Origin of the sequence: Mesorhizobium sp. M0772 (assembly GCF_040320135.1) — a bacterium.
Lineage (GTDB): Bacteria > Pseudomonadota > Alphaproteobacteria > Rhizobiales > Rhizobiaceae > Mesorhizobium.
This window is the reverse complement of record NZ_JAMYPB010000001.1, coordinates 1-57,442: the sequence shown is the minus strand read 5'-3', so window position 1 is coordinate 57,442 and position 57,442 is coordinate 1. Positions and strand designations below refer to the sequence as shown.

Here is a 57,442-nt window from a genome sequence, read left to right as displayed (position 1 = left end):
GATGCCGTGCGCCATGGCCATCCGATCGCCTTGGCTGGAGAGGATGTAGCCGGGCAGGAGGAAGCGGGTTTCGAGATATTGCGCCTGATGCAGCGGATGCCATAGGGAAAACGCCTCGGGTAGGCGGCTGGTCAGCTCTTCAGCTGCGTCATAACCCTTCAACGTCGCGCGCAGGTCGCCGGAAAAGAAGATTTTCGCCGCCGCCGTGGTCTTGAAGCGTGGCCGATGCGAGAACAGCGGATCGTCGAGGGCAGCGTTGCTGGTGCCGAAGAAGGCAGCCAGATACTCCACCGATTGCTGTTGCAGGCCCGGCAGATACGGGTAAAGCCGGCGGAACAGCTGCGGCCTCATGCGCGATGTGGGCTGCCGCCCGCAGAACCGGCGGACACGCGCCTCCTTGAAGACGTCGTAACCGGCGAAGACCTCGTCGGCGCCTTCACCCGTCAGCACCACCTTCAGGCCGGCCTGGCGAACCAGGGCGGACAATTTGTAGAGTGGCGCTGGCGCCGTGCGGATAATCGGCCGCTCGGCAAAGCGGATGACCTCAGGAAAGACGCTGGCGATATCGCGGGCGCCGCATTCTATGGCGTGGTGGCGCGTGCCGAGCGCCGAGGCCATTTCGGTCTGAAAGGCGCTTTCGTCATGCTCGGCGCTGTCGAAGGTTACGGAAAATGTCTCCAGTCTCCGAGGAGTCATGCCGGCGGCAAGCGCCGAAACGAGCGACGAATCGAGCCCTCCGGAAAGATAGGAACCGACCGGCACGTCGGCCCGCATGCGAAGCCTCACCGCATCGGTCAGAAGGGCTTGCAACTCCTCTGCCGCGTGGTCCTCGTTCGTGATCTTCGACGGCTCATCACGATGCGGATAGTCCAGGTGCCAGTATCGTCTGACCGTGACCTGCCCCTGCGTCGCGATCATCACACTTGCCGGTTCCAACTCGTGGATATTGCGGAACGCCGTGCGCGGAGCGATCGGCGCCCACAGCGTAAAGATCTGATCCAGCGCAATCGGATCAATTTCAGCGGAGACGCCCGGGACCTTCAACAGGGCTTTGATCTCCGAGGCAAAGTAAAGCACCCCGTCATTACTTGTGTAGAAGAGCGGCCGGACACCCATCCGGTCTCGTGCAAGCACCATTCGTCGCTGCCGATTGTCCCATATCGCCAAGGCGAAATCACCGTTCAGGAGAGACAAGCAGTCTTCGCCCATCTCCTCATAGAGCTGAAGGATGACCTCTGTGTCGCTCGACGTCCGAAAGTGTCGGCCCTTGGCGATCAGCCCTTCGCGCAGTTCTATGTAGTTGAAAATCTCACCGTTGAACGCAATCGTCAAATTGCCGGCCTCGTCGGACATCGGTTGCTGGCCATCGCCGATGCCGATCACCGACAGCCGCGCATGCCCGAGCCCGGCATCGGGTGCTACGAATTTCCCTTGCTCATCCGGCCCACGATGGGCAATTGCGGCTACCATGTGCGTGAGCAAAGCTTCCGCATCCCGGATTGACCCGAAATAACCCCCGAATCCACACATCCCTTGAACTCATATTGAACGCTAAGGAACGGAACATAACCTCGATAGTGGCATCTGAGGTTAATCCGATATTTTCACCGAGCATGTGGTTAACAAGAAGTTTGCCACGATGTGGTCTTCGTGGCTAGGACGCGATGGCTCTCCTTCACCTCGCGGTTGCGGCCGTAATAGCCGGAACGATAGCCCAGGCTCGCTCTAGGCCTTTTTTCCGGGTTGGCATGGCTGGACACGGGCAGCTAAGGCTGGAAATGTGATTGCACGTCTTCGCTGCCGGGGGGCTGGCCGGAGGACGAGGAGGATGGCGCTGAATTTCGAATATATTGCCGGCCATCCGGCGCTGCACCGTCATGTCGAGGCGCAGTCGAAGGCGCTGCTGCATATCTATGAAACGAGCCCACGCCTGGCCGCCGTGTTCGCCACGCAACAGCGCTGGTTGCTGGCTCACACCGGCCTAGCCCTGCATTTCGCCCGCGACCCGCGCGATCCCCGCACGGAACTGACACTGGCCCGCTTCATCGATGCCGTGCTTCACTATTCCGTCGCTAGCCGCAACACGGCCGAAGCCTTCATCAAGGAGATGCTGCACTATCACATCATCGAATACCTGCCGCACACCGGTGACGGACGAGCCCATCCCTTTCAGGTGACGGCAGCGACGCTGAAGGAATTCGACGGCTGGGTGGTTGCGCATCTGCGCACGCTCGACGGTCTCGACGGCGGCGACCGCCTCGCCGCGTTTCTCAAGCAGCACGGCATGATTGCCAGGCTGCAGCCGCTGGTGGCGGAAGGCCTGCTCTCCTCCAACCCTGTGCGTGAGCCCAAGCAGACGTTTTCGCTGTTCATCTGGCTCAACAATGGCGGCATCGTCATGGATTGGCTGATGTCTGGCATCGATCCCGACAATGCCGGCCTCGACCGGATCCCGACCAGCGTGGTTTCGATCGGCGAATTCGCCAGTTGGCTAAAACTCTCGCGCACCCATCTTGCGCGCAAATTGCGCGACGCCGAAAAGCTCGGCAGCGTCGGCTGGCTGGGCCGGCGCGGGCATTCGGTGATGTGGGTGTCGAACAGCTTCTACCAGGAATACATGACCGTCCAGGCCGCCAAGCTTGCCGTTATCGATGCCGCGTTCGAAGCCTGCCGACCGGCGTCGCCGCACGCTGGCTGAACGTTCGGCGCAGACGCTGTTGCGCAGCCGATCGTGCCGACCGCGAGGACCCGTCCGGGCGCATGGCCGAGGTGGCCTTTCCGCCGTCGGGATACGGACATCTGGACAGCGGGGGCGAAGCCTGAAAGCGGAACGATCCGCGCGAGCGGCAGCGATCCGCCCGACGGGTTCGGGTGGATCAACTGGTCAAAAGCCGGGCGCAGCATCTCAATCGATGTCGAATGACACGCCCTGCGCCAGCGGCAGCGCCTTGGAATAGTTCACCGTGTTGGTGGCGCGGCGCATATAGGCCTTCCAGGCATCGGAGCCGCTCTCGCGGCCGCCGCCGGTTTCCTTCTCGCCGCCGAACGCGCCGCCGATCTCGGCGCCCGACGTGCCGATGTTGACGTTGGCGATGCCGCAATCCGAACCATCGACGCCGAGGAAGCGCTCGGATTCCTGCAGGTCGCGGGTGAAGATCGACGACGACAGTCCGGCGACGACCGCATTGTGCTCGTCGAGCACGGCATCGAAATCGGAGTACTTCATTACATAGAGGATCGGCGCGAAGGTTTCTTCGGTGACGGGAGCCACCTGCTTCGGCATTTCGACTAGCGCCGGATGCACGTAATAGGCATCGGGATGGCCATTCTCGACCCGCGAACCGCCGGTCAGCTTGCCGCCGTGAGCGGTGGCTTCCTTGAGCGCCTTTTGCATGGCGTCGAACGCCGCCTTGTCGATCAGCGGCCCGACGAGCGAAGACGTCTTCAGCGGGTTGCCGACCGAGACGCTCTCATAGGCCTTCTTCAGCCGCGGCAGCAGCGTGTCATAGACGCTGTCATGCACGAACAGGCGCCGCAGCGTCGTGCAGCGCTGGCCCGCGGTGCCCATGGCGCCAAAGGCGATGGCGCGCAGCGCCATGTCGAGATCGGCGGTCGGGCAGACGATGCCGGCATTGTTGCCGCCGAGCTCGAGCACGGCGCGGGCAAAGCGCTTGGCCAGCCGCGGGCCGACATCCCGGCCCATGCGGGTCGAGCCGGTGGCCGAAACCAGCGCCACCTTCGGGTGGTCGACCAGGATCTCGCCGACGGAGCGGTCGCCAATCAGCACCGGTGCCAGGCCATGCGGCGCATCTGCGCCGAAGCGCTTGACCGCGCCGGCAAAAATCGCCTCGCAGGCGAGCGCCGTCAGCGGCGTCTTTTCCGAGGGCTTCCACACCACGGCGTCGCCGCAGACCAGCGCGAGCGCCGCGTTCCACGACCACACCGCGACCGGGAAGTTGAAGGCCGAAATGACGCCGACGACGCCGAGCGGATGCCAGGTCTCCATCATGCGATGTCCCGGACGCTCGGTGGCGATGGTTAGACCGTAGAGCTGGCGGGAAAGGCCGACGGCGAAATCGCAGATGTCGATCATTTCCTGAACTTCGCCGAGGCCTTCCGACGGGATCTTGCCGACCTCGATCGACACCAGCCGGCCAAGCTCGGTTTTGTGCGCGCGCAACTCCTCGCCGAGCAGCCGCACCAGTTCGCCGCGTCGGGGACCCGGCACCATCCGCCAGGCCTGGAACGCCGTGTGCGCGGCATCGATGGTCTTGGCCGCATCGGCCGGCGAAATCGTCTTCAGCGCCGCGATCTGTTCACCCGTCACCGGGCTGCGCACGACGAGGTCGCCGCCGGTCAGCGCGTCCTTGGCCACACCCAGTTTCGCCAGAAGTTCGGCCGTTTCCTTCGCTATCGTCATTTTTATCCCTTTCAGATCCGCTCGCCATCATAGGGCGGCGGTCGAGCCTTGGCGCCATTATCGCCCGCATGCCGCAGGCGCTGTCATGGCGTGCCATTACTCGTTTCAGGGGAAAATCGCCACCCCGGCATGGTCCAAGCCGGGATTGCACGATTGAGCCAGAGGAGGAACAGGCTTAGTGCGCTGTCTTCGCCGGCGCCTTCACGGCTCCGTCCCGCATCAGCCGGTCGATATGCATGCGGATATGGGCGGCTTCCGCTGCCGTGTTGGCCAACGCAATGGCGCGATCGAAGGCGACACGCGCCTCTTCGCCACGGCCGAGCTGCATCAACAGACCGCCCTTGAGGCCGAAGAAGTGGAAATAGCCGGACAGCCTCTCGCCTAGCGGCTCGATCATGGCAAGGGCAGCTTCCGGCCCGCGCACCTTGGCGACCGCAACGGCACGGTTCAGCGTCACCACCGGCGAAGGTTGCATCGCCTCCAGCAGGCTGTAGAGCAGGTCGATCTCTGTCCAGTCGGTCTCCTCGGGGGTTGCCGCCCGCGCATGAAGGGCGGCGATCGCCGCCTGCACCTGGTAGGGTCCGGGCTTCTGGTGGCGCAGGGCCTTGTCGACCAGCGCCAGGCCTTCGTCGATCATCTTGCGGCTCCACAGCGAGCGGTCCTGGTCGTCGAGCAGCACGATCTCGCCATTCTCGTCGAAGCGGGCCGGCGCGCGCGCATGCTGCAGCAAAAGCAATGCCGTCAGGCCCATGATCTCCGGTTCGGTCTGGAACAGCCGCAGCAACAGGCGCGCCAGCCGGATCGCCTCCTCGCAAAGCGGCGCACGCGCCGGCGCCTCGCCGCTGTTGGTGGAATAACCTTCGTTGAAGATCAGATAGACCATGGCGGCAACGGCGGCGAGCCGCTCCGAGCGCTCGACCGCGCCGGGCGTCTCGAATGGCACGCCGGCATCGGCAATGCGCGCCTTGGCGCGCGTGATACGCTGTTCCATGGCGCTTTCGCCGACCAGGAACGCACGCGCGATCTGCTTGACGGTGAGACCGGAGACGATGCGCAGCGCCACCGCGATCTGCTGCGTAGGCGGCAGATCCGGATGGCAGCAGATGAACAAGAGCCGCAATATGTCATCGCGGTAGTGCGCGCCGTCCAGCCGTTCGGCGATATCGCTCTCGGCATCTTCCAGGTCCGAGATCTGGTCCTCTTCCGGCATCGGCGCCTGCTTGGCGCGCTTGCGCACCGCGTCGATGCCGGTGTTGCGGCCGACAAAGATCAGCCAGGCCGCAGGATCGCGCGGCGGCCCGTTCTGCGGCCAGTTCTTGAGTGCCCTCAGGCACGCGTCCTGGAAAGCTTCCTCCGCCGTATCGAGATTGCGGAAATAGCGCAGCAGCGCACCCATAGCCTGCGGGCGGGCAGCGCTGATCGCCGAGCTTATCCAGGCGAGGTCTGTCATGTGGCTACTCTGGTTGGGTTGAAGACGGAAACCGGTCGGATCTCATAGGATCCGCCGCTGGGATTGACCTCGGAAAGCTCGCGCGCGAAGTCGACGGCCTCGTCGAGATCGGCGCATTCCAGCGTGTAGAAGCCGAGGAACTGTTCCTTGGTCTCGGCAAACGGGCCGTCGATGACGACCGATTCGCCCTTGACCTTGCGCAGCGTCGTCGCGGCGGTGGTGGGCAAAAGCCGCGCCACCGGCCCAAGCCGGCCGGCTTGAGCGTATTTTTCCTGCACATGCATGAGCTTTGCCATGACCTCGTCATCCTGTGCCTTGCTCCAGGAGGAGACGACATCTTCGGAGGCATAGCAGAGGATAGCGTAGAGCATGGGACGTCCTTTTCTGTCTCAAAGGACGAAACAGTAGGGCCTATGCCGACATGGCGTCGACAAAAAAGTTACGCCATTTTTGTCAGCCTTCGCTTGCCTTCAACCATCTCAGCACAAGAGCCTCTTCATCATCGAGACCGTCTATCGATCGCTTGCGCTTGTTGGCCTCGGTCATTTCGCTAAGCAGCCGCCCTTCCACCCAGGCTTCGAAAACCTGTGGATGGATGTAGCATTTGCGGCAGACGGCGCGTGTGTTGCCGAGCCGCTCGGCCACCTTGTCGATGACGGCGTTCATTACACGCTTGGTCTGCGCCTGGCTTTCGGGAAGCTCCGTCCGCGCAAACAGCGACGCGGCATGGATGGTGCCGCCCCAGGTGCGGAAATGCTTGGAGCTGAAATTGGCGCCGATCGCGTCGCGGATATAGCGGTTGACATCGTCGGAGCGCACTCCATGCCTCTCGCCATCCTCGTCGAGATATTGGAACAGTTGCTGCCCCGGAATATCCTGCGCGCCGCGCACGACCCGGGCGATGCGGCGGTCGACCAGCTTCAATTTCCATTCCTTGCCGGACTTGCCCTTGAAGGCAAAGCGCAGGCTCGATCCCTTGATGTCGACGTGGCGGTCGCGTAGCGTCGTCAGCCCAAAGCTCTTGTTGTCGCGGGCATAGGCGGCATTGCCGACCCGGATCATCGTGTTGTCGAGCAGCCAGACAATTGCCGCCACGACGCGCTCGGCCGGCAGGCCACGGCGGCGCAGATCGGCATCGATCCGGCGGCGCAGCTCCGGCAGGCTTTCGGCAAAGGCGACAAGGCTGGAGTATTTGGCGCCGTCGCGCTCGGCGGCCCACAGCGGATGGTATCGGTACTGTTTGCGCCCGCGCTGGTCGCGGCCGGTCGCCTGGATGTGGCCGGCGGGATCGGGCGAGATCCACACATCCGTCCATGCCGGCGGAATGGCCAGCGCCTTGATGCGGGCAATGGCTGCCGCGCCGACGGCCTGTCCTTTCGCGCCCTTGTAGGAAAAGCCTTCGCCCGCCTTCAGGCGCCGGATCCCCGGCTCGCTGTCGCTGATATAGGTGAGCGAGGCCTGTTCGGCAGCGGTCTGCGCGCCGTTCTTCGGCGCTCCATCGTCCCCCCGTCCGGCAGCCGACCGGCCGGATGGCGTCCCAGATTTGTCAAGCATGCCCGCTCCACGAAATTTTTCTCGTAGATAAGCGCCAAGCCGACTGCTGGTTCCACCCCGTTGCTATGGAATGTGGTCGGGTCCACCAATGGTGGCACCAGCCGGCACAGCCATCCAGAGGCCGCCATCGTCGACGTGAGGCGGATGGTAGTCGCGCCCGGGCGGAATCTGTTCGAACACGGCCCCTGCCTCATCGGCAAGGTAGTCATAGCCCACATCCTGCAGGAGCCCCTTTGGATCAAGGTGGTGGTAGAGATTGCGGCGGGCGATCCGCCGCTTCGGCTCCATCATCTTTAAATGATAGAGGTTGAGCCCGCTGTTGCGGGCCTTGAAACCAAGATCGGGAGGATACCAGAGCCCGTGCAGGTCCTCTGGTCGGTACTTCGCCGGATCGTAGGCTCTGAACAGACGATACTGGAACTTTTCGGCCCACAGCCCGTCGACCCGGTACTCGGTCGGCGAATACAATTCGCGGAGCCGGAACCCCCAGGCCATGCGCCTGTAATCCCCCGTCAGCTGTCCGATCCGCTCCGCGGTACCGCGTTCCAGCCGCTCATCGGGATCAATAGCCAGGATCCAGTCGGCGGCAGCTTCATGCGCTGCGTCGAGTAAGATCCGCCGCCGCTGCGGCTCGCTGCTGAACACGCCGGTCGCCCCGCGATCGTCATAGGCAATCCAGCCGTCAACGGCCGGATCGATATTGGTGATCAGATCGGCAACCAGATGCGCGTCATAACGATAGCTGAAAACTGCGACCGTTCTCTGGCGCGTCCAGAACAGTCGGCTCCGTCGCCAGCGTCGAGGCTTGATTTGGCTCGTTATCATTTTCTTGTTGCCGCTTTCACGCGATTTCGCACGCCAATATAGACACCCACGGATTTGACCAGCAGGGCAAGCCAGACAATTGGCATCGACATCATCGCGAAAGTTCTATCCCGATCGGAAAGCCCGATCTTCGCCAGCTTGCGGGCATTCCGCCGATCGCGAAACGTGTCGCGAAAACACCGAAACGGAGTGTTCAGGGCGGACGCTGCGAGGTAATCGCCGCGGCGACAGCCGCGCCTGTACTGATCGGCAAGCAATCTGGACAGCCGGGTTTCGTTGCGATGAACGGTTTGCACCTTAGGCTCCCACACCGGCTGCAGTTCCTGCGGCAGCCGCCCCAGGAATTCGGTGTCTTCGGCAGCAGGCATGGTTTCATCGAACAAGCCAAATTCATCGAACAGCCGCCGATCGAACGACACGCCGTAACGCAGCGCACGATCCGACGGCAGACCGGGAAGCCGTCGCATGAACATGATTAGCCGCACAGGCGATCAGATTGCGCGGATGGCTATTCACCATCGCGCTCGCCACGGCGCGGTCGCCAGCCAGATGCCGCTGCATCCGTGTCTCGGCCCAGCCCGAACAGGCGAGGCAATCATCGGCAAGAAAGGCAACGAAAGGCGCTTTGGTGGCCGCAATGCCGAGATTGCGGGCTGCGCCTACAAACAGCCTTCGACCGACCTCGATCACTGGCACCTTGACCCCGGCGCCGGTCAGCAGCGCCATGACCTCGCCTCCGCCCGAGTTGACCACCATGATCTCGAGCGGCTCATCCTGATCCAGCAGGGATGTCACCGCCTCGACGATTTGAGCCGGCGCGCGATAGCCGATGACAATGACGGCAAGCTGCGGCGGGGCTGATTCAGGCACGTTGCAACTGGACGCGCGGAGAGGAAAACCAGCGCCGCAGCGCCAGCTTCAGCTGGTAGCGCCTGCAGCGCCAGGTGTTCGACCGCACCTTCGGCGCCGCCGCCGCGATCCTCAGGAACCGCGCCGCCGTCTCCAGATCACCGCGCGCATAGTGAACCCGGGCGATCTTGAGGGCGACCAGCCCCTCCCTGGTCTTTAGCGACGACAGTGGGATGCCACAGTCAGTCAGCTCGCGCAGCGCCAGCCGCCAGTCGAGAAAGCGGCGCACCGGCCTGGTGATGAAGCGATCATCAGAACGCACTGCCGAAACGTGGTAGATCATGACGGGATGCACGATCAGGGCAAGCGACGCCCTGCCCATCAGCCTGGACCAGAACAGCGTGTCCTCGTCATAGGCAAGCCCGGTCGGGAAGCGCGTGTCGCCGACGACCCGCCGGGAAACCAGCGCACTGCCCACGGCGATCGAGCGAATGTGACCTTCCAGATAGGCCGAGGCATTGGCTATACCGTCTTCTATGTAGCCGGCTGGAAGCTTGAGGTTCCGGTTCTCGCCATCGGTGCGCCGACGGTAGGCGCCGATCACCATGTCGGCGGCCGGTTGCCCCCCGCCCGGACCAGCATCGACCGCAGCCCGCCCTCCAGATGCAAGTCGTCGGCGTCGATCAGGTAGATCCAGGAGCATTGCGCCTGCGCCAGCGCCACATTGCGGGAGCCGCCCGCGTCCCGGCAGCTGCTCTTGAGCACGCGCAACGGCAACGAGAATTGCGTGGCGGCATTCAGCGCGGCTTCTGCCGTCCCGTCCGAGGAGGAATCGTCGACCAGCAGCACCTCGCCGATAACCTCGGCTTCGGAACGAAGCGAGGCCAGCGTGGCCGCTATGGTTGCCGCCGCATTGTGCGCCGGGATGATGACACTGATTGCCGTCAATACCGAACTCCGCATCAGCATGCCTGCCGACCGATCCTCCCCGAAGTTTCAACCGAGCATAACGGGCATCGCCGTAGTTGAGAAGCTGTGCTTCGAGGCTGTCAGGCCTTCTCAAGCGCGACCGGAATGACGTCGACGGCCTGGTCGCCGACCTGGCCGCCGGTGGTTTTCAGCACGCCGACGATCGGAGCCACGTCGGAATAGTCGCGGCCATAGCCAACGGTGATGTGGTCGTTGCTGGCCCGCATGCCATTGGTCGGGTCGAATTCCTGCCAGCCGGCATCGCGCCCACACCACACCTTGACCCAGGCATGCATGGCATCGGCGCCTTCGAGCCGCGGCTTCCCTTTCGGTGGAATGGTGCGCAGGAAGCCGCTGACATAACCCGCAGGAATACCTAGCCCGCGCAGGCCGGCAATCATGATGTGGGAGAAGTCCTGGCAGACGCCCCGCTTCAAACCGAAGGCATCGCTGGCCCCGGTACGCACCGTGGTCGCTTCCCCGTCATAGGTGAAATCGCGGTGGATGCGGTTGCACAGATCGATGGCCATGCCGACCGTCGAGCCGCCGGCGCTGTCGCGGGCATAGGCGGTGATCGCCGCATCGATGCCGGCATGATCGCTGGCGGCGAGAAAGTGATGCGGTGCATCCGGCGCCAGTGACCGTACGGCGCCGAGTTCTTCCCGCAGGCGCTGCAGATCGGGCGACACGTCGAGCCCAGGCTCCGGCCGTGACACCGACACGCGCGCGCTCATTCTGATGTCGAGCCCGTCATGGACGTCGCGAAAGGCGATCGCGGTGACATTGTTGCCGAAGAAATCGGCAAAATCCGTGCGCTCAGATGGGGTCGGCACAAACGAAAGCGAGGCCGCGATCACGCGCTGCACGCCGGCAATGGTCGGCGGCAATACACGCACCTGATGCCGGCTGCCGCCGGCCGCGGCGTCATAATCGTAGCTGAGATGAAGCCTGATATCGTACAGCATGTTAACCGAAATACGCTTTAGCCAGGCTGCTATAGAGGTTGCCGATCTCAGTTGCGAGATCGTCCAGCACCTCCGCCGACATCTCCGATGGCTCCATGACGGCAATTGCCGTGTTGAGCTGCAGGATTTCCTTGGCCGCCAGCGACATCTGCCCCTCCGGGCCGACCGAGGGCAACAGGCCGATCTCCGCCTTCAGCCGTTCGAGCTGGAACAGGATCGAGCGCGGGTTGAGTGGGTCGAGCGCCAAGAGGTCGATCACCGTGCGCCGTCCGGCCCGCACCGGATATTGCCGGCGGTGGGTCATGACGCTGTCACCGATCTCCAGCATCATGTCGAGCGAGCCGTCCGGCGCACCGGACCTTGTCAGTCGGGCTAGCGTACGGGCGATCTGGATGCCGCGCTCGATCCGCCGGCCGATCTCGAGGAAACGCCAGCCGGTGAAACGGTACATATTCTCGTGCAACAGGCCGGAGAAACCGGCGAGCTTGCGCAGCATGACCGTCATCGCCCGTGTCGCGTCGTCACCCGGCGCCACCGTGGTGGCGAACTGATGAATGGTCTTCGACAGGTCCTTCAGCGCCAGCCAGCCATCGGGCGAAAAGCGGTCGCGGATCTGTCCGGCGCTGTAGACGGCGCTGTCCAGCGTGCCGATCAATCCGGGCGGAATGGCCGCTTCGAGATCGATGCCGAAGGGTTCGAGATAGTCCCTGATATCGGCGAGCAGCAGCATGTCAGGATCGGACGTCTCGGCCAGCCGCACATGATAGGCGCGCAGGATACGCACCGTATCTTCCGAGCGCTCGATATAGCGGCCGAGCCAGGTCAGGTTTTCCGCCGCGCGGCTGGGCAGGCTCCCCGGCATGGTGCGGACGAAGCTGTCATGCTCCTGCGGCAGCAGCGTCTCGCGCTCGACCGACCGGTCGCTGACCACCCAGACGTCGGCCGCCTGGCCGCCGCGCTGCATGGCGATGGCCGTCGGGTCGAGCGACAGGCCGACACGGGCGAAACCGCCGGGCATTACCGTCCAGCCATCGGGCGTGCGCGCCAGATAAACGCGCAGGCTTGCCGGTCGCGGTTCCAGCCAGCCGCCGACATAGACCGGCGTCGTCGACAGCGTCACCGCTTCCTGGCCGACGAAACCGCTGCCATCGCTCCCGATGCGCGCAATCAGCGCGATGCGCTCCTCCGGCGTCAGTGCCGAACCGAGCCTGGTCTGGCCGTCATCCTCGAAGGCCAGCCGCGTCGACAGCGCCGGACCGATCACCATGCGATCGATATTGGCAAGCACATGGGCCCGTTCGGTTGCTTGCCCGCACCACCAGGTGGCCACGCTTGGCAACAGAAGTTCTTCGCCGCGCAATGCGCGCGAAATCTTCGGCAGGAAGGCGAGCAGCGCCCGGGTTTCCATCAAGCCCGACCCCAGCGCATTGACCGTAGACACCGTGCCGCGGCGGATCGCCTCGACCAGCCCCGGCGTGCCGATATGCGAGTCCGACCTCAGTTCCAGCGGATCGGCAAAGGCGGCATCGAGCCGCCGCCACAGCACGCTGATCGGCATCAGCCCGGAAACCGTGCGCACCATCAGCTTACCGCCGGAGACGGTCAGATCCTCGCCCTCGAGCAGCATGATGCCGAGATAGCGGGCGATATAGGCGTGCTCATAATAGGTCTCGTTGAGCGGCCCCGGCGTCAGAATGGCGACGCGGCCGTCATTCTCCTTCGCCATGCCGATCAGAGCATCGCGAAAGCGACGGAAGAAACCGGCCAGGCGATGCACATCCATCTCGCCATAGATGTCGGACAAAGCCCGCGTCGTGGCGACGCGGTTTTCCAGCGCAAAGCCGGCGCCCGACGGCGCCTGCGTGCGGTCGCCCAGCACCCACCAGCTTCCATCCGGCCCACGGCCGAGCTCGAAGGCGCAAAAATGCAGGAAATGACCGCTGGCCGGCATGGTGCCGACGACGGGGCGCAAATATTCGGGGCTCGCCGCAATCAGGCCTGCCGGCAGGATTCCCTTCTCGATCAGCCGGTTCGGCCCGTAGATATCAGCGACTATCTCCTCGAAAAGGTCGGCCCGCTGGACGAGACCGGCGCTGATCCCTGCCCATTCCTTGTCTTCGATCAGCAGCGGGATATGCGCCAACGGCCATTCGCGCTCATTGGCGCCGGCCTTGTCGTAGACGCGGTAGTAGACCCCGGCATCGCGCAGATACTGGTCGGCGCGGGCAAAGCGCTGGCCGAGCTTTTCGGGACCCAGCTCCTCCAGCGCCTCGATGAAGGGCGCCCAGGCCGGACGCGGATGGCCCGAAGCATCGACCATCTCGTCGACGACGCCGTCAATCGGCTGGTAGTGCTCCAGCAGACTGTGCCTCAGCGGCTTGCCGCGGACCTTTTTCTGATTCCCCTTTGCCATCGCTGATCAGAGTCTTGCTGGCCGCCTGAGGTCAAGGGTCATGGGGAAGTCTTCAGAGGCTTCTTCATTGCGCAGCACATAGGCCGACGGCGTATGGCCGCGCGGCTCGAAGCGGGCGAGACGCCTCGCCTCGGCCTCATTGCCGTTGACCGGGAAAGTGTCGTAGCTGCGCCCACCTGGATGCGCGACATGGTAGACGCAGCCGCCCACCGCCCGCCCCGACCAACGGTCGTAAATGTCGAAGACCAAAGGCGTGTTGACCGGCAGCGCCGGATGCAGGCCCGACGAAGGCTGCCAGGCCTTGAAGCGCACACCGGCCACCGCGACCTCGCGATTGTCGGTGACCTTCATCGGCACGATTCGGCCATTGCAGACAATGGCATGACGTTCCGGGTTGAGGCCTTCGGTCCTGACCTGCAGCCGTTCGACCGAGGAGTCGACGAAACGCACAGTGCCGCCGATTGCGCCTTGCTCGCCCATGACATGCCACGGCTCCAGCGCCTGCCGCAGTTCCAGCTTGATGCCGGCGTGCTGGACTTCGCCGCAGAACGGAAAGCGGAACTCCAGCTGGGCATCGAACCATTCCGGCCGGAATTCGAAACCGTTGAGCTTGAGGTCGTCGAGCATGTCGAGGAAATCCGCCCAGACATAATGCGGCAGCATGAAACGGTCATGGAGCGAGGTGCCCCAGCGCACGAAGCGGCCATCAAGCGGGTTGTTCCACGCACGGGCGATGATGGCGCGTACCAGCAATTGCTGCGCCAGCGACATGCGCGCATTGGGCGGCATCTCGAAACCGCGGAACTCAACAAGCCCAAGCCGGCCGGTCGGGCCATCGGGCGAAAACAGCTTGTCGATGCAGATTTCCGAGCGGTGCGTATTACCGGTGACGTCAGTCAACAGATTTCGGAACAGTCGGTCGACCAGCCAAGGCAGCGGTGGGTTGCCCTGGCCCGGATGCGGCACCTGCGCCATCGCGATCTCGAGTTCGTAAAGCGAATCGTGCCGCGCCTCGTCGAAGCGCGGCGCCTGGCTGGTCGGGCCGATGAACAGGCCGGAGAATAGATAGGACAGCGACGGGCGCCGCTGCCATTGCAGCACCAGGCTCTTCAACAGATCGGGCCGGCGCAGGAACGGGCTGTCATTGGGCGTCGCGCCGCCGACGACGACATGGTTGCCCCCGCCGGTACCGGTGTGGCGGCCGTCGATCATGAACTTGTCGGCGCCAAGCCGCGTCTGCCGTGCTTCCTCGTAGATCGCCGTCGTCGTCGCCACGCAGTCCTGCCAGTTGGCAGCCGGATGGATGTTGACCTCGATGACGCCGGGATCGGGTGCCACCCTGATGACGTTGAGGCGCGGATCGTGCGGCGGTCCATAGCCTTCGATATGCACGGAAAGGCCGATCGCCTTGGCCGCGTTTTCTGCGGCTGCGACGAGCTCCAGATAGTCTTCCAGCGCCTCGACCGGCGGCATGAAGACGCACAGCCTGCCGTCGCGCGGCTCGACCGAAAGTGCTGTACGCACCGCGCCGCCGATCTCGGTGATCTCCTGCTCGACCCGGTCTTGCTGACCGGTCGTCGCAGTGAACGATACCGCCTGCTGGCGCCGCGCCATCTCGTCGGCGCCTTCCAGTTCGGCCGGAGCCGGTTCTGGCAGTATGGCTTCCCGCGCCGGCAGCGGTCCACGCGGCAGCGACGGATCGACCGGCACGATATAGGGGAACTGCGCCGGCGGCACATAGGGCAGCGTGCCCAGCGGCAGGCGGTAACCGACAGGGGAATCGCCCGGCACCAGGAACAGCCGCCCGCGCCGTGTCTTCCACTTCTCCGAGCGCCAGCGCGGGTCCGAAGCCTGGCTGTTCCAGCGCTGCACCGGCAGCACGTAGCCGGACGGCTTGGTCAGCCCGCGCTCGAACACTTTCGCCATGCGGCTGCGCTCTTCCGGGTCTTCCAGCTTGGAGTTGGACGGATCGACATTGTCGGGCAGCTTGCCTTCCTTCAGCAGCCATTCGGCCGGGTCCTCATAGGCCTCGCTGACCATCGCCTTGTCGATGCCGAGTTCGCCGGCGATTGCCGTCAGTAAGCTTTCGGCTTGCTGCGGCCCGACCTTCGCATCGCTCTTTTCGCGCGCGATCAGCGACGGATCGCTCCATACCGGCTGGCCATCGGTGCGCCAATAGAGCGAAAAGGTCCAACGCGGCAGGCTTTCGCCCGGATACCACTTGCCCTGGCCGTAATGGAGGAAGCCGCCCGGCGCGAAGCGTTCGCGCAATTTACGGATCAGCGCATCGGCCTTTTCGCGCTTGGTCGGGCCGACGGCGGCGGTGTTCCACTCGGCGGACTCGAAATCGTCGATCGACACAAAGGTCGGCTCGCCGCCCATGGTCAGCCTGACATCACCCGCTTGAAGTGCGGCGTCGACCTTGTTGCCCAGCGCATCCAGCGCCTGCCAGCTTTCGTCCGAGAATGGCTTGGTGATGCGCGGATGTTCGGCAATGCGGTCGACACGCATGTCGAAGCCGAACTCGACATTGGCAAAGCTCGCCATGCCGGAAATGGGCGCGGCGTTGCGGAAATGCGGCGTGGCCGCCAGCGGCACATGGCTTTCGCCGGTGAGCAGGCCGGACGTCGGATCGAAGCCGATCCAGCCGGCGCCCGGCAGATAGACCTCGCACCAGGCGTGCAGGTCGGTGAAATCGACGGCGGTTCCGGCTGGGCCATCGAGCGCGACCAGATCGGGCTTCAGCTGGATCAGATAGCCGGAGACGAAACGCGCGGCGAGGCCGAGATTCCTGAGGATTTGCACCAGCAGCCAGCTCGAATCCCGGCACGATCCCTTTTTCGTGGCCAGCGTTTCCTCCGGCGAGAACACGCCGGTTTCCATCCGCACGATATAGGCGATTTCGCGCTGCAGCCGCGCATTGAGGTCGACGACGAAGTTGACGGTATTGGTGGCGCTACGGTCGATGTTTGCGAGGAAAGCAGACAGCAGCGGCCCCGCCGGCTCCGGCGTGCGGTAGATGGCGAGATCGTCCCTGATGTCTTCGGGGTACTCGAACGGGAAGGTCTCGGCCGATGGTTCGACGAAGAAATCGAACGGATTGTAGACCGTCATGTCGGCGACGAGGTCGACCTCGATCTTCAATTCCGTCACCGGTTCCGGGAAGACGAAGCGGGCGAGGAAATTGCCGTAGGGGTCCTGCTGCAGATTGACGAAGTGGTTCGCCGGCCCGACCTTCAGTGAATGGCTGAGCACCTTGGTGCGGGAATGCGGTGCCGGCTGCAGCCTGATGACCTGGGGCCCGAGAACCACCGGCCGGTCATATTTGTAATGGGTCAGGTGGTAGACGGCTGCCAGTATTGCCATGGGGCCCCGGAGATCGGCGTTTCTTCAGCCGAACCCTGACACATCTATTGGCCATTCTCCAAGCAGAGATGTTGCGCTGCACCTAAATTAAGCAGCCGAAGCCGGCTACGCTGTGCCGAGATTCAGGTCAGGCCGAGTCGAAAATGGCTGATACCGAGAACCGGAGCAGAGCGTACTTTTGGTACGCGAGCACCGGAAGCGCAGATATCGGCCATTTGCCGGCCGGCCTCACTTGAATTCGGCACAGCTTAGAAAAACGCCTGTATCCCCGTCTGAGCCCTGCCAAGGATCAGCGCATGCACGTCATGCGTGCCTTCATAGGTGTTGACCGTCTCCAGGTTCTGCGCGTGGCGCATAACGTGGTAGCCGATCTGGATGCCGTTGCCGCCATGCATGTCGCGGGCCTGGCGCGCGATGTCGAGCGCCTTGCCGCAATTGTTGCGCTTGACGATCGAGATCATCTCCGGTGCCATCTTGCCCTCGTCCATCAGCCTTCCGACCCGCAAGCTGGCCTGCAGGCCCAGCGCGATCTCGGTCTGCATATCGGCGAGCTTCTTCTGGAACAGCTGCGTGCCGGCGAGCGGCTTGCCGAACTGCTTGCGGTCGAGACCATACTGCCGGGCCCGGTGCCAGCAATCCTCGGCCGCGCCCATCGCGCCCCAGGAAATGCCGTAGCGGGCCCGGTTGAGGCAGCCGAATGGGCCGCCGAGGCCCCTGGCGTTGGGCAGCAGCGCGTCTTCGCCAACCTCGACGCCTTCCATCACCACCTCGCCGGTGATCGAGGCCCTAAGGCTGAGCTTGCCGCCGATCTTCGGCGCCGACAGCCCCTTCATGCCCTTCTCCAGCACGAAACCGCGGATTTCGTCCTTGCCGCTGTCGCCCTTGAGCTTCGCCCAGATGACGAACACGTCGGCGATCGGCGCGTTGGAGATCCACATTTTCGAGCCGGAAATCCTGTAGCCGTTCGCGGTCTTCTCGGCCCGCGTCTTCATGCCGCCGGGATCGGAACCCGCATCCGGCTCGGTCAGGCCGAAGCAGCCGATCCATTCCCCCGAGGCCAGCTTCGGCAGATATTTCCTGCGCTGTTCTTCCGAGCCATAGGCATGGATGGGGTACATTACCAGCGACGATTGCACCGACATCATCGACCGGTAGCCGGAATCGACCCGCTCGACCTCGCGCGCCACCAACCCGTAGGTGACGTAATTGGCGCCGAGCCCGCCATATTCCTCGGGAATGGTGATGCCGAGCAGGCCGGCCTCGCCCATCTCGCGAAAGATGCCGGCATCGGTCTTTTCCTCGAGATAGGCCTCCTCGATGCGCGGCGCGAGCTTGTCCGCGGCAAAAGCGGCCGCGCCATCGCGCACCATGCGCTCATCCTCGGAAAGCTGGTTCTCGATCAGGAAGGGGTCTTCCCAGACGAACGCGTTCTTGTCGGCGGCCATGGCTTCGCTCTCTCCCAAAATCTTGAAGTGCTCGGGCTTATCCGCCTCCGCTTCGGAAAAATCAAACAAAATTTGCATCACAGATCAATGAGGTTTAGTAATGGATCATGAACGTCCAACGCCGGCTTTTGCCCAGCACCAGCGCCCTTGCCGCCTTCGAGTCCGTGGCCCGCCTTGGCTCCTTCACCGCTGCCGCCCAGGAACTCGATTTGACCCAAGGGGCCGTCAGCCGCCAGATAGCCCTTCTGGAGGAACAGTTCGGCCGCCGGCTGTTCGAGCGCGACAGCCGCAATGTTCGGCTGTCCACGGCGGGCGAAATCTATGCCGAAGCCGTGCGGGCGGCACTCGGGCAATTGCGCGACGCGGCGCTCGGATTGATGAGCAATCGGCATAGCGGCATGCTGAACCTCGCCATACTGCCGACCTTCGGCACGCGTTGGCTGATGCCGCTGATCCCGGATTTCGTCGCAGAAAACCCTGACATCACCATCAACTTTGTCACCCGCATCGGCCGCTTCGACTTCGCCCGCGAGCGGCTCGACGCCGCCATCCATCATGGCCAGCCCGACTGGCCGGACGCCGACTCCACGCTTCTGATGCGCGAGACCGTAATGCCGGTGGTCTCGCCAGACTTCCTTGCCAGCCGCGATATCACCACCGCGGCCGACATCAGCCGCCTGCCGCTGCTGCACATGGCGACGCGTCCCGGGGCCTGGGGCGAATGGTTCGAGGAACAGGGCTTGAGCGCACCGATCGGACCCGGCATGCAGTTCGAGCAATTCGGCACCGTTGCCCAAGCCTGCATGGCGGGGCTTGGCGTCGCGCTCCTGCCGCAAGTTCTTATCGCCGGCGAATTGCAGCGCGGTCAGCTCGTGCCGGCGCCGGGACAGCCGATGCAAAGCCGCAGCGCCTACTACCTCGTCGTCCCGAACGACAAGCGCGGCCACCCGCCCGTCGTCAGCTTTCGCGACTGGCTGCTGAGCCAGGTTGAGAAGGAACCGGCCGTTCTGGCCTGGTAGCTACTTCCGCTTCATCGGCTCGGTTTCCGGCTGGAAGCGCAGCGTTTTTGCGACTTGCGTTCGGCAACTTTCGCATCGAGCTTGCTTTTGATCCGGGCGAAAGCCTGGTCTCCATCGCCCGAACTGCCACTCGCCATGGCCTCGTCCGAAAGACGCCCCAACTCTTGGACACTCACTTTCTCGAAACTTGCCATATCGCGCGTATCTCCACACAAGGATGGTAGATAACGCTCTAGCGATTGCAAGGAACCATTCGAGGCTACTTCCGCTTCAAGGCATCGGCCAGTGCTGCGCCAAACGCGCCTTGCTGTGCCGGTCGTACCGGCTGACGCTGCGGCATCGGCGAAGGTTGCGCCGGCTTGCCGCCGCCATTGTCGCGCGGCCCCTTCGGCGTCCCGCCCTCGCCGCCGTCCTTGCGCATGGACAGCGCGATGCGCTTGCGCTTGATGTCGACATCGACGACCCGCACCTTCACCACGTTGCCGGCCTTCACCACCTCATGCGCGTCCTTGATGAAACGGTCGGCCAGTTGCGAGACATGCACCAGCCCGTCCTGGTGCACGCCGATATCGACGAAGGCGCCGAAGGCAGCGACATTGGTAACGGTGCCTTCCAGAAGCATGCCGGGCTTCAGATCCTTGATGTCGTCGATGCCATCGGCAAAGGTTGCGGTCTTGAAGCCGGGGCGCGGGTCGCGGCCGGGCTTTTCCAGCTCGGCAATGATGTCGCGCACCGTCGGCAGGCCGAAGCGTTCGTCGACGAAGACTCGCGGATCGAGCGCCTTGAGCGCTGCGCTGTCGCCCATCAGCGAGCGCACATCGCGGCCGCAGGCAGCGACGATCTTCTTGGCCACGCCATAGGCTTCCGGATGGACCGACGAGGCGTCGAGCGGCTCGCTGCCATTGGCAATGCGCAGGAAGCCTGCGGACTGTTCGAACGCGCGCGGGCCGAGCCGCGCTACCTTGAGCAGTTCCTTGCGGCTGGCGAACGGCCCGGTCGCATCCCGATGCGCGACAATGGCGTCGGCAAGCGAAGCGCCTAGGCCTGACACGCGGGCCAAGAGCGGCGCCGAGGCGGTGTTGAGATCGACGCCGACAGCATTCACCGCGTCCTCCACCACCGCCTCCAGCGAGCGGCCAAGCCGGTACTGGTCGACGTCATGCTGGTACTGGCCGACGCCTATGGATTTCGGCTCGATCTTGACCAGTTCGGCGAGCGGGTCCTGCAGGCGCCTGGCGATCGACACCGCACCGCGCAGCGACACGTCGAGCCCGGGAAACTCAGCCGCCGCTGTCGCCGAGGCCGAATAGACCGAGGCGCCGGCCTCGCTGACGATCACCTTGAGCGGCTTTGGCCCACCATCCGAAGGCATGTCGGACAGCATGTCGGCGACCAGCTTTTCAGTCTCGCGGCTGCCGGTGCCGTTGCCGATCGAGATCAGCTCGACCTTATGCTGGCGGATGAGTGCTGCGAGATGGGCCTGTGTGCCGCGCACATCGTTCCGCGGCGGAAATGGATAGACGGTCGTCGTCGCCAGCACCTTGCCGGTGCCATCTACCACCGCGACCTTGACGCCGGTGCGGATGCCGGGATCGAGCCCCATGGTCGGCCGCGAGCCGGCGGGTGCCGCCAGAAGCAAATCCTTGAGGTTGCGTGCAAAGACATGGATCGCCTCTTCCTCCGCCCGCTCGCGCAGGTCACGCATCAAATCGAGCGTCAGGTGCAGCGAAAGCTTGATCCGCCAGGTCCAGCCGACGACTTCCATCAGCCAGCGGTCGCCCGGCAGGCTGCCGCCGATGGCGTAGGCATTGGCGATCATCCGCTCGACCGGCTTCACCGGCGAGGCATCGTCGGCATCGACCTCTATGTCGAGCGACAACACCTCTTCGTTGCGGCCGCGCAGCATGGCCAGCGCACGGTGGCTCGGAACATTGGCCCAGCGCTCGACATGCTCGAAATAGTCGGAGAATTTCGCCCCGGCCTCCTGCTTACCGTCGACGACACGGGCACGCATGAAAGCGCGCTCCTTCATGTAGGTGCGAAGCTTGCCGACCAGATCGGCATTTTCCGCGAACTGTTCCGACAGGATGTCGCGTGCGCCTTCCAGTGCGGCCTTGGCGTCGGTCACATCCTCGGTCACATAAGCCAGCGCCGCCTCGGCGGGCACCAACGACCGGTTGGCCAAAATAGCCTCCGCCAATGGCCCCAGTCCGCGCTCCCGGGCGATCTCGGCCTTGGTGCGCCGCTTGGGCTTGTAGGGCAGGTAGATGTCTTCCAGTTCAGCCTTGGTGGCGGCAGCCACAATTTTGGCCTCAAGTTCTTCGGTCAGCTTGCCCTGCTCGCGGATCGAACCGAGAATGGTATCGCGGCGCGCATCGAGTTCGCGCAGATAGGCCAATCGCTCGGCAAGGTCGCGCAATTGGGTGTCGTCGAGCCCGCCGGTGACCTCCTTGCGGTAGCGCGCCACAAACGGCACCGTCGCGCCCTCATCGAGCAGCCCTATAGCTGCCGATGCCTGCTCCGGCCGCGCCCCGATCTCTGCCGCGATGATGGATGCGATGCGTTTGCTGTCTGCTGCCATGCTGGTCCCTGTCGCAAAGAGCGGCGACCATAGGCGCTGATGTCCGTCACGCCAACCGCAGTGTTCTCAAGCGTCAAAGAGGTCCACAGGAAAGCGCCTTGCTTTGGCTCGTCCTCAGACCATCCCGCTCAGCGCCTCGAAAAAGGCAACGATCTCGCGTTCGAGCGGATAATCTTCAGGCACCGGCTGCGACCCCATTTTTGCAATCACCACTTCCATCTTCGGATCGACGTAGAGCCATTGGCCGTGGATGCCGATGCCGCAGAAAGCACCGTTTGCCGCACCCGTTTGGTACCACTTGTTGCGATAGCGGCCCTTCGGGAACAGATGCACCATCGTGCCGCGCTGCCAAGCCTCCGCGCTGCCGCCGGCAACAGTCGTATCGTGCACCCAGGCTTCCGGCACGATGCGCCGCCCATTGGCCGTGCCGCCCTGCCGCACCATCTCGCCAATACGCGCCAGGTCGCGCGGCGTCACCGAAATGCCGCCGGCGGTGCGCGCCGTACCTTCCATGTCGACGCCGATCGAAGCCTCGCTGACAGCACCCAGCGGCAGCCACAGTTTCTCGCGCATCAGGTCCGGGAAGCGCTGGCCGGAAGCTCGTTCGAGCAACAGGCCGAGCAGATCGGAATTGGGCGAACGGTAGCGGAAGGTTTTGCCGTGCGGTTCTTCGAGCCGCTGCAAGGTCAGAATGAATTCGCGCAAGCTTTCAGTGCCGCCGCCCGGATTCCACAGCGTAGCGCGACGGTAACGGGCAAAGGCGCTTTCGGGATCGAGATAGGCCTCCTCGAAGTCGAGGCTGACGCTCATATCGAGCACATGCCGGCAGCTTGCATCGGCATAGGCCGAACCGGCGGCTTCCGGAATGTACTGGGTCACCGGCGCTTCCGGGTCGAACACGCCCTCGCCTTCCAGTATTCCGGCGATGATCGCGGTGACCGATTTGCTGATCGAAAAGATGATGTGACGGGCGCCGAAATCCATATTGGGCGCGAACCAGTCGCCGATGACCTTGCCAGCCTTCATCACCGTCAGCGCGTCGCTGCTCGAACGTGTGAGGAATTCGGCCACCGTTTCCGGGGCGCTGGCGATCGAAACCTTTTCGCCGAGCAGGCCGCTCAGGTCCCGCACCGGCGCTTCGACGCTTCCCGGCGTCGCCGCCACGGGAGCGGTCGGCACCAGCTCGCCAAGGTTCTGGAACGACCAGCGGTTGAACGGGCTTTCGCGCCAGTTGGAGAGCAGCACCTCATTGCGGGCAAAGCCGTAGCGGGTCTCGAACGCAGTCTTGCCGGTCATGAACGTTTCCTCAGAGGGATGGTTTGTTGTGGGTCAACCAAGCGCCTTGGCGATGGCGTGCACCGCCTTCAGCGTTGCCACCGAATAGGCGACATTGCTGAAATCCGGATAGCTTGAAAGCTTGACCACGACCATGCCGGTGTCCCAGTCGATATGGATCATCTGCCCGAACACGCCTCGGCACATCAAAGCGCGCGTGCGCGGATTCTCGATCCAGAACTGGTTGCGATAGCTGCCCTCCGGCAGGCTCGGATTGAAGTCCGGCCCATGCTTGCCGTTGCGCGTCGCCTCGATCCAGTCGGCCGGCACGATGCCGCGGCCCTTGTCGAGGATCAGCTGGCCGAAGCGGGCGTAATCGCGCAGCGTCGCGTTGAAGCCGCCATCGGCCAGCGCATAGCCGGCGCTGTCGACCGTGAAGCAAGCGCTTTCGTCGGCGCCGAGCTTCTGCCACAGCTCCTCGGACACCAGCTGCGCCAGACGTTTACCGGTGACCCGCTCCATGATGAAGGCAAGCACGTCGGTCTCGATCGAGCGGTACTCGAACGCGGCGCCATGCGGCCGCACCTTGTCCTTCAGCTGCAGGATCAACTCGAACAGATGCGGCGGCCATTGGAAATCCGGATCGCTGTCCGGCGGCACCGGCTTCCAGCCCGTGGCGACATCAACCTGGCCGATGTCGGAGTAACGGTCGGTGTATTCCTCGGAAAACCGCACGCCGGTGGTCATATCCAGCACATGCTGCACGCTGGCGCCGTCCCAGCCGGTCGCGCCGAGCTCCGGCAGATAGGCGCTCACCGGTTTGGCCGGGTCGATCAAGCCGCGCCCAACCAGAATACCGAATACGGTGCCTGTTACCGACTTCGCCATCGACTGCGACAGATGCAGCGTGCGCTCGGCCATGCCGTTGAAATAGCGCTCATAGGCGACCTTGCCGTCTTTGAGCACCAGGAAGCCGTCCGTGTAGGTCTCGTCGAGCAGGCCAACGAGCGTCGTCGGACGGCCCTTGCTGTCTTCCACCGGCAGCGCGTCGAGATCGGTCTCTGCGCGCTCAAGACGATGGCGATGGCCATTACCGCGCCAGACCTCGATGGTCGGCAGGAATTCGCGGATGTGTTGGAAGGCCCAGCGATTCCATGGCGGCCGGTCCCAGTCGAGCTTCGGCAGCACCATTTGAGGCGGCGAGCCCTGCATGATCGACGGCCGCGGATCGCTGTTGCGATAGGAGTCCATGAAAGCCATTCCGGAAAAGAAAAGACCCGGCGGCGCATGCCGCCGGGTCTGTCAGACTGCGGTTATTTCTGCAGTTCGGTCCAGATCTTGGTGTAGATGTCCTGGATCTCAGGCGCGCACATCTTCTGGAATTCGCCTTGTGCCTTCGCAGCCTCCGGAATGACGACTTCCGGGGCATCCTTCATATCGGCCGGCATGTATTTGTCCGAGCCGGTAATGGCGTTTGCGTAACGGTGGAAGGCCGAGAGGCCGGCCGCGTTTTCCGGATCCATGATGAAGTTCTGGAACAGCTTGGCGTTCTCGACATTTTTGGCTTCCTTGAGAACGACGACGTTATCGCTCCACAGGCCGTAGCCTTCCTTCGGATAATTGTAATGGATGGCCGGATTGGCCAGCCGCTGACGCAGCGCCGAACCGTTCCAGTCGCTGGTCGCCTTGAAGTCGCCGGCGCCCATCTTTTCGATGGTGTTGTATTCCATGGCGATCCAGTTCGGCTTGGCCGCGACAAGCGTGTCGCGCACCTTCTTCAGCACCGTCTTGTCGTCGGTGCACTGCTGGCCGCCGACATATTTGATCGCCGCGAAGATAACGTCATTCATCTCGGGAACGACATTGGTCTTGCCCTTCAGCTCGTCCGGCGTGTTGAAGATGATGCCCCAGCTGTCGGCTGGTCCCTTGTAGGCATCGGTGTTGACGACGACGCCGACGGTGCCCAGCGCCCACGGCACGGAATATTTGCGGCCGGGGTCGAAGTCTGGATTGGCCCATTCCGGCGCCACGTTCTTGAAGTTCTCCATCTTGCCCGGATCGGTCTCCTGCACGAGGCCCTCCTTGATCCAGATCGGCACGTAGGTTTGCGACGGAACGGCGATGTCGAAGCCGGTGCCGCCCTGGCGTACCTTGGCGAGCGCCGTATCGTTGGAATCGTAATCGGTGATGGTCACCTTGACGTTGTATTTGGCTTCGAACTTTTTGATCACGTCGGGGCTGGTATAGTTGCCCCAATTGTAGATGTTCAGCTCGCCATCGGCGCGGGCCAGGCTCGTCGTTGCGAGCAGCGCCAACCCCATGGCGGCTGTCGTTGTTTTCCAGTTCATGGTTTTAGCTCCCATTTGTCGGTTCAGTCTCTTTTCCTGCTGACGAAGAAAAACAACGTGACGATCGCGACCGAAAGCAGCAGGAAGGCGGTCGATATCGCGTTGATCTCAGGCGTGATGCCGCGGCGGATCTGGCCGAGCATGTAGGTGGGCAGCGTATCCTGGCCGCCCGATTTGACAAACTCGGTGATGACGACGTCATCGAGCGAGATGACGAAGGCCAGCATCAGTCCGGCCAGTATGCCGGGCCACAAAAGCGGCAGCGTGATGCGGCGGAAGGTCTTCCAAGGCGTCGCGTACAGATCGGCGGCCGCGCGCTCCAGCGTCAGGTCCATGTTTTCCAGCCGCGCCCGGATCGGCAGATAGGCGAACGGGATGCAGAACGCCGTGTGCGCGGCGATCAGATAGCCAATGCCGGAATAGCCGGTGAAGATCTTGATGCGCGAGAAGAAGATCAGCAGCGCCACGCCCGTGACGATCTCGGGCACCATCAGCGGCTGGTTGATCGCCGCATATTTGAAGGTGAGGCCCGGATAGGACGCGGTGCGCGTGGTGGCGAGCGCGGCCATGGTGGCAAAGATTGTCGACAGCACCGCAGCGACGGCGCCGATCTGGAACGAGCGTAGCGTCGCGTCGATAACTTGCACGTTCTGCCAAGCCGACTGGAACCAGCGCATCGAAAAGCCGCCCCATTCGGACGTCGAGTTCGCCGCGTTGAAGGCATAGGCGACCAGCACGATGATCGGCAGATAGAGCACGATAAAACAGGTCGCAGCGATCACCGTGAAGCCGGTCTGGTGCTTGATGGAAAAGTTCTTAGCCATGCCGCGCCCCCGACTTGCCGGCATTGCGCACATAGGCAAGCAGCGCCACCATGACGATGATCATCACCGTGATCGACAGCGCCGAGCCGAGCGGCCAGTTGCGGCCTTGGCCGAACTGCAATTCGATCAGGTTGGACAGCATCATATTCTTGCCGCCGCCAAGCACGCTCGGCGTCACATAGGCGCCAAGGGCTGGAATGAAGACCAGGATGGAGCCGGCAATGACGCCGGGTTTGACCAGCGGGAAAATGATCTTCCGCAATACCTTGAATCGGGTCGCGTAGAGGTCGTAGCCCGCCTCGACGAGGCGAAAATCAAGCTTCTCCATGCTGGCATAGATCGGCAGCACCATCAGCGGCAGATAGACATAGGCCATGCCGATCAGAATCGCCGTGTCGGTGAAGAGGATCTGCACCGGCGCTGAGACGATACCAAGCTTGATAAGGATGGTGTTGATGATGCCTTCGTTGCGGATGATCTGCAGCACGGCGAAGGTGCGGATCAGAAGGTTGGTCCAGAACGGAATGGTGATCAGGAACAGCCAGAGATCCCTGGTTTTCTCGCTGCGCGTCGCCATGAAATAGGCGGTTGGAAACCCCAATGCCAAAGTGGCGATCGTCGTTATCACCGCCAGCTTGATCGAGCGCCAGAAGATGGTGACATGCGCTGCCGCAAGCGAAAGCGTATCGTCGAAAATGTCGCGTTCCATGAACACCGACAGCCAGGCATCGGGCGAAAACTGCCACTTCACATCGCCATAGGGGCCAGGCGTCAGGAACGAGTAGATCAGCACGATCAGCAAGGGGCCGGTCGCGGCGAGGAAGATCACCAGCAAGGCTGGCGCTGACAGCAGCCACCGGTCGCGCACATCACGCCGCTCCGCTGCCTTGGCGACTTGTTCCGCGGTCGCCATGATCAGTCCTTCAGCACTTGCGCGGCGTCGTTGCCGATCGTGATGCCGATCTGGCCGCCCTGCACGAAGCCGTCACCGGCGCCGCGGCTGTTCTGACGCCGCACGATGAACGGCTCGCCACCGGCAAGGCGCAGATGAAAGTGCGTGTCGGTGCCGAGATAGACGATGTTTTCGACGGTGCCGGACAGCGAAGCGCTCGGGCTGGCCGTGCCCAACTGCGCATGCTCTGGGCGCACGACGATGGTGACCTTGCCGCTGGGGCTGAAGCCTTCCGGCAGCGAGGCTGGGATTTCCACACCAGACGGCAGCTTCACCGTCGCCCGGCCACCAGTCGCGCTAACCACATCCGCCTTGAGGAAGTTCGACTCGCCGATGAAGTCGGCGACGAAACGCTCGGCCGGCCGGTCGTAGATGTCGCGCGGCGAGCCGACCTGCAGGATTTTGCCCGACGACATCACCGCGATGCGGTCCGACATGGTCAGCGCTTCCTCCTGGTCGTGGGTGACGAAGATGAAGGTAATTCCGGTCTCGTGCTGCAGCCGCTTCAATTCGATCTGCATTTCCTTGCGCAGCTTGTAGTCGAGCGCCGAGAGCGGTTCGTCGAGCAGGAGCACCTTGGGCTGCGGCGCCAGCGCCCGGGCGAGCGCCACGCGCTGCTGCTGGCCGCCGGAGATCTGGCTGGTTCGGCGACCCGCCAGCGCCTCCATCTTCACCAGTTTCAGCATCTCGGCGACGCGCGCCTTGATCTCGGCCTTCGGCTTGCCCAGCATTTCCAGGCCAAAGCCGATATTGTCGGCGACCGTCATATGCGGGAACAGCGCGTAGGATTGGAAGACGGTGTTGACCGGCCGCTTGAAGGGCGGCAACGGCGCGATGTCCTGACCGTAGAGAAGGATTTCGCCGGCGGTTGGAAAGTCGAAGCCGGCAATCAGCCGCAGCAACGTGGTCTTGCCGCAGCCGGATGGTCCCAGCAGGGTGAAGAACTCATTCTCGCGGATGGATACCGAGACCGTATCGAGGGCAGCAACCTGCCCCTCACCCGATCCGAAAATTTTACTGACGTTTACGACTTCAATTGCATTCCGATCCGGTTTTTCCGGCACGATACGCCTCACTGTTGACCCCGCTCTTGCTGGCGGAGTTTTTCCCCTGTTCGATGTGACCACACGGCCGGTTGGTTGGCAAGTCCGGCATTGAACCACAGTTCAGTCGGTCATTTCGTCTTGCAAGCGGCAAGCTGTGCAAGCCGCATGCCATTGTCAGGCCTGGTAGGTTACCTTGCCACCGCAGACCGTCGTCACCGGTCGCAGCTTGTGCAGATCGGCCGGCGCCGTCTTCTCGATATCGGCCGACAAAACCACCAGATCCGCCATGTAGCCGGGTTTCAGAACGCCTTTGCGATGCTCGGCGAATTCGGCATAGGCGCCCTCGACCGTGTAGGCGGCAATCGCTTCCTGCAGCGAGAAACTCTGGTCAGGATCGCCTTCTGCCCATGGTTTGCGCTGCACTGCCGCCTGAATGCTCAGGATCGGGTCGATCGCTGCCACCGGCCAGTCCGAGGCGAACACGACATGGGCGCCGGCGCTTTTCAGGGTGCGCCAGGCATAGCTCAGCGGCCAGCGGGCCGGCCCGATGCGTGACACCGTCGGCTCCAGCGGAAAATCCATGGCGCCGGGCGGATGCGACGGCTGCATCGAGGCGATGACGCCGAGTTCGGCAAAACGCGGCACGTCGGCTGCTGTGGTGACCTCGATGTGCTCAACCCTGTGCCGGCTGTCGCGCTTGCCATTGACCTTCTGCGCCGCCTCGTAACCGTCGAGCACTGCGCGCACGGCGCCGTCACCGATCGAGTGCACGGCGATCTGCAGCCCGCGTTTGTCGATAGCCACGGCGAGATCGATAAATTGCTGCGGCGTGAACAGCGGCTCGCCGACCCAGTCGGGACGATCCGCATAGGGTTCGACCATAACCGCGGTCCAGGAATCGAGCACGCCGTCATAGAACACCTTGACCATGCCCGATGACAGCCACTCGCTGTCGTAGCGCTCGGCCATGACGGACGCCTTCTCGAGCATGTCGAGCGTCATGAAATTCTTGTAGTGGAACGGGATCTTGACGCGGCAGGGCAGGCCTTCCTCGGCCTCGATCTCGGAAAGCAATTCGAGTTGGTAGAGATTGCCGTCCATGTTCTGGATCGAGGTGATGCCGTGGCGCGCGCACCAGGCAAGTCCGCGCCGCATGATGTCACGGTCAGCGGCCCGCTCGGCGGCCGACGGCATTGGGTCCGGCTCGCCGCCGGTCGACAGCCCCAACCGCACCCGGCTTTCGCCGGCAAGGTCGAGCACCGGACCGAAGGCCTCGCCCTCGCGCAATTCGCCCGCGGCCAGGCCGTCGTCACCCATCACGATCTCGTTGCCCGGACCGAGCGTGCGTCCCTTCAGGATGCCGGCCATCTCCAACGCCTTGGTGTTGGCCCACATCGTATGGTGGTCGGGCGCCACCATGCAGAAGGGGCGGTCGGGCAGGATGGCGTCGAGATGATGGCGTGTCACCCGCTCGCCGCCGAGCACGGTGTAGTCGACGCCCTGGCCCACAAGCATTTTCGCCTCGGGCCGCGTCGTTGCGTAGTCGCGGATGGCGCTTTGAAGCGCCTCGAAGCCATGGATACCGCCGAGTTGAAGATGCGCGAGCTCGGCCCCTCCCGAGAACAGATGCATGTGGGCTTCGATGAAACCGGGCAGGACCGAACCGCCCTTGGCGTCGATCACCTCTGTGGTCGTTCCCTTGAGTTTTTCGATGGCGGCGTGGTTGCCTATGGCGATGATGGCGCCGTCCTTGACGGCAATCGCCTCGGCGGCGGGATTGTCATCGTCCATGGTCCGCACGCGACCATTGATGACGATCAGATCAGCATTTTGACCCGCACCCGTGACAGACATCGCGACTCCGCGCTTTTGACGACTGGCTGAGACCGACAACCCTCTTGTCCGACAAGCTGCCACTCCGCTGGAGCGGCGTTATCGGACGAAAACTGATGCCAGTGCGCTGTTTCGAAATTCCCCTTGTGATCTCTCAAAACAGCGTGGATAAAAGAATGCGACTAATTATTCGCGTTTGTCAACGTGCCGAATTTCGAATGTATTGTGGACAACACACCACGCCAATGTTGAGACCGGGACCTGTGTTGAAACCGGCAGGGAACGAAGGCATCAATCCGTGAAGCGCAGTCTCAGCCGCGAAACCAGGATGGCGCTCGAACCGCGCAAGCAGCCGCGGCAGGAACGGTCGAGCAAGGTGGTCGACCGGATACTCGACGCGGCTTTGATCCTGACGCGGGAGCAGGGAACCAAGACGCCGACGACGCTCGCCATTGCCCGGCGCGCGGGCCTGTCGGTCGGTTCGGTCTACCAGTACTTTCCCAACAAGGAAGCCATTCTCCTCGACCTCGCCCGGCGCTGGCTGTCGTCGTTTCCCGAGGTGATCGCCAGGCGCATCGAGGTCACCCCACCCACCAACCGCGACGAGTTTCGGCAGGAGGTGCGCAAGCTCTTCATCGATACCTCCAGAATATATCTCGAAAACGCCACCCTGATGCCGGTGATCGAGGCGATATCCGGCAATGCCGACCTCAGGCCGATCCAGGACGAATATGACGAGCAGATCATCGCGCTTTACGCCGCGTGGCTGCAGCATGTGAACCCGGCCCTTGAAGACAAGATCGCCAGCCGACTCGGCGTGCTGATGATGGATGTCGGGCACGCCTGCCGGCTTGTGGGGTTGAAGCGGGATCGCAAGACATACGACCTCATCGAGGACGATGTGGAAAGAATGTGGCTCGCTCTGGTCACCCCCTATCTCAACCTTGACTGATTTCGCTATTTCGAGAGGAAATTCATGAAGACTGTCTATTCGCCGCTTCATGCCGGCCATGCCGGCCAGATGGAACTGGTCACGTCGGCAATCGTGCCGGGTTTCGAAAAGCCGTCGCGGGCCGAGTTCATCAAGGCGCGGGTCGAGAGCGAGAAGCTGGGGCCGATCATCGGACCGGTCGAGCACGATCTCACAGCCGCCAAGCGCATCCACAAGGCCGACTATATCGACTTCCTGCCGACCGTCTGGCCGGCGTGGAAGGCCGCCGGCTTCGAGGGCACGGCGATGCCCTTCACCTGGCCGACGCGCGGCCTGCGCGGCGACGTGCCACCCAAGCGCGTCGACGCCTTGCTCGGCTACTATTCCTTCGACGCCGGCGCCACCTTCGTCGAAGGCACATGGACCGCGATCAAATCGTCCTATGACGTGGCGCTGACGACGGCGGCCTTGGTCAAGGGTGGCGAGCGGTCGGCCTTCGCGCTCTGCCGCCCGCCCGGCCATCACGCCGGTGCCGGGTTCATGGGCGGTTACTGCTACATCAACAATGCCGCGGTCGCCGCGCAGTGGTTCCTCGATCAGGGCGCAAAACGCGTCTCGATCCTCGACGTCGACTATCACCACGGCAATGGCACGCAGGAGATCTTCTATGAACGCGCCGACGTGCAGGTTCTCAACCTGCATGGCGATCCCATGGTGGAGTATCCGTTCTTCCTCGGCCATGCCGACGAACGCGGCGCCGGCGCCGGCGAAGGTTTCAACGTCAATTATCCCATGCCCTTCGGCACCAATTGGGACGCCTGGAACGCCTCGCTGGAGGACGCTTGCGCCAAGCTCGCCGCCTACGCCCCCGATATCGTCATCGTGTCGCTCGGCGTCGACACCTTCGAGAAGGACCCGATCAGCCAGTTCAAGCTGAAAAGCCCGGACTATCCGAAGATCGGCCGGCGCATCGCAAAGCTCGGCCTGCCGACGCTGTTCGTGATGGAAGGCGGCTATGCCGTCGAGGAGATCGGCATCAACGCCGTCGGCGTGCTGACCGGCTTCGAGGACAAGTAGGGGCAACGAGGGCGTCAGCAAGACGCCCTTCATTCGCGGCACGCTGGCGCGAGATGGAAGCCGCTAGTCGGCAATCCAACCCTGCCGCCGTTCAGAGTGCTTCAGTCGTTACCCGAACCTGCCGTTCGTCCGTGGCCTAGCAACGGCAGAGCCGGTCCTTGGAATTGGCCTGTCGCGCTGGAGCGTAATGCTTCTACGCAACAGGTTGATTGTTCTCGCGAAGCGTCTTGTTCACGCGATTCCTCCAGGGATAAATTCACTTTGCAAAAGCTGCTGGCAAAGTAGAACATATGCGGCTTTCCTGAACTCTTAGCCTCGAGGCAAGCGTGAATTCGACCAGCAAAGGTGATAAACTAGAAGACGCATTCCACCGCTACCTTGTCGACCAAAAAGATCGCGGGGAGCTAGTTTTTGGCGCGTATCCATCGCAAAACTGCAAAATTTATAAGAAGAAAGAATACTATTGTCGCGAACGCGAGGCATACGTTGAATTCGATGTCGTTTTGGAACTGTACCGAACTGGCAGCGATGTCCCACACCTATACGTCATATTCGAGTGCAAGAATCATGACGCCAGCGTCTCCGAAATATACGTCAACGATTTTTCATCGAAGATTGGCCGGATATTTCCGCATGCGTCGAAAGGGGTCATAGTAGTAACTTCGAGGCTGCAGTCTGGAGCAGAGATGGTCGCCAGAAATGGCGCGATGGGCATTGTAAAATTCGACGAGCATGGTTTGGAAATCGTTGCGGATCGCAAAAGTTCTTTTCTGGAACATGGCTTCGTGCGCGCCCAAATTTTCAGAAGCGATGATGTCGCTAAGTCTCTAAAGTTCTCCGGTTTCCATGACGGCAAATTTTTCGCAACCTTAGACGAGTTGCTGACAGATCTGGATCCAGAGGCAGCCGCTCTCTCTCGATACGATCTCGAAGCCGGGGGTCGATCGGTGCCCTTCTTATCGATAGAGCAAATCAAAGTGGCCGCAGAGAAAGCGCTCAAATCAATCGATTACACGTCCGATGCAGTAGACTTACCCAAGCTTTGCCAAATGCTATCTATTGATTTACAGTTTTCTGATCGTGAAATGATCGACGTTGACGGGACCCCGATCTTGGGGTCGGCAAACTTCAGGCGAAAAATGATTATGATAAACTCACACTCGCTCCAGACACGAGAGCGCTTTACGGTTGCACACGAGATTGGCCATTTCGTTTTGGACCATGAACGATATCTACGCTCTGAGACCATTGTCGAGCGAGACCTTTTCATTACGAATGAGAATTCTAACAGATTTAATTATGAAAGATTATAGTATCAGGCAAACGCATTCTCGGCTGAACTGATATTACCCGATGAAATTTTTCTACAAAAAACAGCACAGACTCGCCGACAATTAGATATAAAAGATCGAGGGCACGGGTATATATTTGTCGACGACCAGCCATGCAATTTTCTTGTCTACAATGAATTACTTTCGCGCCTATCAACGTACTTTGCGGTTTCGAAGCAGGCAATCGAAGTGAAATTTAAGAAGTCGAAAATGCTGACCGATCAAAGAAGAAGGAATGAAATTCCACCGATAGCCAGCCTCATTAACGTCCTGACGTCATTTCAAAAGCATTGAGTTGTATCAACAAAAAATATGAAGGCGTGTCGCGAGGCGACAGAATTTAGGACAGCTGCCGTAGCGTCGCCATCCTGAAACCTGCCTATCCGCTTCACCAATGTCGGTCATTCCTCCATTTATTGCTTCGCGAGCTACGCTGGTGCGCCGGTGCCTGCCGTGCCCATCGGCGCGGCTGCCTTTCGCGACCGGCCGATGCGGTAGACAATCACCGCCGCAATCACGCCTGCCGCCAGGATGGCCACCGCCAGCAACGGCCGGTACCAGAACCAGGCAATCGCAATCGTCACCGTGCCGACCAGGATCGCCAGGACGAAGGCGATGATGCCGGTGCCCATCCGCGCCATGCTGCCGAGGAAGGGTATGACGTCGAGGATCACCCCGATCGGGCTGAGGAACAGCGCAAAGCCTATGGTCAGCAACAGCAAGCCGCCGCCGCGCAGCAGCCAGGTGATCAGCGTGTTGGCGCTGACGGCGTCGGCGAACATCTTTTCGGCCGGGACGTTGCCGGTGTCGACCATCAGCAGCGCATCGCCGGCTTGCGTCTGGTAGGGCTCGAAGCGGCTGCCGGCCTGGCGCGCGATGATACTGATCACGCCCAGCGGCGCCAGTTCGTAGCCGATGCGATAGTCGCCCAAAGCGGGCGTCGTGTTGTCATTGCCGAGAAAAATCTTGCCATCGACGATGCTGAGCGGTTTCGTTCCGGTATAGGCAGCCTTTATCGCCGCCGACTGGTCGGCTGAGAGCGAATAGTCCTTGTCACCCTCGATACGGTCCAGCACTGGCGTATCGAGATCGAAGGCGACAAGCTTGCCCTCGGGAATCTGGAAGGTCCGGCCGTGGATTTCCATCGGCGGATTCTGGTGGCCGTCCGGCTTCTTGAAGTCCGACGAGTCGATCTGGCTGTCGTCCCACACCTTGGAATAGCTGTAGGTGGTCACCGTCTCTTCGCCACCGCCGAGCTTCTTGGTCGTCTCCGACTTGGACTCTTCCTTCCACTGATACATCTCGACACTGCGCGACAGCCGCAGCCCTTGCGTGGCGATGCCGAAATCCGGATCCGCCAGGCCGCTGTCCGCCGTCACCAGTCCGCTGACATGAACCAGCTTGCCGTCATTGGCGGTATCGACGCTGTCGGCGCCGACCGAAACCACCGCTCCAGAACCTTCGGCCAGCGAGCGCGCCGTCTGCACGGCGCGGCCTTCGTTCCAGAACAGCCCGATCACCATCAGCACGATCAGGATAAGGCCGAAGATGACCCCGCCGACCGCGCGCTTGATCCGCCCGAACCACGAGACGGATGTGACTTCCCGAAATGAATCGCTCATCGTTTCCCCCGAAACAAAGTTACCCCAAAATTACAACGCGGCCGGCGGCTGCGCGTTTAGCCCGTCAATCGGCGTGGATCTGCGCGCCGCAATCCCTTTCGCCGGCGCAGGCGTGCACCGCGCGCGTCGTGCCGCCATCGCCAACCCGCCACGGTGAAGCGGACAGTGGCGCTTGCCTCTTATTGCCCAGAAGATCAAGCGCCCGCATAGCGGTCTGCTCCTCCGCCTCGTCACGCTTGACGATCTCGACGTCCTTGAGGCCGATCGCGGCAAGCTGCGGCATCACCACATCAGGGTCGCCCGCCACCACGATCAGCGACGGATCGAGCGACGCCAGGGCCAGCGCCTGTTTCTGAACCGCATCGAGCGTCAGCTTTGTGCGCGCCGCCATGCGGGTTTGCTGGTCCTCCAGCGTCGATCCGCTGCCGACCGCGCCAATCAGCGAGGAGAACAGACCAGCCGACGTCTCGGCCGATCCAGCCAGCGCCCGGCGATAGACGGTCACCGTGCGGTCGACTTCGTCCTGCGCCACCGGCAAGGTGGTCAGGCCGGCAAATCCTTTCAGGATTTCGGCAATCGCCGGCCCGGTGTTGGCGCGCTCGACGGTGGTTGCCACGACCAATCCCGAGCCGGCCTTCATCGGGCTCATCAGATAGCTCGACACGCCATAGGAGTAGCCCTTCTCCTCGCGGATCACCGAATTCAGCCGGCTGGAGAAATCGGCGCCAAGCAGGTTGGAGACCGCGGTCGATTCAGCGCGCTCGCTCTCGTCGGTGCCGGGCGCCGGCCGCGCCACGAACAGCGCCGACTGGCTGGCGCCGGGTTCGGGCACCAGCAGCACTTTCTGTCCCCCGTTGAAATGCGCCGCCGGCGACGGCTCGACGGCATAGCCGGCGGTGTCGCTTGTCCACGCGCCGAATGCTTTTTCAAGGCTGGCGGCGACGGTCGCGACCGGCATCGGGCCGACGCTGTAGAAGGTCACCGCCTTCGGCGTGAACTCCGCCTTGAATGCGTCCCTCGCCTCGTCGAGCGAGATCGAGGCCAGCGCCTTTGCCGACCAGTCCACCGCTGCCTTGCCCGGCACCTGCGGGATCAGCGTCGCCTTTGCCATGCGGCCGGCAACGCCGGGCAGATCCGCCTCGCGGCCGTTTAGCCAGTCGACCGTCTGCGCCATCAGCACCGTCCATTCGGTCTTGTCGAAACGAGGCTTCAGCACCGCGTCGGCGAGCAGGCCAATACCCTGGTCGAGCTTTTCCGGCGGCACGCCAAGCGTCATCATCGTGGTCAGCGTTCCGGCCTGGTGGCCGACGCCGGCGCCGATGTCGCTGGCCGCCTTGGCGAAATCAGCCGAGCCGCGATCGGCGGCCCCGCGTGTCGCCATGCTTGCTGCAAGCTCCAGCAATCCCTCCTTGCCTTCCGGCACGCTGTTCCAGCCGCCGGCGGCACTGGCCGCGACATACACCATCGGCGCTTCCGGCATTGTGTAGTGGACGAGTTTGATGCCATTCGAGAGCGTCGCCGTTTCCATGGCGGGCAGTGTTGCCGAAGGCGCTTGCCCGGCCGCATGCTTCGGAATGTCGATCGCCGCTCGCTCCGGCGCGGTGAACGGCTGCGGTGTGCCGGACGACCCGATCAGTGCATCGGGATAGCCGCCGCGCGGGCCGGGCTCCAGCACCAGTATGCTGGCGTCTTCCGGTTTCAACAGCCGCTTCATCGTTGCCTCGACGCCCGCCACGCTGGCGTCCTTCACCCGCGGGTCGTCGACCAGCGCGCTCTGCGCATCGCCGAGCACGTCGGCATTGTAGGAGACGACGCCGGCGCGCTCCTTCAGTGCTTCGCTGCCGAGCCGCGCTGCCTGCAAGATGCCCGTGCGCGCACGCTCGACATCGACCGGATCGAGCGGGGTCTTCAGGAAATCCGCAAACGCCGTTTTCATCGCGCTTTCCAGCGCTTCCGGCGCCACACCTTCGGCGGCACCCGCCTCGAAGGTAAAGCGGCCACCGAGCAGACCGCCGGTCCAGCTCGCGCTGGCATAGGTGGCAATGCCCAACTGCGAAACCAGCCGGTTGCGCAAAAACCCATATTCGCCGTTGCCGAGCAGTTCGGCGGCAATGCTGAGCGCACCATTGTCGGGCGACTGCGCCACCGGGCCACTGAAGCCGACCACGACGATGGGGCTTGGCACACGATCCTCGAGCACCAGCTTGAGCCGGGCCTGCGTCGGTGCCGGCACGGCGGGCCGCGCCACATCGGCGCCGCGCGCCACGCGGCCGAACGTGTCGGCAATCAGCGCCTTGGTGTCGTCGATCTCCAAGTCGCCGACCAGCACCAGCACCGCATTGTTGGGCAGATAGTAGCTGTTGAAGAAACCCCTGACATCGTCGAGCGTCGCCGCATCAAGATCGGCGACCGAGCCGATGACCATGCGGCTATAGGGATGCGGCTTCGGGAACAGCCCGGACCAGAAAGCTTCCCAGCCGGATGCGCCGGCCTTGTCGAGCACGTTCTGGCGCATCTCGTTCTTGACCACCGAGCGCTGCAGATCGAGCTTGGCCTGAGTCACCGAACGGCCGAGATTGGCCATGCGGTCGGCCTCCAGCGACAGGATCATCGGCAGTGACGACGACAGCCCGTCGACGTAATAAACGGTGCCGTCTTCGGTGGTCCAGGCATTGATCTCGTTGCCGAGCGCGGCGTGCGCGCCGAACACGTTCGGCCAGGCCGGCGTGCCGGAAAACATCAGATGTTCGAACAGATGCGCAAAGCCCGAGCGTCCCGCGGGTTCATTCATCGACCCGACGCGGTAGCGCAGGTTCATCACCACCTTCGGCACGCGATGGTCGGGCACCAGCACCACCTGCAGCCCGTTGTCGAGCGCATAGGTAACGGTCGGCTCAGCCTTGGCGGGCGCTGCCATGCCGGCAAGAACGGCAAGCACCACCGTGAACGCCAGGAAAACCTGCTTCATCATGACCCCCGATGCTGATGGCCGCGAGCAAGCGCCGCCAAATCCGCCGTATGACCGAAGGGATGCCCACCCCTGCCGGCTGCCGAGACCCTATCGGAATCGATCGGCCCTCGATACGGCAGTATCGCAACACCCTCTGGCTTTTTCGTGTCGGCGTTTCAGGCCTTTTGCGGCGGAAAGGCCGCGAAAGCCGCCCCTGAGTCGCTTGAGTCCAATAATATTGATTTTGTCAAATCGCGTTTGATGTCGGATTCATCTGCGGGTAGATTAGACCCGAATCAGCCGGTCCTTGGGGGGCGCGGCGACCACCCAAAGTCTCAAGTTCCGGCCAATGACCGGCACCAGACGCGGACGGCTTCGCGTTCCCTGAATGGATTCGGCGATCAGCGCGACCGCCGCGCCGTGTGAGTGCTTCGTAAACGTGATGCGTCTTCAAGTTCGGCCGCTGCTAACCCCAGCGTCCGGGCTCAAGAAAAGACTCCGGCCATGACATACAACCAAAGCATCCAATGAGCAGTTCCGCCGCGCTTCTCCAATCCGATACGTTAGGCTCGCGCCTCGAATCGCGCGGCGATCTCACCTCCTTTTTCATGCAGCTTGCCGCCGAGATCGGCGCCGACAGCTACATGCTCGTCGCCATCGTCCACGACCAGGACCGCAACGACGCCCGCATCGTCTCATCCAACTGGATCTTCGACGCCATTGAACTGATCGGCAAGCGGCTGATCGCCGGCCTTGCCCAGGGACCGCTGACCGTTGCACCTGGCATCCGCCCGAGGCCGCTGGTCGCCGCCGCGGCGCCCGACGCCGGCGGACTGCTCACAGGCGAAGAGGCGCGCCTGCTCGACGTGCTTGGCCATGCCGAAGTCTATTCGTTGCGGCTCAATGTCGGTCGCCAGCGGCTGTTTGCGCTTTTCTCGGCGGCCGAGGCCGGCAGTATCGACCAGCCGGCGCTGATGAAGGCTCAGTTGAAGTGCTGTTACGCGCTGTCCGCCATCCCGCAATTGATCGCCGCCGCCGCCATGCAGGACCCGCTGTCCGACCGCGAGCGCGAATGCCTGTTCTGGGTGTCTGAAGGCAAAACCACCGATGAGGTCGCAGTGATCCTCGGGGTCTCGTCCAACACCGTCAACAGCTACATCACCCACGCCATCCAGAAATTCGCGGCGTCGAACCGCGCGATGGCCATCGCCACGGCGATCAGGAGCGGCATCATTTGAAACATGCTGACATCAAGGCGGCGGCCGAAGCCCTTTTCAACGAGCAGCGCAATCCGTTCGGCGCCTTCTCCATCGGTTCCGAGACGCACCATGCCGTTACCATCCCGGACGCGGTGCGCCGCTGCCGCTGGATCGCAGTCGACATCAACGCGTCGGCGTTTGGCCTCTACTTCGTCAGCCCCTCGCCGGAACGGGCGCGCCTGGTGCCGAGCTTCGATTCCGACTATCCCGCCACCGCGGTGACAACCAAGTTCATCGCCGGCGCCAATGGCGAGGAGATGGTTCGCCACAGCGGCGCCTCGACAGCGCCGCGCTGGTGGGCGGACGACGGCATCGCCGGCTCGGACGCCGTCTTCAAGAACCTCGCCTGGGCGGAGCGGACGGCGCCGCTGGCGCCAGGCACCAACGGCATTGCCTTTCCCGTCCATGCCGATCGCGGCCATTGCGGGCTGGTGGTGTTCCTCGGCTCGACGATCGCTCTGCCGGAGGACACGCTCTACGAAATCCACGCCCGCTGTTTTTCGCTGTTCGCCGCCGTCGCCCGCATTCGTCCGAACGATGCCGGCCGGATGCGGTCGATCTCCAAGCGTGAACTGGAGTGCCTGAAGCTGACCGCCAACGGCAACACCAGCGAAGAGATCGCCAGGCTGCTGAAGCTGTCGGTCCACACCGCCAACCAGTATCTCACCCAGTCGACGCAGAAGCTCAACGCGGTCAACCGCAACCAGGCGGTGGCCAAGGCGCTGCGCCTGGGTCTGATCGAGTGATCAAAGCCGCGTCCGGCGATTGGGATAAGACAAAAGATCAGCGATAGGCGAGCGGCTCGGTCCGGCGAATGCGCGCCTCTTCGATGACCGTCTCCAGCAAGGCGGTGTTGTGCTCGGGGTCTTCGCCGGGCTTTTCGAACGAAACATAGTTGACCGCGACCGAAGACCTCTCCTCGCTCAGCGTCAGCTGGAAATAGACGGTGACGCCCGGCGGCCGAAGCTCGAGATCGAGCACGATGCGCGGGCTGCCGCTCCAGTCGACATGTGCCTCTCCGCCATGGCCGAGCCTGAGCGTGCCCGGCAGGAAGAACAGCTCCACCGCCGAATCCACCAGATCCGACAGGCAAGCGAAATGCTCGAGCCGGATGAAGGCGATGTAGTCGGCGACATCGATCAGCCGCAACTCGTCGACCACCTGCTCGATGGCCTTGGCGACGATGAGTTCGCGGGATTTTGCGTGCGGTTGGCGGTTCATGAAATTTGTCTCCGCTCAGCCTTTTTGGAGTAGACGATCCGCACCAGTTCGGCGACGGCCTGGTAGAATTGCGACGGGATCACGCTATCAACCGAAACTTGCTTGTACATGGAGCGGGCGAGCGCCACGTCCTCGAAGATCGGGATGTTGTGCTCCTTGGCAATCTCGCGAATCTTGAGCGCCACAAGGTCCTGGCCCTTGGCCAGCACCATGGGTGCTGAATCCTCGTCGCGGACATATCTGAGCGCGATGGAAAAGTGCGTCGGATTGGCGATGATCAGCGTCGCGCGCGGCACCGCCGTCATCATCCGCTTGCGCGCCCGGTCACGCGCCAGCGAGCGCAGCCGCGACTTGATGATCGGGTCGCCCTCGGACTGTTTGAACTCGTCCTTGACCTCCTGCTTGGTCATCCGCAGATCCTGCTTCCAATGGAAGCGCGACCAGACGACGTCGACCGCCGCGATCAGCCCCATGACGAAGACGATCGCCACCAATATGTCGACGGTGATGCTTTTGATGACGAGGCCGAAAGCGACGGGGTTGGTGATCATGCCGGCCAGGAGCTGGCGGTAGTCCTGCGACAGCGTGAAGTAGAGCACGATACTGGCGAAGCCGAGCTTGCCCAGCGATTTCAGGAATTCTACCCAGCCCTGAATACCGAACATCCTGGTCCAGCCTTTGGCTATCGAGATGCGCGACAGTTGCGGCCGGATCCGCTCGCCGACGACTTGCGGCATGTTCTGCAGCACCGAGGCGCCGATGCCGGCCACCACCAGCAGCACCAGCAGGCTGACGACGGCGTTGCCTATTTCCATCATCACGGTCTTGTAGAGCGCGATGACGTCGGTCTCGGTGTCCATCGGCCACGCCTCGGGCTTTTCCAGGAACATCGACAGGAACATGCCGAGATCAACGACCGCGTCCTTGGCGTAGAAGACGGTGAACACCAGTATGGCGATGAAGGACGCCAGAAGTGCGGCCTCTCGCGAATGGGGCAGCTTGCCCTGTTCGACGGTGTCGCGGATCTTCTTTTCGGTCGCGTCTTCGGTTTTGGAGTCTTTGTCCGCCGCTTCAGCCATTCAGCGCTCGGCGTTAAGCCGCTTCGCTCTGCTGCGATGAGGGCAGTTCGAAAGCCCCCTCGCGCGAAAGCCGGATTGTCGCCACCGCGATGTTCTTGCGCGCCGTCATGATGTCGGCAAGCTGAATGCCTTCCGAGCCCTGGCCGAGCTCGGACTCGATCATGCGCCGCGACCGTGCGCCGATCGCCGAGAGCGCCGATTCCGTCAATGCGGGTGGTGCACCGCGCAGCGCCAGCGTAATCAGTTCGGTCGACAGCCCGTCGAACAGAAGCACCCGCGCCTTCTGCGTCAAAAGCGGCAGATCGTCGAAGGCAAACAACCTGGAGCGGACACCGCCGAGGTCCGGCGTGCCGGCCTCTTCCAGATCCTGCATGACCTCTTCCAACTGAGGCTTGTCCATCTCGTTGAGCATACTGGCGACGCGCGCCTGTCCCGCCGAGATGTCCTTGGTCGCTGTCTGCGCCAGCACGCTGGCGCGCAGCTGGTTCTCGATGATCCTGGTCGCCGCGTCCGGAATGGTCGCCATCGTCACCATGCGCTTGATGATCTGGCTGCGCATCGGCTTTTCCATCGTCAGCAGAATGTTGGCGGCGGCCTGCGGCGCAAGCTTCGACAGCACCATGGCCGCGGTCTGGGGATGCTCGGCGGCAAGGAACGTGCCCAGACGCGTCGGCTCGAGCTTTTCCAGCTCCGGCCAGATCGGCGGTGGTCCTTCCGGCGCAACCTCGAAGCGCTTGTCGCCCATGATGGCGCTCATCTCTTCGGGCGACAGCGATTCATTGAGGATCGTGTCCATCCGGTCGGCGGAATCGAGCAGGCCCGCACCTTCGGTGAACTCGGCCTCGAATTCGGCAACGATGCGTTCGAGGTCGCTTTGCGGAATGGTGCGCAGCAGCCGCGCCCCTTCGATCAGTGCCTTCAGTTCTTCCTGCTTGAAGAATTTCAGCAGCCGGCTGGCCGAAGGCTTGCCCATCGCCACCAGGATGGCGGCGGCCTTTTGCGGGCGCGTGAGCGTCACCGGCGTCGTCATGGCATAAGCTCCTGCTGAGACCGCATGTCATTCATTGCTCAAGCGCCCTTGGTCGCCGCGATAATTTCGGTCAGCCTGATGCCGAAGCGCGACGGATCGCTTTCCAGCACGGTGATCTCGCCGCGCGCGATCTTGCGGCCGTTGACCACGACATCGACCGGTTCGCCGATGCGCCGGTTGAGCGCCACCGTCGAGCCCTTCTGCAGCGCCATCAGGTCCGACACCGGCATTTCCGTACTGCCGAGGATGATCTGCACATCGACCGGGATGCTCATGATGATGTTGGAATTGGCGCCGGACGTGGCAGCCCGCAAGGCGGCGTCGGGCCGCTTTTCCTCCTCCTGGAGGACACCGCGCAATTCCTCGATGGCGCGGTCGAGCTGTTCGTCCGGCTGGTCGATATTGGCTTCCACCTTGGTCTTGGCCATCAGTCGTCTCCAAATGCTTGGGCTTGCCCGGCGTCAGCCCGGCATGAGCCCATCGATAAAATCCTGACCGGCATCGTAAGGATGCCTGATCCGGACGGTGTAGTTCTGCCCGAGTTTACCGAACTCGCAGACAAACAGCGTCTTGTCGCGCGCGCTCAGCTTGGCCTGCGACTGCGCGGTTTCCTCGAACTCGATGATCTGGCCCGGCTCGAAGCCGGCGAGGTCGCCGAGCGTCAGGCGTGCCAACGGCATGGTCGCTTCGAGCGTCACCGTCGAGCGCATCACCTCTTCGGAAAAACGTGCCCGCCAGTCGGAGGTCGTGCCTTCGCTGTCGTGGACATCGGCGATACCGCGTGTGGCCAGCAGGATGCGCTGCGGGATCATCACCGTGACCGTTCCGCTGTCGGTCGGCGTCGAGATGCCGAAGACGATGCGCACCGCCGCGCCATCGCGCAGCACGCGGCGCTTGGCTTCGCTGCCCGAAAGTGCCCGCGGCACCGGCAGCCGCAGCTCGAGCGAGCGCCGGCCTGATCCGTTCAACGCCTGCGCAACTTCCTGGAAGACCGTGGTCGCGACATCGGTCTCGATCTGCGACAGAGCGCGCTCGATCGGCGAAACCGGCTGATCCGGATCGCCGCCGAACAGCGCGCACACCATCACGGCGATGGCCGGCGCATCAGCCACCAGCGTCATCGCATCCGAAGACGTCGGCGATGCTATGATGGCCATGGCAAAGGCATCGCCGGCATTCGTGCGGGCATCGGGAACACGGCTGATCTCGACCATGCGCAGGTCGACGGTGACCGGTGCACCGAGCTCGCCGGCCAGGCTCTTCTGCAGCAGCGGCAGTGCGCGCTCCCCCATCGAGCGCCCGGTGCCGATGACGTGAGCGGCCTCACCGCTGTCACCGACCAGACGCTCGATGATCAGCGAGCGGGCTTGCGAGGGGCTGCCAGGACTTGTCATGACGGCGTGCGGTCCTGTCTGTCGTCATGCATGGCTCAAGCCGCTTTCTTCTCGGCGGAAGCTGTGTTCATCGTGCTTTGCTCGACGGCATCGATCGTCGGCCGCTCGTAGGACGAGATGGTCTTGCGGCCGAACTCGATCGCCACCTGCGGCAGAGCGCCGTTCATATAGGCAAGCAGCGTCTGCTTGACGATGATATAGAGGCGATTCTTCTTCTCGCGCACCGTCTTGATCTTGGTGGCAACCGGTCCGACCACCGCATAGGACAGGAAGATGCCGAGGAAGGTTCCGACAAGGGCGGCGCCGATCAGGCCGCCGAGGATTTCGGGCGACTGGTCGAGCGCGCCCATCGCCTTGACCACGCCGAGCACGGCGGCGACGATGCCGAGCGCCGGCAGACCGTCACCCACCGCCACCAGCGCATGGTAGGCCTTCATCTTGTCGGACTTGATGGTCTGGATTTCCTCGTCCATCAGCGCCTCGATCTCATGCGAGCGGGCATTGCCGATGATGATGATGCGGCAGTAGTCGCAGATGAAATTCGTCAGGTCGTGGTTCTTCAGCACGGTCGGGAACGCCTGGAAGATCGCCGACTCCTCCGGATTGTCGATGTGCGCCTCGACCTCGCTGCGCGACTTCGAGCGCAGTTCGCGCATCAGGCTGTGCAGCACGCCCAGCGTCTCCAGATAGTCGCGCTCCTTCGGCACCGCCTGCTTGAACGCTTCGAGGATACCCCTGCCGGTGTCCTTGACCGTCTTCATCGGGTTGGCGACGAGAAAGGTGCCAAGTGCGGCGCCACAGATGACCACCGCTTCCCAAGGCTGCATCAGCACATGCAGATGGCCGCCCATCGCCATGAAGCCGCCGAGAACACAGCCGAGCGTCACCACAAGTCCGATCAGAATGCCCACGCCAGATCCTTCCGCATCACGTCAGGCCTAACCGATAGCCCCCGTGCCTTGTGTGAGGCTTGAATCATGCAAGGTGAGGCGATTCAGCCTCGCGCAAGCAAGTCCGCATACTCTTGCTTTTGAAGCTGCGACCGGAGGCATGTCGTGTTGAGCACTTTTACCAGCTACCAGCTCATCGCCAGGGACATCCCCAAGGCGATCGACCGCATCGAGGCGGAGCCGATCACCAAGCGCGACACCGACTACTATCTCGCTAACATCGGCAGCGTGAAATCGATAGACGATTTCGTAAAGAACGACCGGCTGTTCAAATATGCCATGAAGGCCTTCGGTCTCGGCGACATGGCTTACGCCAAGGCCTTCATGGTCAAAGCCCTGAAGGAAGGGGTGTCGGATTCCGACAGCTTCGCCAACAAACTGAGCGACAAGCGTTATGCCGAGTTCGTGTCGGCCTTCAATTTCGCCGCCCTGGGCCCTAATGCCACGAGCTACAATTCGGCGCAGCAGGGCGTGACCAACAATTACGGCCTCCAGGTCTCGGTCGGCCTTTCGCAGAACGGCTTCACCTACTACAAGGGCGAAACCTCGTACTACCTGAGCAACATTTCCAACGTAAAATCGATCGACGACCTGATGGGCAACGATCGCCTGCTCACCTATGCGATGGCCGCGTTCGGCCTGGACGCCGACGCCGAGCCGGCTGCGACCGTGCGGGCCATGCTGGAAGGCGGCGTCACCGACCCGAACAGCCCCGCAAACACGTCGACAAACAAGGGCTATGCGGCTTTCGTCGCGGCTTTCGACTTTGCCCAATATGGCGACCAGGCTACGGCGCGCGACGCCGTCCAGCAGGCGGTGCCGAAGGCTGTGATCGGCGGAACCGGACTGTTGCTCGTCAAGCCGACCGCGCAATACATCAAGGGCGAGGCCGACTACTACGCAGCCAACATCTCCAAGGTGAAGTCCATCGAAGACCTGCTGAAGGACAAGCGCCTGCTGACCTTCGCCATGGCTGCCTATGGGCTTGATGCATCGACCCAGACGACGAAGCAGATCCGCACCATGCTTACCGGCGGCGTTGCCGATCCGTTGAGCCCCGCCAATTTGTTGACCGACAAAAGCTACGCCAACTTAGTCACGGCCTTCAATTTCGCCCAGTATGGTGATCAGACGACCACGCGCGACGCCGTGCTGAAGACGACGCCCAAGCTCTACACGACCGAGTCCAGCCTTGGGTTGATCAAGCCGAACGCGGACGCTGTCCAGGCCGAGACCAGTTACTACCTCGCCAACATCATCAAGGTGAAATCGGTCGACGATCTGATGGCCGACAGCCGCCTCTACAACTATGCGCTGTCCGCCAGCGGGCTCGATCCGGCGACGACCAACAAGGATCTCGTCCGTGATGTCCTTGAGGGCGGTGTCCGCGATCCCGCCAGTGTCGCCAACAAGCTCTCCAACAAGGCCTATGCCAGGCTCGCCACCTCGTTGAATTTCGAAGCCTACGGCGAAGCGGCAACGACCCGCAGCCCGTCGCAGCAGCCGGTGGTCGACAAATACATGCGCCAGACCCTGGAAGAAGACGCCGGCAAGACCAATGAGGGCGTGCGGTTGGCGCTCTATTTCGAGCGCAAGGCCTCGACCATCACCAACTGGTACGACGTGCTGGCCGACACGGCCCTGGCCAGCGTGGTACGCACCGCCATCGGCCTGCCCGATTCCTTCGCTGCCGCAGATATCGACAAGCAGGCGCAGGCCTTCGAGGCAAAGCTCGACCTCACCGATTTCACCGACCCGGCCAAGCTCGAGAAATTCCTCACCCGCTTCACCAGCCTTTGGGAAATCAATCATCCGACCTCGACCGCCCAGACATCGATCGGTGTGCTGTTTGCGCAGCCGACCACCGTCGGCATCTCGACCGATCTGATGATGGCCATGCAGAAACTGAGATTCTGAGAACACCATGCAGGACAGCCTTTACGTCGCCCTTTCCTCGCAGATCGCGCTTGAGCGCCGTCTCGACACCATCGCCGATAATGTCGCCAACGCCTCGACCATCGGCTTTCGCGCCACCGGCGTGAAGTTCGAGGATGTCGTCTCCGGCAGCGGCCCCAAATCGGTGTCCTTCGCCTCCTCCGGCAAGACCTATTTGTCCGGCGCGCATGGCGCGATGACGCAGACCGGCAACCCGTTCGACTTCGCCGTCCAGGGCGATGCCTGGTTCGGCATCGACACCCCGGCCGGCACCGTGATGACGCGCGACGGACGTTTTTCGATGAACGAGAACGGCGAGTTGATGTCGCTCGAAGGCCATCCGGTGCTGGATGCCGGCGGCGCGCCGATCCAGCTTGACCCGCGCGACGGTCCGCCCAAGGCGGGCGCCGATGGCTCGCTGCGCCAGGGCGACAAGCTTGTCGGCGCCATCGGCCTGTTCAATTTCGACCCCGGTCCGAACTTCGTCCGCTACGGCAATTCTGGCATCGTGCCCGCGCGTGCGCCGGAGCCGGTCACCGACCGTTCCGATCTCGGCGTCGCGCAGGGCTATGTCGAGGAATCCAACGTCAATCCGGTGCTGGAGATGACGCGCCTGATCATGGTCCAGCGCGCCTTCGAGAACACGGCGGCGCTGATGCGCCAGACCGATGCCTCGACCGACGACGCCATCAAGACGCTCGGCTCCAAGTCGTAGCAGCATGTCGAGCAGCAAATCATCGATACGCGCGCTTGAACGGCAACCGGAGACAGCACCGGAAAACCGGCTGGCTGCGCTGGAGCGGATCTGGCGCCGCTTCGATGACACCGAGACGTTGCTGCGGCGCGGCGGCCGTGTTTCGGAGGTTTCGCCAACGCATTACAAGGTGCGCGGCCTGTCTGAAGTCGCCAGGCTTGGCGACCTCGTCGAACAGCGCGGCAATGCCGGCACGCGCCGCGGCGAGATCGTCAGGATCGGCCGCGACGAAGTCGTCATCGCCCCTTTCGAACGCAGCGCCGACGCCGGCATCGGCGACGCCGTGTTTCGCCGCGGCCCGCTGACGGTAACGCCGCATGCTTCGTGGCGCGGGCGCGCCATCGCCGCGCAGAACCGCGTCATACCCGGCGGCCCCCCGCTGATCACGTTCGGCCCGGCTGCGCGCGGCGCACGCACACCGCCCCGCGCCAAGGCGCGGCCCCGCGTCGGCACCGCATTCACGACCGGGGTCAAGGTGATCCACATCTTCACGCCGCTCTGCCTCGGCCAGCGCCTCGGCGTCTTTGCCGGTTCCGGCGTCGGCAAGTCGACGCTGCTCGCTATGCTGGCCGGCGCCGACGCCTTCGACACCGTGGTCGTGGCGCTGATCGGCGAGCGCGGCCGCGAGGTACGCGAATTCCTCGAAGACACGATCGGCGCAGAGAGCATGGCCAAGACGGTCGCCGTCGTCGCTACCAGCGACGAGAGCGCCATGATGCGCCGGCGCGCGCCGGATACCGCCATGCGCGTTGCCGAACATTTTCGCGACCAGGGCCATCGCGTGCTGCTGGTGCTGGATTCGATTACCCGCTTTGCCCATGCGCTGCGCGAGGTAGCGACCGGCACCGGCGAGCCGCCGGTCGCCCGCGGCTATCCCGCTTCGGTTTTCACCGATCTGCCCAAGCTGCTCGAACGCGCTGGCCCGGGCGCTGAAGGCCCCGGTATCAAAGGACAGGGATCAATCACTGCCATCATCTCGGTGCTGGTCGACGGCGACGACCACAACGACCCGGTCGCCGATTCGGTACGCGGCATCCTCGACGGCCATGTCGTGCTCGACCGCGCCATTGCCGAACAGGGCCGCTACCCCCCGGTCAATCCGCTGTCGTCGATCTCGCGCCTCGCCGACAAGGCATGGAGCCCCGAGCAACGCATGCTGGTGACCAGGCTGAAGTCGATGATCTCGCGCTTCGAGGACACGCGCGACATCCGCCTGCTCGGCGCCTATCAGGGCGGCGCCGATGCCGAGCTCGATATTGCCGTGCGCCAGGTGCCGCTGATCTACGAGGCGCTGACGCAGTCGCCCAGGGATCGCGCCTCGAGCGACGCATTCTCCGACCTCGCCCGTCATCTGAAAGGCAAGCAAAGTGTCGATGCAGGAGACTGAGCTTCAGTACACCGAGCGGCTTTTGCGCGAGATGATCGCAGAGGCCAGTGCCACCGAGGAAGCCCGGGCCAACGAAGCGAGAGCTGTCAGGGCAAAGGCCGATCTCGACAAGGTCGCCAAGGCTGAGGCCATTCTGGCCAGGGCCGCCAGGCCATTCTTGCCCAGGGTAGCCAGCGTAGTCGAGTCCACTGTGCCTCGCTTGGCCGAGCCTGCCTTGCCCAGCGTCGTCAAGCCTGAATTGCCAAGGACCCCTCGCGCCGGCCCCAAAGAAGCTATCGAGACCAGTCGCGACTCGCTTCTCGACGGGCTGTTCCCGGTCACCGAATGGCCGCAGCCGCCAAGGCCGCAATATCCCAGGCTCGACAAGAAATCCGACCGCCGCAGCGATATCGTCTTTGCCGCGCTCGGCATCACGCTCGGCCTGATCTGCGCGCTGTTTCCCTGGTATATCTTCTTCAATCAGGACCAGTTCGGCGTGCAGGCGATCAAGTTCGGCGGCAGCGGCACCAATGCAGGGCGGGTCAGCGGCGGTTCGCAGATGGAAAACAGCGGTCAGCCGCTGACGGCAAACGATGTTCCCGATGTCGACCTGTTCGCCACCGGCACGCTGCAGGACCCCGAGGACAAGACCCAGCCTCCCGGCGTCGACGAGCAGCCCTTCCCGGCGGATCCCAAATTTCGCATGGTTCATGTCGCCAATGGCCGCGCCATGATCGAGGACGATGCCGGCCTGTGGATTGTCCAGCGCGGCTCGAAGCTGCCCGACTCCAGCGTCGTCTCGTCGATCGAGCAACGCGGCGGCAAGTGGGTCATGGTCACCAGCACCGACCAGGTGATCGAACTCTCCAAATAGCGGCACACCGGCTTACGCCTGGCCCGCGCAAGGTCCGCGCAAGACTGGCAGCCTAGTCTTGTACGTACCAGCCTGGAGATCCCCATGGAGCCCATCAACCTTTTCGATCTCGCCGCCAAGCAGTCGCAATGGCTGTCGGTGCGCCAGTCCGCCATTGCCGGCAACATCGCCAACGTCAACACGCCCGGCTACACCGCCGGCGATGTCGAGCCGTTCGAGAAGGTGCTCGACCGCACGGCAGTGTCGCTGACCGCCACCCAGGCAGGCCACCTCGGCACTGCCGCCACCAATGCCGGCTTCACGGTCAAGCCAGAAGAGACGACCGGCGCCATCATGCCCTCGAAGAACACGGTGGTGGTCGAGAACGAACTGATGAAGGCCGGCGAGGTCCGCCGCTCGTTTGAACTCAACACGGCGATCGTCAAGGCCTTCCATTCGATGATGATGATGGCGGTGAAGAGCTGACCATGGACGCCTTGACCTCAGCTCTCAAGATCGCCGCGTCCGGCCTCAGCGCCCAGTCGGACCGCTTGCGCGTGGTGTCGGAAAACCTTGCCAACGCGCAGTCGACCGGCAACACGCCGGGCGCCGACCCCTATCGCCGCAAGACCATCAGTTTCGTCTCGGAACTCGACCGTGCCTCGGGTGGCACGACGGTTGAGGTCAACTCGATCGACCGCGACCCCAGCGACTTTCCCGTCGAGTTCCAGCCCGGTAACGAGGCCGCCGACGACAAGGGCTACGTCAAGATGCCCAATGTCAACGTGCTGGTCGAGATGGCCGACATGAGCGAAGCCAACCGCTCCTACGAAGCCAACCTTCAGGTCATCAAGCAGGCGCGTGATCTGATCTCCATGACCATCGACCTGATGAGGAACCAGTAATGATCAGCGGCATTGGCGGTATCGGATCGCTTCCCCTCAAGCCGGAGATCGGTGGCGCCGATACCACGACCGACCTGTTCCAGGGCACCAGGGCGCCGATGGCCGGCAGCGAAATCGGCGCCACCTTCGCCGAAGCGCTGAGCCAGGCTGCTTCAAAGACCGTCAACACCTTGCAGAACGCCGAGCAGGTCTCGATCCAGGCGCTCAAGGGCGACGCCGATACCCGTCAGGTCGTCGACGCCGTCATGAGCGCCCAGCAGGCCCTGCAGACCACGATCGCCATCCGCGACAAGGTCGTCTCCGCATATCTCGAAATCAGCCGTATGGGCATCTGAGGAGAACTTGCCGTGAAAGCACTCGCCATCGCAGCGACCGGCATGAATGCCCAGCAGACAAATCTGGAAGTCATCGCCAACAACATCGCCAACATCAACACCACCGGCTACAAGCGCGCGCGCGCCGAATTCTCCGACCTGCTCTACCAGGTCGACCGCACGCAGGGCGTGCCCAACCGCTCCAATTCATCGCTTGTGCCGGAAGGCGTGTCGATCGGCCTCGGCGTCAAGACGACGGCGGTGCGCAACGTCCATACGCAGGGCGAACTGACCTCGACCGGCAACAGTTTCGACATGGCGCTGACGGGCCGCGGCTGGTTCCAGATCGAGGGCGGCGACGGCGGCACGCTCTACAGCCGCGCCGGCGCCTTCAACACCAACGCCACCGGCCAGCTGGTGACCGTCGACGGCGCCAATGTCATCCCGGCGATCACCGTGCCGACCGATGCCATCGAAGTTGTCGTCAACAAGACCGGCCAGGTCTTTGCCCGCATCGACGGCCAGACCGACCTCCAGCTGCTGGGCCAGCTGCAGCTCGCCAACTTCGCCAATGAAGCAGGCCTCGCGCCGCTCGGCGACAATCTGTTCCAGGAGACGCCGGCCTCCGGCCCGGCCAATGTCGGCGTGCCCGGCGATCCCGGCTTCGCCTCGGTCGAGCAGGGTTATCTCGAGGCCTCAAACGTCGATCCGGTCAAGGAAATCACCGAGCTGATCTCGGCGCAGCGCGCCTATGAGATGAACTCCAAGGTCATCCAGGCCGCCGACGACATGGCCTCCGTCGTGTCCAAGAACATCAGGTAAGATTTGATGGTCTCTCCGGCCTTCCGCTCCGCGCTTTGCCGCACCGCGCTGATCCTGGCGCTGGTGGCCGGCGGTGTGCCGGCGTTTGCCCAGGAGAGCGCAGACCAGCAGACCACCACTCAGGCCGCGAGCAGTCAGGCAACCGGCGAGATCGTTCTGATCCCCAACCGGGTCATTTATCCCGGCGAGATGATCGACACCGGCGTGCTGAAACCGGTGACGCTGCTCCCCGGCAAGCACAGGCCGGATGCGGTCGCCACGCGGGCCATGGAACTCCAGGGCAAGGTCGCCAAGCGCACGCTGCTGCCCGGCCGCTATATCCCGGTCGCCGCCATCCGCGACGCCTGGCTGGTCGAACAGGGCGCCGACGTGCAGGTCTATTTCATCGCCGGCGACCTCACCATTTCGGCCACGGCGATGTCGCTGCAGCCGGGTGCCGCCGGCGATTTGATAAAGGTCCGCAACACAGACAGCGGCAAGATCTTTTCCGGCACGGTGATGGCTGACGGCACCATCCGGGTCAGCGCGTCATGAGACGCGGAGCTGCCCTTCTGCTCGCGGCCGTTGTCGGCCTGCAGCCGGCGCTGGCCGACGGTCTTACGCCGAAGCAAAAGCGCGATCTTGCCGGCCAGAATGGCGGCGCCTTTGTCGATCCCGAATACGATCCGGCCACCACCAACCGCATGTTCAGGGTCTCCAACGGCCCAAGCTCTCTGCCACCCGGCCAGGTCGCATCGCGCATCAAGGACATTGCGCAGCTGCAGGCTTCGCGCGACAACCAGCTCGTCGGCTACGGCCTCGTCATCGGCCTCGCCGGATCGGGCGACAGCCTGCGCAATTCGCCGTTCACCGAACAGTCGATCCGCGCCATGCTCGAAAATCTCGGCATTGCCACCGAAGGTGGCAGCGCGCGGGCCAAGAACGTCGCCGCCGTCATCGTCACCGCCAACATGCCGCCTTACGTGCAGTCTGGCGCCCGCATCGACATCGACGTCTCCTCCATGGGCGACGCCACATCGCTTGCCGGCGGCACGCTGATAATGACGCCACTGAAGGCGGCCGATGGCGAGATCTATGCTGTCGGGCAAGGCTCGGTCATCGTTTCCGGCTTCACTGCCCAAGGCGATGCCGAAAAGCTGACGCAGGGCGTGCCGACGGCCGGCCGCGTGCCCAACGGCGCCATCGTCGAGCGCACGGTGCGCGCCGAATTCGAGGACCAGGCGCTGCTCACCTTGCAATTGCGCAACCCCGATTTCTCCACTGCCGTTCGCATCGCCGACGCCATCAACGGCTACACCTCGCAACGCTTCGGCATGCGCGTGGCGGCGGAGCGCGATGCACGTACCGTGCAGATCAGGCGGCCGAAGAATGTTTCGGCGGCGCGCTTCTACGCCGAGATCGAGAATTTGGTGGTCGAGACCGACACGCCGGCACGCGTCGTCATCGACGAACGCACCGGCACCATCGTCATCGGCAACGAGGTCAAGATCTCGCGGGTGGCGATCAGCCACGGCACGCTCACCGTGCGGATCACCGAACAGCCGAAGATCGTCCAGCCGGAACCGTTCTCCAAGGGCGTGACAGCGGAGGAACCCTTCACCACCATCGATGCCACGCGGCCTGACGCCCGCGTCAATGTGCTCGACGGACCGAACCTCGAAACGCTGGTGTCGGGCCTCAACCGTCTCGGCGTCAAGCCGGACGGCATCATTGCCATTTTGCAAGGCATCAAGTCGGCGGGCGCTTTGCAGGCCGATCTGGTTCTCCAATAGGCCATGCCGATGATCGATTTCTTTTCCCAAAAGCAGCACCGCCGCAGCGCAGCCTTGGCAGCTTGCGTCATCGCCGCCACCGTCCTTGCCGGCGGCACTGTCCGCGCGGAAGAAGCGGTGCGGCAGGTTCTGCCTGGCGGGCAACAGCCGGCGGCAGTGCAGCAGCTGGTCCGCGAGAAGGTGCCCGATGAAAGCGAGATCCAGCGCTTCTGCTCCAACATCGCCGACGCCGCCCGCGACCGCCGTTACGCGCTGCAGGCCGAAGAGCTGAAGCAGCTGCAGGCCGGCATCGACCTGCGCATGAAGGCGCTGGACGACAAGCGCGCCGAATACGAGCAATGGCTGAAGCGGCGTGAAGTCTTCCTGGCCCGCGCCGAGGATGGCGTCGTCAAGATCTATGCCGGCATGAAACCGGATGCCGCGGCCGAGCGCCTGGCCATGGTCAACGCCGATCTCGCCGCCGCCATCCTGATGAAACTCGATTCGCGCAAAGCCGGCGTCATTCTCAACGAGATGGACCAGAAGGCAGCGGCCACACTCACCGGCATCATGGCCAGCGCGGCGCGAAGGGTAGATCCGTCATGAAGTCGCATATACTCGCCCTGGTCGCCACGGCTTCACTTGCCGGCTGCGCCTCCGATCCCAGGGAGATCGGCAGGGAGCCGGCGCTGTCGCCGGTTGGCACCGGCATCACCGGCAGCGTCAATGCGCCCTACTCCTATCCCGAAACGCCAGCCGCGCCGGTGAAGAAATTCTCGCTGTGGGATGATCGCCAGAGCCGGTTGTTCACCGACCCACGCGCGCTGCGCGACGGCGACATCCTCACCGTCAGGATCAAGCTCAACGACAAGGCCAACTTCAAGAACCAGAACGACCGCAGCCGCACCGCCGGTCGCAAGCTCGGCTATGACGTCAACCTCGGATGGGAAGGTGCCACCACCAGCGGCAAGGGCGACGCCGGCTTGAGTTCCACCACCGAAACCAATGCGGACGGCGAAATCAAGCGCTCGGAGAACCTCGAGCTCAACGTCGCCGCCGTCGTCACCGAAGTCCTGCCCAACGGCAATCTGATGATCCGCGGCTCACAGGAAGTGCGCGTCAATTACGAGCTCAGGGTGCTGACCATCGCCGGCATGGTGCGTCCATCCGATATCGGCGCTGAAAACACCATCTCTTATGAACGCATCGCCGAGGCGCGCATCTCCTATGGCGGCCGCGGCCGCGTCAGCGAAATCCAGCAGCCCGCTTACGGTCAGCAGATCCTCGACCAAGTCCTCCCCTTTTAGGACTGGAGAACGGCGCCGTGGCAAATGTCGAACAGGTTCAGCAAAAAAAGGGCCCGTCGCTTGTCATCCAGCTTGCGATGCTGCTGGCGGTGACGGGCGCCGCGATCGGCATGGGCTGGATGTCCGGCGGCTATCTGAAGGGCGTCGGGGGACCGGTGCCTGTGCCCGCCGCACCGGAGAACCAGTCCAATGCCGAGCAACCGAGCAAGGCGGCCGAACATGCTCCCGGCACCGGGCCGACGCTTGTCCAGCTGGCGCCGATCACCACCAATCTGGCTTCGCCTGCTGACACCTGGATAAGGCTGGAAGCGTCGGTGGTCTACGATGCGCCGCAGCCGCCGGAACTTACCGAAAGCATTCACCAGGACCTGCTTGCCATGGTCCGCACCCTGAAGATGCATCAGATCGAAGGCGCCAGCGGCTACCAGCATTTGAAAGCCGACCTCGAGGAGCGCGCCGCAATCCGCAGCGGTGGCCATGCCAAACAGGTTCTGATCAGGACATTGCTGCTCGAATGAGAAAACTCGTCCTCGCCGCCGCGATCGTCGTCGCCGCCACCTCTGTCGCCGCCGCCCAGCAGCTCGATCTCGGCGGCATCGGCAAGGCCGACGGCGCCACCGTCGGCTATATCATCCAGATGTTCGGTCTGCTCACCGTGCTGTCGGTGGCGCCGGGCCTGTTGATCATGGTGACGAGCTTCACCCGCTTCGTCATCGCCTTCTCGATCCTGCGCGCCGGCATCGGCCTGCAGTCGACGCCGGCCAATCTGATCCTGATCTCGCTGTCGCTGTTCATGACCTTCTACGTCATGGCGCCGACCTTCGACCAGGCCTGGAACACCGGCGTCAAGCCGCTGATGGACAACCAGATCAGCCAGACCGAGGCGTTCGAAAAGATTTCGGACCCGTTCCGCACCTTCATGCTGCACAATGTCCGCGACAAGGACTTCGACCTGTTCGCCGATCTCGCCCGCGAACGCGGCCAGGTCGTTGCCAGGGACACCGTCGACCTGCGCATCCTGGTGCCGGCCTTCATGATCTCCGAAATCCGCCGCGGCTTCGAGATCGGCTTCCTGATCGTGCTGCCGTTCCTCGTCATCGACCTGATCGTCGCCACCATCACCATGGCCATGGGCATGATGATGCTGCCGCCGACCGTCGTTTCGCTGCCCTTCAAGATCCTGTTCTTCGTCCTCATCGACGGCTGGAACCTGCTTGTCGGCAGCCTGGTGCGCTCCTTCACCTGACCGTCCGCGCGCCCTTGGCGCCTTGCTAAGATTTTATGCAATATATTTCCGGTTAACCGTCCCGTTTAGCCCTTTGGTAGGGACTTGCACGCATATTGCTCGGAGATGGCGGGTGATCGGGTCTCACGATCATTGGCATGATGCCGCTCCGTCATACCGGAAAAGCCGGTATGTCAAAAACACCCTGTAAAAATCAAGGTACGAGTAGCCATGTCCAGTATCATGACGAACGCCTCGGCGCTGACCGCGCTGCAGAGCCTGAACAACACCAACAAATCCCTCGAGCAGACGCAGGCCCGCATCTCGACCGGCTACCGCGTTGCCACCGCTTCCGACAACGCCGCTTACTGGTCGATCGCGACCTCGATGAAGTCCGACAACAAGGCCAACTCGGCCGTGCAGGACGCCCTCGGCCTCGGCGCCGGCAAGGTTGACACCGCCTACACCGCCATCAACGACGTCAAGGACCAGGTCGACCTGATCAAGACCAAGCTGGTCACTGCCCGTAGCGCCTCGAAGGAAGACCAGCAGAAGATCGCGACCGAAATCAACGCCATCCAGGCGCAGATCAAGTCCTCGGTCGCCAACGCCAACTTCGCCGGCTCGAACCTGCTGCAGAACGACGCTGCCGCTGCGTCCGACCTGAAGATCGTTGCGGCTTACAACCGTACCGGCGCGACCGTCACCATCGACACCATCGACGTCAAGGCTGCCGATACGCAGGTTCTCGATGTCGCCGGCACGGGCGGCATCGTCGGTGGCCTGCTCGCCGCGGCCTTCTTCGACCCCAGCACCACGGCGGTTACCCCCGCCGCCATCGACACCGCGCTCGGCACTGTTGAAACGGCGCTTGCCAAGCTGTCCACCGGCGCTGCCTCGCTCGGCGCTGCCAAGTCGCGCATCGACACCCAGAAGAGCTTCCTGTCGAACCTGTCGGACTCGATCGACAAGGGCGTCGGCGCTCTGGTCGACGCAGACATGAACAAGGAATCGACCCGTCTGCAGGCCCTCCAGGTCCAGCAGCAGCTCGGCATCCAGGCGCTGTCGATCGCCAACGGCAACTCGCAGTCGATCCTGTCGCTCTTCCGCGGCTGATCTCTCGACTTTACGACTGACACCATCCGGGGGGGGGGGGGGGGGGGGGGGGGGGGGGCGGGGGCGGGGGGCGGGCGGATGGGGGGGGGGGGCGGGGGGCGGCGGGGCGTGAGACG

52 protein-coding genes and 1 pseudogene (1 of these 53 cut by a window edge) are annotated in these 57,442 nt (G+C 63.2%); 22 read left to right on the top strand and 31 right to left on the bottom strand.

The genetic code is table 11. The features are described 5' to 3' along the window. Window positions 1–1,530: the 5' portion of an asparagine synthase (glutamine-hydrolyzing) gene (gene asnB / locus NKI06_RS00265; protein WP_023737699.1), read on the bottom strand. The gene continues 408 nt to the left of window position 1, outside the view; 1,530 of the gene's 1,938 nt are visible here — the first part of the coding sequence; its start codon is at window positions 1,528–1,530; the stop codon falls past the left edge of the window. A 298-nt stretch (window positions 1,531–1,828) separates the two neighbouring features. Here asnB and NKI06_RS00260 point away from each other — a divergent pair, with 298 nt between their 5' ends. Then, window positions 1,829–2,698 carry a hypothetical protein gene (locus tag NKI06_RS00260; protein ID WP_023691700.1) on the top strand — a complete coding sequence of 290 codons (870 nt, stop codon included), beginning with the start codon at window positions 1,829–1,831 and terminating at the stop codon, window positions 2,696–2,698. A 207-nt stretch (window positions 2,699–2,905) separates the two neighbouring features. On the opposite strand, the gene amaB is transcribed toward NKI06_RS00260, so the two are convergent. From amaB to NKI06_RS00195, 13 genes are all read right to left on the bottom strand, one after another. Then, window positions 2,906–4,420 (bottom strand): L-piperidine-6-carboxylate dehydrogenase, encoded by a 1,515-nt coding sequence (amaB, locus tag NKI06_RS00255; RefSeq protein WP_352983440.1) that lies wholly within the window; start codon window positions 4,418–4,420, stop codon window positions 2,906–2,908. A gap of 175 nt (window positions 4,421–4,595) precedes the next feature. Next, window positions 4,596–5,870 carry an RNA polymerase sigma factor gene (locus NKI06_RS00250; RefSeq protein ID WP_023707663.1) on the bottom strand — a complete coding sequence of 425 codons (1,275 nt, stop codon included), beginning with the start codon at window positions 5,868–5,870 and terminating at the stop codon, window positions 4,596–4,598. Beyond that, window positions 5,867–6,241, bottom strand: a complete 375-nt coding sequence (locus NKI06_RS00245) for a YciI family protein (protein WP_023671781.1) — start codon at window positions 6,239–6,241, stop codon at window positions 5,867–5,869. The genes NKI06_RS00250 and NKI06_RS00245 overlap by 4 nt, the downstream gene beginning before the upstream one ends. Before the next feature lie 82 nt (window positions 6,242–6,323). After that, window positions 6,324–7,424: a DNA topoisomerase IB gene (locus tag NKI06_RS00240; RefSeq protein ID WP_023683452.1), complete on the bottom strand. Its 1,101-nt coding sequence runs from the start codon at window positions 7,422–7,424 to the stop codon at window positions 6,324–6,326. A 63-nt stretch (window positions 7,425–7,487) separates the two neighbouring features. Then, window positions 7,488–8,249, bottom strand: a complete 762-nt coding sequence (locus NKI06_RS00235) for a hypothetical protein (RefSeq protein WP_352983437.1) — start codon at window positions 8,247–8,249, stop codon at window positions 7,488–7,490. Beyond that, window positions 8,246–8,722 carry a hypothetical protein gene (locus tag NKI06_RS00230; RefSeq protein WP_352983635.1) on the bottom strand — a complete coding sequence of 159 codons (477 nt, stop codon included), beginning with the start codon at window positions 8,720–8,722 and terminating at the stop codon, window positions 8,246–8,248. Before NKI06_RS00230 ends, NKI06_RS00235 begins: the two co-directional genes overlap by 4 nt. After that, window positions 8,640–9,044, bottom strand: a complete 405-nt coding sequence (locus NKI06_RS00225; RefSeq protein WP_352983625.1) for a glycosyltransferase family A protein — start codon at window positions 9,042–9,044, stop codon at window positions 8,640–8,642. The genes NKI06_RS00230 and NKI06_RS00225 overlap by 83 nt, the downstream gene beginning before the upstream one ends. Before the next feature lie 67 nt (window positions 9,045–9,111). Further along, window positions 9,112–9,705: a hypothetical protein gene (locus NKI06_RS00220; protein WP_352983436.1), complete on the bottom strand. Its 594-nt coding sequence runs from the start codon at window positions 9,703–9,705 to the stop codon at window positions 9,112–9,114. Then, complete coding sequence (locus NKI06_RS00215; protein ID WP_352983433.1) at window positions 9,699–10,067, bottom strand: glycosyltransferase family A protein; 369 nt, start codon at window positions 10,065–10,067, stop codon at window positions 9,699–9,701. Before NKI06_RS00215 ends, NKI06_RS00220 begins: the two co-directional genes overlap by 7 nt. Window positions 10,068–10,147: 80 nt before the next feature. Further along, entirely contained in the window at window positions 10,148–11,032 is an 885-nt protein-coding gene (locus NKI06_RS00210; RefSeq protein WP_352513977.1) for a transglutaminase family protein, read from the bottom strand. A gap of 1 nt (window position 11,033) precedes the next feature. After that, window positions 11,034–13,445, bottom strand: coding sequence for a circularly permuted type 2 ATP-grasp protein (locus NKI06_RS00205; RefSeq protein WP_352983431.1), 2,412 nt, complete (start codon window positions 13,443–13,445; stop codon window positions 11,034–11,036). A 6-nt stretch (window positions 13,446–13,451) separates the two neighbouring features. Further along, window positions 13,452–16,811 (bottom strand): transglutaminase family protein, encoded by a 3,360-nt coding sequence (locus NKI06_RS00200; protein WP_352983429.1) that lies wholly within the window; start codon window positions 16,809–16,811, stop codon window positions 13,452–13,454. A 248-nt stretch (window positions 16,812–17,059) separates the two neighbouring features. Beyond that, entirely contained in the window at window positions 17,060–18,256 is a 1,197-nt protein-coding gene (locus NKI06_RS00195) for an acyl-CoA dehydrogenase (protein ID WP_352983426.1), read from the bottom strand. Between the two features lie 107 nt (window positions 18,257–18,363). On the opposite strand from NKI06_RS00195, the gene NKI06_RS00190 reads away from it, so the two are divergent. Continuing rightward, window positions 18,364–19,275 (top strand): LysR family transcriptional regulator, encoded by a 912-nt coding sequence (locus NKI06_RS00190; RefSeq protein ID WP_352983424.1) that lies wholly within the window; start codon window positions 18,364–18,366, stop codon window positions 19,273–19,275. A gap of 11 nt (window positions 19,276–19,286) precedes the next feature. Here the strand turns inward: NKI06_RS00190 and NKI06_RS00185 are convergent, their stop codons facing one another. From NKI06_RS00185 to NKI06_RS00145, 9 genes are all read right to left on the bottom strand, one after another. After that, entirely contained in the window at window positions 19,287–19,469 is a 183-nt protein-coding gene (locus tag NKI06_RS00185; RefSeq protein ID WP_352983423.1) for a hypothetical protein, read from the bottom strand. 65 nt (window positions 19,470–19,534) lie between these two features. Next, a complete protein-coding gene (locus tag NKI06_RS00180; protein WP_352983421.1) occupies window positions 19,535–21,856 on the bottom strand; it encodes a Tex family protein in 2,322 nt (773 codons plus the stop codon). A 114-nt stretch (window positions 21,857–21,970) separates the two neighbouring features. Then, the gene (locus tag NKI06_RS00175; protein ID WP_352983419.1) at window positions 21,971–23,152 is read right to left on the bottom strand and encodes a serine hydrolase domain-containing protein; all 1,182 of its coding nucleotides are present in this window, start codon (window positions 23,150–23,152) and stop codon (window positions 21,971–21,973) included. A gap of 33 nt (window positions 23,153–23,185) precedes the next feature. Further along, entirely contained in the window at window positions 23,186–24,382 is a 1,197-nt protein-coding gene (locus NKI06_RS00170; RefSeq protein WP_023691711.1) for a serine hydrolase domain-containing protein, read from the bottom strand. 62 nt (window positions 24,383–24,444) lie between these two features. After that, window positions 24,445–25,479 carry an ABC transporter substrate-binding protein gene (locus NKI06_RS00165; RefSeq protein ID WP_023804756.1) on the bottom strand — a complete coding sequence of 345 codons (1,035 nt, stop codon included), beginning with the start codon at window positions 25,477–25,479 and terminating at the stop codon, window positions 24,445–24,447. 23 nt (window positions 25,480–25,502) lie between these two features. Further along, complete coding sequence (locus NKI06_RS00160) at window positions 25,503–26,303, bottom strand: ABC transporter permease (protein ID WP_023671766.1); 801 nt, start codon at window positions 26,301–26,303, stop codon at window positions 25,503–25,505. Continuing rightward, window positions 26,296–27,216 (bottom strand): ABC transporter permease, encoded by a 921-nt coding sequence (locus NKI06_RS00155; protein WP_023691712.1) that lies wholly within the window; start codon window positions 27,214–27,216, stop codon window positions 26,296–26,298. Before NKI06_RS00155 ends, NKI06_RS00160 begins: the two co-directional genes overlap by 8 nt. A 2-nt stretch (window positions 27,217–27,218) precedes the next feature. Further along, entirely contained in the window at window positions 27,219–28,319 is a 1,101-nt protein-coding gene (locus NKI06_RS00150; RefSeq protein WP_023699750.1) for an ABC transporter ATP-binding protein, read from the bottom strand. Window positions 28,320–28,475: 156 nt separating this feature from the next. After that, window positions 28,476–30,155, bottom strand: coding sequence for an amidohydrolase (locus NKI06_RS00145; protein WP_352983416.1), 1,680 nt, complete (start codon window positions 30,153–30,155; stop codon window positions 28,476–28,478). 277 nt (window positions 30,156–30,432) lie between these two features. On the opposite strand from NKI06_RS00145, the gene NKI06_RS00140 reads away from it, so the two are divergent. From NKI06_RS00140 to NKI06_RS00130, 3 genes and pseudogenes are all read left to right on the top strand, one after another. Continuing rightward, on the top strand, window positions 30,433–31,086 hold the full coding sequence (locus tag NKI06_RS00140; RefSeq protein WP_023686329.1) for a TetR/AcrR family transcriptional regulator: 654 nt from the start codon (window positions 30,433–30,435) through the stop codon (window positions 31,084–31,086). A gap of 24 nt (window positions 31,087–31,110) precedes the next feature. Next, complete coding sequence (locus NKI06_RS00135) at window positions 31,111–32,142, top strand: histone deacetylase family protein (protein WP_352983415.1); 1,032 nt, start codon at window positions 31,111–31,113, stop codon at window positions 32,140–32,142. 326 nt (window positions 32,143–32,468) lie between these two features. Further along, a pseudogene (locus NKI06_RS00130) lies at window positions 32,469–33,767 on the top strand (ImmA/IrrE family metallo-endopeptidase). A 134-nt stretch (window positions 33,768–33,901) separates the two neighbouring features. On the opposite strand, the gene NKI06_RS00125 reads toward NKI06_RS00130, so the two are convergent. Together NKI06_RS00125 and NKI06_RS00120 are read right to left on the bottom strand one after the other, a co-directional pair. After that, window positions 33,902–35,095: a TMEM43 family protein gene (locus NKI06_RS00125; protein WP_352758640.1), complete on the bottom strand. Its 1,194-nt coding sequence runs from the start codon at window positions 35,093–35,095 to the stop codon at window positions 33,902–33,904. 64 nt (window positions 35,096–35,159) lie between these two features. Continuing rightward, entirely contained in the window at window positions 35,160–38,066 is a 2,907-nt protein-coding gene (locus NKI06_RS00120) for a M16 family metallopeptidase (RefSeq protein ID WP_352983412.1), read from the bottom strand. Window positions 38,067–38,572: 506 nt separating this feature from the next. On the opposite strand from NKI06_RS00120, the gene NKI06_RS00115 reads away from it, so the two are divergent. Beyond that, complete coding sequence (locus tag NKI06_RS00115) at window positions 38,573–39,283, top strand: helix-turn-helix transcriptional regulator (protein WP_023671758.1); 711 nt, start codon at window positions 38,573–38,575, stop codon at window positions 39,281–39,283. Beyond that, window positions 39,280–40,050: a helix-turn-helix transcriptional regulator gene (locus tag NKI06_RS00110; protein ID WP_023733429.1), complete on the top strand. Its 771-nt coding sequence runs from the start codon at window positions 39,280–39,282 to the stop codon at window positions 40,048–40,050. Before NKI06_RS00115 ends, NKI06_RS00110 begins: the two co-directional genes overlap by 4 nt. Before the next feature lie 37 nt (window positions 40,051–40,087). Here the strand turns inward: NKI06_RS00110 and NKI06_RS00105 are convergent, their stop codons facing one another. Genes NKI06_RS00105 through motA form a run of 6 tightly spaced genes read right to left on the bottom strand, consistent with a single transcriptional unit; the run spans window position 40,088 to window position 44,939 of the window. Beyond that, window positions 40,088–40,525, bottom strand: a complete 438-nt coding sequence (locus NKI06_RS00105; RefSeq protein WP_023671756.1) for a BspJ family T4SS effector nucleomodulin — start codon at window positions 40,523–40,525, stop codon at window positions 40,088–40,090. Continuing rightward, window positions 40,522–41,604 (bottom strand): flagellar biosynthesis protein FlhB, encoded by a 1,083-nt coding sequence (gene flhB / locus NKI06_RS00100; protein WP_023683475.1) that lies wholly within the window; start codon window positions 41,602–41,604, stop codon window positions 40,522–40,524. Before flhB ends, NKI06_RS00105 begins: the two co-directional genes overlap by 4 nt. Before the next feature lie 13 nt (window positions 41,605–41,617). Next, window positions 41,618–42,634: a flagellar motor switch protein FliG gene (locus NKI06_RS00095; protein WP_023728370.1), complete on the bottom strand. Its 1,017-nt coding sequence runs from the start codon at window positions 42,632–42,634 to the stop codon at window positions 41,618–41,620. Window positions 42,635–42,672: 38 nt separating this feature from the next. Beyond that, a complete protein-coding gene (gene fliN, locus NKI06_RS00090) occupies window positions 42,673–43,062 on the bottom strand; it encodes a flagellar motor switch protein FliN (RefSeq protein ID WP_023683477.1) in 390 nt (129 codons plus the stop codon). A gap of 33 nt (window positions 43,063–43,095) precedes the next feature. Continuing rightward, on the bottom strand, window positions 43,096–44,028 hold the full coding sequence (locus NKI06_RS00085; protein WP_352983410.1) for a FliM/FliN family flagellar motor switch protein: 933 nt from the start codon (window positions 44,026–44,028) through the stop codon (window positions 43,096–43,098). A 35-nt stretch (window positions 44,029–44,063) separates the two neighbouring features. Next, window positions 44,064–44,939, bottom strand: coding sequence for a flagellar motor stator protein MotA (gene motA / locus NKI06_RS00080; protein ID WP_023671751.1), 876 nt, complete (start codon window positions 44,937–44,939; stop codon window positions 44,064–44,066). A 144-nt stretch (window positions 44,940–45,083) separates the two neighbouring features. On the opposite strand from motA, the gene NKI06_RS00075 reads away from it, so the two are divergent. The 15 genes from NKI06_RS00075 (at window position 45,084) to NKI06_RS00005 (ending at window position 57,326) form a co-directional block, all read left to right on the top strand. Continuing rightward, window positions 45,084–46,895, top strand: coding sequence for a DUF1217 domain-containing protein (locus NKI06_RS00075; RefSeq protein ID WP_352983407.1), 1,812 nt, complete (start codon window positions 45,084–45,086; stop codon window positions 46,893–46,895). A 7-nt stretch (window positions 46,896–46,902) separates the two neighbouring features. Continuing rightward, the gene (gene flgF, locus NKI06_RS00070; RefSeq protein WP_023671749.1) at window positions 46,903–47,628 is read left to right on the top strand and encodes a flagellar basal-body rod protein FlgF; all 726 of its coding nucleotides are present in this window, start codon (window positions 46,903–46,905) and stop codon (window positions 47,626–47,628) included. 4 nt (window positions 47,629–47,632) lie between these two features. Beyond that, a complete protein-coding gene (fliI, locus tag NKI06_RS00065; RefSeq protein WP_352983406.1) occupies window positions 47,633–49,054 on the top strand; it encodes a flagellar protein export ATPase FliI in 1,422 nt (473 codons plus the stop codon). Then, entirely contained in the window at window positions 49,041–49,907 is an 867-nt protein-coding gene (locus tag NKI06_RS00060) for a hypothetical protein (RefSeq protein WP_352983403.1), read from the top strand. The genes fliI and NKI06_RS00060 overlap by 14 nt, the downstream gene beginning before the upstream one ends. An 84-nt stretch (window positions 49,908–49,991) precedes the next feature. After that, window positions 49,992–50,372, top strand: coding sequence for a flagellar basal body rod protein FlgB (flgB, locus tag NKI06_RS00055; protein WP_023691724.1), 381 nt, complete (start codon window positions 49,992–49,994; stop codon window positions 50,370–50,372). Window positions 50,373–50,374: 2 nt separating this feature from the next. Next, on the top strand, window positions 50,375–50,791 hold the full coding sequence (gene flgC, locus NKI06_RS00050; RefSeq protein WP_023686341.1) for a flagellar basal body rod protein FlgC: 417 nt from the start codon (window positions 50,375–50,377) through the stop codon (window positions 50,789–50,791). Further along, entirely contained in the window at window positions 50,791–51,126 is a 336-nt protein-coding gene (gene fliE, locus NKI06_RS00045) for a flagellar hook-basal body complex protein FliE (RefSeq protein ID WP_023701074.1), read from the top strand. Before flgC ends, fliE begins: the two co-directional genes overlap by 1 nt. A gap of 12 nt (window positions 51,127–51,138) precedes the next feature. Continuing rightward, window positions 51,139–51,927, top strand: a complete 789-nt coding sequence (gene flgG, locus NKI06_RS00040; RefSeq protein WP_023673650.1) for a flagellar basal-body rod protein FlgG — start codon at window positions 51,139–51,141, stop codon at window positions 51,925–51,927. A gap of 6 nt (window positions 51,928–51,933) precedes the next feature. After that, the gene (flgA, locus tag NKI06_RS00035) at window positions 51,934–52,461 is read left to right on the top strand and encodes a flagellar basal body P-ring formation chaperone FlgA (RefSeq protein WP_352983400.1); all 528 of its coding nucleotides are present in this window, start codon (window positions 51,934–51,936) and stop codon (window positions 52,459–52,461) included. After that, complete coding sequence (locus NKI06_RS00030) at window positions 52,458–53,699, top strand: flagellar basal body P-ring protein FlgI (protein ID WP_023673652.1); 1,242 nt, start codon at window positions 52,458–52,460, stop codon at window positions 53,697–53,699. Before flgA ends, NKI06_RS00030 begins: the two co-directional genes overlap by 4 nt. A gap of 3 nt (window positions 53,700–53,702) precedes the next feature. Next, window positions 53,703–54,284, top strand: a complete 582-nt coding sequence (locus tag NKI06_RS00025) for a MotE family protein (RefSeq protein WP_027049841.1) — start codon at window positions 53,703–53,705, stop codon at window positions 54,282–54,284. Then, window positions 54,281–54,985 (top strand): flagellar basal body L-ring protein FlgH, encoded by a 705-nt coding sequence (gene flgH, locus NKI06_RS00020; RefSeq protein WP_023691727.1) that lies wholly within the window; start codon window positions 54,281–54,283, stop codon window positions 54,983–54,985. Before NKI06_RS00025 ends, flgH begins: the two co-directional genes overlap by 4 nt. Window positions 54,986–55,002: 17 nt before the next feature. Next, the gene (locus NKI06_RS00015; RefSeq protein ID WP_023673655.1) at window positions 55,003–55,503 is read left to right on the top strand and encodes a flagellar basal body-associated FliL family protein; all 501 of its coding nucleotides are present in this window, start codon (window positions 55,003–55,005) and stop codon (window positions 55,501–55,503) included. Further along, complete coding sequence (gene fliP, locus NKI06_RS00010) at window positions 55,500–56,231, top strand: flagellar type III secretion system pore protein FliP (protein ID WP_023710973.1); 732 nt, start codon at window positions 55,500–55,502, stop codon at window positions 56,229–56,231. The genes NKI06_RS00015 and fliP overlap by 4 nt, the downstream gene beginning before the upstream one ends. A gap of 210 nt (window positions 56,232–56,441) precedes the next feature. Beyond that, window positions 56,442–57,326: a flagellin N-terminal helical domain-containing protein gene (locus NKI06_RS00005; RefSeq protein WP_023683303.1), complete on the top strand. Its 885-nt coding sequence runs from the start codon at window positions 56,442–56,444 to the stop codon at window positions 57,324–57,326. Window positions 57,327–57,442 lie beyond the last annotated feature (116 nt).

What these genes read in the sequence shown, in the direction of transcription:
- flgC (WP_023686341.1), top strand. Translation starts at nt 50,375, where the DNA reads ATGGACGCCTTGACCTCAGCTCTCAAGATCGCCGCGTCCGGCCTCAGC.
- NKI06_RS00060 (WP_352983403.1), top strand. Translation starts at nt 49,041, where the DNA reads ATGCAGGAGACTGAGCTTCAGTACACCGAGCGGCTTTTGCGCGAGATG.
- NKI06_RS00245 (WP_023671781.1), bottom strand. Translation starts at nt 6,241, where the DNA reads ATGCTCTACGCTATCCTCTGCTATGCCTCCGAAGATGTCGTCTCCTCC.
- NKI06_RS00195 (WP_352983426.1), bottom strand. Translation starts at nt 18,256, where the DNA reads ATGGCCGCCGACAAGAACGCGTTCGTCTGGGAAGACCCCTTCCTGATC.
- NKI06_RS00155 (WP_023691712.1), bottom strand. Translation starts at nt 27,216, where the DNA reads ATGGCGACCGCGGAACAAGTCGCCAAGGCAGCGGAGCGGCGTGATGTG.
- NKI06_RS00170 (WP_023691711.1), bottom strand. Translation starts at nt 24,382, where the DNA reads ATGGACTCCTATCGCAACAGCGATCCGCGGCCGTCGATCATGCAGGGC.
- NKI06_RS00030 (WP_023673652.1), top strand. Translation starts at nt 52,458, where the DNA reads ATGAGACGCGGAGCTGCCCTTCTGCTCGCGGCCGTTGTCGGCCTGCAG.
- flgA (WP_352983400.1), top strand. Translation starts at nt 51,934, where the DNA reads ATGGTCTCTCCGGCCTTCCGCTCCGCGCTTTGCCGCACCGCGCTGATC.
- NKI06_RS00025 (WP_027049841.1), top strand. Translation starts at nt 53,703, where the DNA reads ATGCCGATGATCGATTTCTTTTCCCAAAAGCAGCACCGCCGCAGCGCA.
- NKI06_RS00160 (WP_023671766.1), bottom strand. Translation starts at nt 26,303, where the DNA reads ATGGCTAAGAACTTTTCCATCAAGCACCAGACCGGCTTCACGGTGATC.
- NKI06_RS00175 (WP_352983419.1), bottom strand. Translation starts at nt 23,152, where the DNA reads ATGACCGGCAAGACTGCGTTCGAGACCCGCTACGGCTTTGCCCGCAAT.
- flgB (WP_023691724.1), top strand. Translation starts at nt 49,992, where the DNA reads ATGGAGCCCATCAACCTTTTCGATCTCGCCGCCAAGCAGTCGCAATGG.
- NKI06_RS00235 (WP_352983437.1), bottom strand. Translation starts at nt 8,249, where the DNA reads ATGATAACGAGCCAAATCAAGCCTCGACGCTGGCGACGGAGCCGACTG.
- NKI06_RS00215 (WP_352983433.1), bottom strand. Translation starts at nt 10,067, where the DNA reads ATGCTGATGCGGAGTTCGGTATTGACGGCAATCAGTGTCATCATCCCG.
- NKI06_RS00180 (WP_352983421.1), bottom strand. Translation starts at nt 21,856, where the DNA reads ATGGCAGCAGACAGCAAACGCATCGCATCCATCATCGCGGCAGAGATC.
- NKI06_RS00210 (WP_352513977.1), bottom strand. Translation starts at nt 11,032, where the DNA reads ATGCTGTACGATATCAGGCTTCATCTCAGCTACGATTATGACGCCGCG.
- NKI06_RS00205 (WP_352983431.1), bottom strand. Translation starts at nt 13,445, where the DNA reads ATGGCAAAGGGGAATCAGAAAAAGGTCCGCGGCAAGCCGCTGAGGCAC.
- flgH (WP_023691727.1), top strand. Translation starts at nt 54,281, where the DNA reads ATGAAGTCGCATATACTCGCCCTGGTCGCCACGGCTTCACTTGCCGGC.
- NKI06_RS00105 (WP_023671756.1), bottom strand. Translation starts at nt 40,525, where the DNA reads ATGAACCGCCAACCGCACGCAAAATCCCGCGAACTCATCGTCGCCAAG.
- NKI06_RS00240 (WP_023683452.1), bottom strand. Translation starts at nt 7,424, where the DNA reads ATGCTTGACAAATCTGGGACGCCATCCGGCCGGTCGGCTGCCGGACGG.
- NKI06_RS00085 (WP_352983410.1), bottom strand. Translation starts at nt 44,028, where the DNA reads ATGACAAGTCCTGGCAGCCCCTCGCAAGCCCGCTCGCTGATCATCGAG.
- fliE (WP_023701074.1), top strand. Translation starts at nt 50,791, where the DNA reads ATGATCAGCGGCATTGGCGGTATCGGATCGCTTCCCCTCAAGCCGGAG.
- NKI06_RS00120 (WP_352983412.1), bottom strand. Translation starts at nt 38,066, where the DNA reads ATGATGAAGCAGGTTTTCCTGGCGTTCACGGTGGTGCTTGCCGTTCTT.
- flhB (WP_023683475.1), bottom strand. Translation starts at nt 41,604, where the DNA reads ATGGCTGAAGCGGCGGACAAAGACTCCAAAACCGAAGACGCGACCGAA.
- NKI06_RS00185 (WP_352983423.1), bottom strand. Translation starts at nt 19,469, where the DNA reads ATGGCAAGTTTCGAGAAAGTGAGTGTCCAAGAGTTGGGGCGTCTTTCG.
- NKI06_RS00230 (WP_352983635.1), bottom strand. Translation starts at nt 8,722, where the DNA reads ATGTTCATGCGACGGCTTCCCGGTCTGCCGTCGGATCGTGCGCTGCGT.
- NKI06_RS00125 (WP_352758640.1), bottom strand. Translation starts at nt 35,095, where the DNA reads ATGAGCGATTCATTTCGGGAAGTCACATCCGTCTCGTGGTTCGGGCGG.
- NKI06_RS00145 (WP_352983416.1), bottom strand. Translation starts at nt 30,155, where the DNA reads ATGTCTGTCACGGGTGCGGGTCAAAATGCTGATCTGATCGTCATCAAT.
- NKI06_RS00250 (WP_023707663.1), bottom strand. Translation starts at nt 5,870, where the DNA reads ATGACAGACCTCGCCTGGATAAGCTCGGCGATCAGCGCTGCCCGCCCG.
- flgF (WP_023671749.1), top strand. Translation starts at nt 46,903, where the DNA reads ATGCAGGACAGCCTTTACGTCGCCCTTTCCTCGCAGATCGCGCTTGAG.
- fliN (WP_023683477.1), bottom strand. Translation starts at nt 43,062, where the DNA reads ATGGCCAAGACCAAGGTGGAAGCCAATATCGACCAGCCGGACGAACAG.
- NKI06_RS00190 (WP_352983424.1), top strand. Translation starts at nt 18,364, where the DNA reads ATGAACGTCCAACGCCGGCTTTTGCCCAGCACCAGCGCCCTTGCCGCC.
- NKI06_RS00200 (WP_352983429.1), bottom strand. Translation starts at nt 16,811, where the DNA reads ATGGCAATACTGGCAGCCGTCTACCACCTGACCCATTACAAATATGAC.
- fliP (WP_023710973.1), top strand. Translation starts at nt 55,500, where the DNA reads ATGAGAAAACTCGTCCTCGCCGCCGCGATCGTCGTCGCCGCCACCTCT.
- amaB (WP_352983440.1), bottom strand. Translation starts at nt 4,420, where the DNA reads ATGACGATAGCGAAGGAAACGGCCGAACTTCTGGCGAAACTGGGTGTG.
- NKI06_RS00260 (WP_023691700.1), top strand. Translation starts at nt 1,829, where the DNA reads ATGGCGCTGAATTTCGAATATATTGCCGGCCATCCGGCGCTGCACCGT.
- NKI06_RS00095 (WP_023728370.1), bottom strand. Translation starts at nt 42,634, where the DNA reads ATGACGACGCCGGTGACGCTCACGCGCCCGCAAAAGGCCGCCGCCATC.
- NKI06_RS00165 (WP_023804756.1), bottom strand. Translation starts at nt 25,479, where the DNA reads ATGAACTGGAAAACAACGACAGCCGCCATGGGGTTGGCGCTGCTCGCA.
- NKI06_RS00115 (WP_023671758.1), top strand. Translation starts at nt 38,573, where the DNA reads ATGAGCAGTTCCGCCGCGCTTCTCCAATCCGATACGTTAGGCTCGCGC.
- fliI (WP_352983406.1), top strand. Translation starts at nt 47,633, where the DNA reads ATGTCGAGCAGCAAATCATCGATACGCGCGCTTGAACGGCAACCGGAG.
- NKI06_RS00135 (WP_352983415.1), top strand. Translation starts at nt 31,111, where the DNA reads ATGAAGACTGTCTATTCGCCGCTTCATGCCGGCCATGCCGGCCAGATG.
- NKI06_RS00220 (WP_352983436.1), bottom strand. Translation starts at nt 9,705, where the DNA reads ATGGTGATCGGCGCCTACCGTCGGCGCACCGATGGCGAGAACCGGAAC.
- NKI06_RS00005 (WP_023683303.1), top strand. Translation starts at nt 56,442, where the DNA reads ATGTCCAGTATCATGACGAACGCCTCGGCGCTGACCGCGCTGCAGAGC.